At 70.8% G+C, this 54,932-nt stretch carries 54 protein-coding genes, 1 tRNA gene and 1 pseudogene (1 of these 56 running past the window's edge); 33 read left to right on the top strand and 23 right to left on the bottom strand.

Features of this window, described 5'->3' with window-relative positions; genetic code table 11:
* Window positions 1–725 carry the 5' portion of a glycerate kinase type-2 family protein gene (locus ACTIF1_RS22220; protein WP_439598636.1) on the bottom strand. 559 nt of this gene lie to the left of the window's left edge, so the window shows 725 of its 1,284 coding nt (coding positions 1–725); it begins with the start codon at window positions 723–725; its stop codon lies off the left edge, out of view.
* A gap of 78 nt (window positions 726–803) precedes the next feature.
* On the opposite strand from ACTIF1_RS22220, the gene ACTIF1_RS22215 reads away from it, so the two are divergent.
* From ACTIF1_RS22215 to ACTIF1_RS22200, 4 genes are all read left to right on the top strand, one after another.
* Entirely contained in the window at window positions 804–1,109 is a 306-nt protein-coding gene (locus ACTIF1_RS22215) for a DUF1244 domain-containing protein (protein WP_439598635.1), read from the top strand.
* Window positions 1,110–1,308: 199 nt separating this feature from the next.
* Entirely contained in the window at window positions 1,309–1,611 is a 303-nt protein-coding gene (locus tag ACTIF1_RS22210) for a DUF2312 domain-containing protein (RefSeq protein WP_209443290.1), read from the top strand.
* 33 nt (window positions 1,612–1,644) lie between these two features.
* Window positions 1,645–2,289 (top strand): flavin reductase family protein, encoded by a 645-nt coding sequence (locus ACTIF1_RS22205; RefSeq protein ID WP_439598634.1) that lies wholly within the window; start codon window positions 1,645–1,647, stop codon window positions 2,287–2,289.
* The gene (locus ACTIF1_RS22200; RefSeq protein WP_439598633.1) at window positions 2,286–2,981 is read left to right on the top strand and encodes an SDR family oxidoreductase; all 696 of its coding nucleotides are present in this window, start codon (window positions 2,286–2,288) and stop codon (window positions 2,979–2,981) included. The genes ACTIF1_RS22205 and ACTIF1_RS22200 overlap by 4 nt, the downstream gene beginning before the upstream one ends.
* Before the next feature lie 3 nt (window positions 2,982–2,984).
* On the opposite strand, the gene ACTIF1_RS22195 is transcribed toward ACTIF1_RS22200, so the two are convergent.
* From ACTIF1_RS22195 to ACTIF1_RS22185, 3 genes are all read right to left on the bottom strand, one after another.
* Window positions 2,985–4,550: a calcium-binding protein gene (locus ACTIF1_RS22195; protein ID WP_439598632.1), complete on the bottom strand. Its 1,566-nt coding sequence runs from the start codon at window positions 4,548–4,550 to the stop codon at window positions 2,985–2,987.
* A 91-nt stretch (window positions 4,551–4,641) separates the two neighbouring features.
* The gene (locus tag ACTIF1_RS22190; RefSeq protein WP_439598631.1) at window positions 4,642–6,339 is read right to left on the bottom strand and encodes an AMP-dependent synthetase/ligase; all 1,698 of its coding nucleotides are present in this window, start codon (window positions 6,337–6,339) and stop codon (window positions 4,642–4,644) included.
* Window positions 6,340–6,479: 140 nt separating this feature from the next.
* Window positions 6,480–8,549, bottom strand: coding sequence for a methyl-accepting chemotaxis protein (locus ACTIF1_RS22185; protein WP_439598630.1), 2,070 nt, complete (start codon window positions 8,547–8,549; stop codon window positions 6,480–6,482).
* A gap of 127 nt (window positions 8,550–8,676) precedes the next feature.
* Here ACTIF1_RS22185 and ACTIF1_RS22180 point away from each other — a divergent pair, with 127 nt between their 5' ends.
* Together ACTIF1_RS22180 and ACTIF1_RS22175 are read left to right on the top strand one after the other, a co-directional pair.
* The gene (locus ACTIF1_RS22180) at window positions 8,677–10,506 is read left to right on the top strand and encodes a M3 family oligoendopeptidase (protein ID WP_439598629.1); all 1,830 of its coding nucleotides are present in this window, start codon (window positions 8,677–8,679) and stop codon (window positions 10,504–10,506) included.
* Between the two features lie 4 nt (window positions 10,507–10,510).
* Complete coding sequence (locus tag ACTIF1_RS22175) at window positions 10,511–11,884, top strand: ABC1 kinase family protein (protein WP_439598628.1); 1,374 nt, start codon at window positions 10,511–10,513, stop codon at window positions 11,882–11,884.
* Between the two features lie 19 nt (window positions 11,885–11,903).
* Here the strand turns inward: ACTIF1_RS22175 and ACTIF1_RS22170 are convergent, their stop codons facing one another.
* The 5 genes and pseudogenes from ACTIF1_RS22170 to ACTIF1_RS22150 form a co-directional block, all read right to left on the bottom strand.
* Window positions 11,904–12,071: a hypothetical protein gene (locus tag ACTIF1_RS22170; RefSeq protein WP_439598627.1), complete on the bottom strand. Its 168-nt coding sequence runs from the start codon at window positions 12,069–12,071 to the stop codon at window positions 11,904–11,906.
* A gap of 162 nt (window positions 12,072–12,233) precedes the next feature.
* Window positions 12,234–12,311, bottom strand: a pseudogene (locus ACTIF1_RS22165) (hypothetical protein); the annotation flags it as partial.
* Window positions 12,312–12,404: 93 nt separating this feature from the next.
* Entirely contained in the window at window positions 12,405–12,542 is a 138-nt protein-coding gene (locus ACTIF1_RS22160) for a bacteriocin (RefSeq protein WP_439598626.1), read from the bottom strand.
* A gap of 154 nt (window positions 12,543–12,696) precedes the next feature.
* The gene (locus tag ACTIF1_RS22155) at window positions 12,697–13,698 is read right to left on the bottom strand and encodes a Bug family tripartite tricarboxylate transporter substrate binding protein (protein WP_439598625.1); all 1,002 of its coding nucleotides are present in this window, start codon (window positions 13,696–13,698) and stop codon (window positions 12,697–12,699) included.
* A gap of 125 nt (window positions 13,699–13,823) precedes the next feature.
* Complete coding sequence (locus tag ACTIF1_RS22150) at window positions 13,824–14,594, bottom strand: DUF3891 family protein (protein WP_439598624.1); 771 nt, start codon at window positions 14,592–14,594, stop codon at window positions 13,824–13,826.
* A 166-nt stretch (window positions 14,595–14,760) separates the two neighbouring features.
* Here ACTIF1_RS22150 and ACTIF1_RS22145 point away from each other — a divergent pair, with 166 nt between their 5' ends.
* Genes ACTIF1_RS22145 through ACTIF1_RS22130 form a run of 4 tightly spaced genes read left to right on the top strand, consistent with a single transcriptional unit; the run spans window position 14,761 to window position 18,527 of the window.
* Complete coding sequence (locus ACTIF1_RS22145) at window positions 14,761–15,909, top strand: Re/Si-specific NAD(P)(+) transhydrogenase subunit alpha (protein WP_439598623.1); 1,149 nt, start codon at window positions 14,761–14,763, stop codon at window positions 15,907–15,909.
* 12 nt (window positions 15,910–15,921) lie between these two features.
* A complete protein-coding gene (locus ACTIF1_RS22140) occupies window positions 15,922–16,317 on the top strand; it encodes an NAD(P) transhydrogenase subunit alpha (protein ID WP_439598622.1) in 396 nt (131 codons plus the stop codon).
* Between the two features lie 3 nt (window positions 16,318–16,320).
* Window positions 16,321–17,730 (top strand): NAD(P)(+) transhydrogenase (Re/Si-specific) subunit beta, encoded by a 1,410-nt coding sequence (locus ACTIF1_RS22135; protein WP_439598621.1) that lies wholly within the window; start codon window positions 16,321–16,323, stop codon window positions 17,728–17,730.
* 56 nt (window positions 17,731–17,786) lie between these two features.
* Window positions 17,787–18,527 carry a sulfite exporter TauE/SafE family protein gene (locus ACTIF1_RS22130; protein WP_439598620.1) on the top strand — a complete coding sequence of 247 codons (741 nt, stop codon included), beginning with the start codon at window positions 17,787–17,789 and terminating at the stop codon, window positions 18,525–18,527.
* Here ACTIF1_RS22130 and ACTIF1_RS22125 read toward each other — a convergent pair.
* Window positions 18,524–19,810, bottom strand: coding sequence for an aspartate aminotransferase family protein (locus ACTIF1_RS22125; RefSeq protein ID WP_439598619.1), 1,287 nt, complete (start codon window positions 19,808–19,810; stop codon window positions 18,524–18,526). The genes ACTIF1_RS22130 and ACTIF1_RS22125 overlap by 4 nt on opposite strands.
* A 199-nt stretch (window positions 19,811–20,009) precedes the next feature.
* On the bottom strand, window positions 20,010–20,213 hold the full coding sequence (gene rpsU, locus ACTIF1_RS22120) for a 30S ribosomal protein S21 (protein WP_007006360.1): 204 nt from the start codon (window positions 20,211–20,213) through the stop codon (window positions 20,010–20,012).
* A 192-nt stretch (window positions 20,214–20,405) separates the two neighbouring features.
* Here rpsU and def point away from each other — a divergent pair, with 192 nt between their 5' ends.
* From def to ACTIF1_RS22080, 8 genes are all read left to right on the top strand, one after another.
* Window positions 20,406–20,963 (top strand): peptide deformylase, encoded by a 558-nt coding sequence (gene def, locus ACTIF1_RS22115; protein ID WP_439598618.1) that lies wholly within the window; start codon window positions 20,406–20,408, stop codon window positions 20,961–20,963.
* Window positions 20,963–21,541: a COQ9 family protein gene (locus ACTIF1_RS22110; RefSeq protein WP_439598617.1), complete on the top strand. Its 579-nt coding sequence runs from the start codon at window positions 20,963–20,965 to the stop codon at window positions 21,539–21,541. Before def ends, ACTIF1_RS22110 begins: the two co-directional genes overlap by 1 nt.
* Before the next feature lie 288 nt (window positions 21,542–21,829).
* On the top strand, window positions 21,830–22,366 hold the full coding sequence (locus ACTIF1_RS22105) for a hypothetical protein (protein ID WP_439598616.1): 537 nt from the start codon (window positions 21,830–21,832) through the stop codon (window positions 22,364–22,366).
* A 13-nt stretch (window positions 22,367–22,379) separates the two neighbouring features.
* Window positions 22,380–23,081 carry an ATP12 family chaperone protein gene (locus ACTIF1_RS22100; RefSeq protein ID WP_439598615.1) on the top strand — a complete coding sequence of 234 codons (702 nt, stop codon included), beginning with the start codon at window positions 22,380–22,382 and terminating at the stop codon, window positions 23,079–23,081.
* On the top strand, window positions 23,078–23,353 hold the full coding sequence (locus ACTIF1_RS22095) for an acylphosphatase (protein ID WP_439598614.1): 276 nt from the start codon (window positions 23,078–23,080) through the stop codon (window positions 23,351–23,353). The genes ACTIF1_RS22100 and ACTIF1_RS22095 overlap by 4 nt, the downstream gene beginning before the upstream one ends.
* Before the next feature lie 292 nt (window positions 23,354–23,645).
* The gene (locus tag ACTIF1_RS22090) at window positions 23,646–25,037 is read left to right on the top strand and encodes a DEAD/DEAH box helicase (RefSeq protein WP_439598613.1); all 1,392 of its coding nucleotides are present in this window, start codon (window positions 23,646–23,648) and stop codon (window positions 25,035–25,037) included.
* 12 nt (window positions 25,038–25,049) lie between these two features.
* Window positions 25,050–25,232, top strand: a complete 183-nt coding sequence (locus tag ACTIF1_RS22085) for a hypothetical protein (protein ID WP_439598612.1) — start codon at window positions 25,050–25,052, stop codon at window positions 25,230–25,232.
* A gap of 168 nt (window positions 25,233–25,400) precedes the next feature.
* Window positions 25,401–26,114, top strand: a complete 714-nt coding sequence (locus ACTIF1_RS22080; protein WP_439598611.1) for a hypothetical protein — start codon at window positions 25,401–25,403, stop codon at window positions 26,112–26,114.
* On the opposite strand, the gene lipB is transcribed toward ACTIF1_RS22080, so the two are convergent.
* Window positions 26,111–26,782, bottom strand: a complete 672-nt coding sequence (lipB, locus tag ACTIF1_RS22075) for a lipoyl(octanoyl) transferase LipB (RefSeq protein WP_439598610.1) — start codon at window positions 26,780–26,782, stop codon at window positions 26,111–26,113. The two genes, ACTIF1_RS22080 and lipB, sit on opposite strands and share 4 nt — an antisense overlap.
* Window positions 26,783–26,809: 27 nt before the next feature.
* Here lipB and ACTIF1_RS22070 point away from each other — a divergent pair.
* Window positions 26,810–26,895: transfer RNA gene (locus tag ACTIF1_RS22070), tRNA-Leu, on the top strand.
* Window positions 26,896–26,947: 52 nt separating this feature from the next.
* Here ACTIF1_RS22070 and ACTIF1_RS22065 read toward each other — a convergent pair.
* The gene (locus tag ACTIF1_RS22065; protein ID WP_439598609.1) at window positions 26,948–27,862 is read right to left on the bottom strand and encodes a LysR family transcriptional regulator; all 915 of its coding nucleotides are present in this window, start codon (window positions 27,860–27,862) and stop codon (window positions 26,948–26,950) included.
* A 117-nt stretch (window positions 27,863–27,979) separates the two neighbouring features.
* Between ACTIF1_RS22065 and ACTIF1_RS22060 the strand changes: the two genes are divergently transcribed.
* The gene (locus ACTIF1_RS22060) at window positions 27,980–28,987 is read left to right on the top strand and encodes a uroporphyrinogen decarboxylase family protein (RefSeq protein WP_439598608.1); all 1,008 of its coding nucleotides are present in this window, start codon (window positions 27,980–27,982) and stop codon (window positions 28,985–28,987) included.
* Window positions 28,984–29,964: a Bug family tripartite tricarboxylate transporter substrate binding protein gene (locus ACTIF1_RS22055; protein WP_439598607.1), complete on the top strand. Its 981-nt coding sequence runs from the start codon at window positions 28,984–28,986 to the stop codon at window positions 29,962–29,964. The genes ACTIF1_RS22060 and ACTIF1_RS22055 overlap by 4 nt, the downstream gene beginning before the upstream one ends.
* 30 nt (window positions 29,965–29,994) lie before the next feature.
* On the opposite strand, the gene ACTIF1_RS22050 is transcribed toward ACTIF1_RS22055, so the two are convergent.
* A complete protein-coding gene (locus ACTIF1_RS22050) occupies window positions 29,995–30,630 on the bottom strand; it encodes a GNAT family N-acetyltransferase (RefSeq protein WP_439598606.1) in 636 nt (211 codons plus the stop codon).
* Between the two features lie 335 nt (window positions 30,631–30,965).
* On the opposite strand from ACTIF1_RS22050, the gene ACTIF1_RS22045 reads away from it, so the two are divergent.
* The gene (locus ACTIF1_RS22045) at window positions 30,966–33,245 is read left to right on the top strand and encodes an NADP-dependent malic enzyme (RefSeq protein ID WP_439598605.1); all 2,280 of its coding nucleotides are present in this window, start codon (window positions 30,966–30,968) and stop codon (window positions 33,243–33,245) included.
* Here ACTIF1_RS22045 and ACTIF1_RS22040 read toward each other — a convergent pair.
* Window positions 33,190–33,717 (bottom strand): hypothetical protein, encoded by a 528-nt coding sequence (locus ACTIF1_RS22040; RefSeq protein WP_439598604.1) that lies wholly within the window; start codon window positions 33,715–33,717, stop codon window positions 33,190–33,192. The two genes, ACTIF1_RS22045 and ACTIF1_RS22040, sit on opposite strands and share 56 nt — an antisense overlap.
* Window positions 33,718–33,827: 110 nt before the next feature.
* Here ACTIF1_RS22040 and ACTIF1_RS22035 point away from each other — a divergent pair, with 110 nt between their 5' ends.
* From ACTIF1_RS22035 to ACTIF1_RS22000, 8 genes are all read left to right on the top strand, one after another.
* Window positions 33,828–34,388, top strand: coding sequence for a hypothetical protein (locus ACTIF1_RS22035; protein WP_439598603.1), 561 nt, complete (start codon window positions 33,828–33,830; stop codon window positions 34,386–34,388).
* A gap of 3 nt (window positions 34,389–34,391) precedes the next feature.
* Window positions 34,392–35,105 (top strand): endonuclease/exonuclease/phosphatase family protein, encoded by a 714-nt coding sequence (locus ACTIF1_RS22030; protein WP_439598602.1) that lies wholly within the window; start codon window positions 34,392–34,394, stop codon window positions 35,103–35,105.
* Window positions 35,102–35,797, top strand: coding sequence for a VWA domain-containing protein (locus tag ACTIF1_RS22025; RefSeq protein WP_439598601.1), 696 nt, complete (start codon window positions 35,102–35,104; stop codon window positions 35,795–35,797). Before ACTIF1_RS22030 ends, ACTIF1_RS22025 begins: the two co-directional genes overlap by 4 nt.
* Before the next feature lie 3 nt (window positions 35,798–35,800).
* Entirely contained in the window at window positions 35,801–36,490 is a 690-nt protein-coding gene (locus tag ACTIF1_RS22020; protein WP_439598600.1) for a hypothetical protein, read from the top strand.
* A 144-nt stretch (window positions 36,491–36,634) separates the two neighbouring features.
* The gene (locus ACTIF1_RS22015; RefSeq protein ID WP_439598599.1) at window positions 36,635–37,507 is read left to right on the top strand and encodes a UTP--glucose-1-phosphate uridylyltransferase; all 873 of its coding nucleotides are present in this window, start codon (window positions 36,635–36,637) and stop codon (window positions 37,505–37,507) included.
* Between the two features lie 21 nt (window positions 37,508–37,528).
* Window positions 37,529–38,941, top strand: coding sequence for a phosphoglucomutase/phosphomannomutase PgmG (gene pgmG / locus ACTIF1_RS22010; protein ID WP_439598598.1), 1,413 nt, complete (start codon window positions 37,529–37,531; stop codon window positions 38,939–38,941).
* Window positions 38,922–39,320: a gamma-glutamylcyclotransferase family protein gene (locus tag ACTIF1_RS22005; protein ID WP_439598597.1), complete on the top strand. Its 399-nt coding sequence runs from the start codon at window positions 38,922–38,924 to the stop codon at window positions 39,318–39,320. Before pgmG ends, ACTIF1_RS22005 begins: the two co-directional genes overlap by 20 nt.
* Window positions 39,321–39,448: 128 nt before the next feature.
* Window positions 39,449–39,808, top strand: coding sequence for a response regulator (locus ACTIF1_RS22000; protein WP_439598596.1), 360 nt, complete (start codon window positions 39,449–39,451; stop codon window positions 39,806–39,808).
* Between the two features lie 3 nt (window positions 39,809–39,811).
* Here the strand turns inward: ACTIF1_RS22000 and ACTIF1_RS21995 are convergent, their stop codons facing one another.
* Together ACTIF1_RS21995 and ACTIF1_RS21990 are read right to left on the bottom strand one after the other, a co-directional pair.
* Window positions 39,812–41,752 carry an ATP-binding protein gene (locus ACTIF1_RS21995; RefSeq protein ID WP_439598595.1) on the bottom strand — a complete coding sequence of 647 codons (1,941 nt, stop codon included), beginning with the start codon at window positions 41,750–41,752 and terminating at the stop codon, window positions 39,812–39,814.
* A gap of 237 nt (window positions 41,753–41,989) precedes the next feature.
* A complete protein-coding gene (locus ACTIF1_RS21990) occupies window positions 41,990–44,155 on the bottom strand; it encodes a glycosyltransferase (RefSeq protein ID WP_439598594.1) in 2,166 nt (721 codons plus the stop codon).
* 228 nt (window positions 44,156–44,383) lie between these two features.
* Here ACTIF1_RS21990 and ACTIF1_RS21985 point away from each other — a divergent pair, with 228 nt between their 5' ends.
* On the top strand, window positions 44,384–45,088 hold the full coding sequence (locus ACTIF1_RS21985; protein WP_439598593.1) for a hypothetical protein: 705 nt from the start codon (window positions 44,384–44,386) through the stop codon (window positions 45,086–45,088).
* Between the two features lie 27 nt (window positions 45,089–45,115).
* Here ACTIF1_RS21985 and ugpC read toward each other — a convergent pair whose 3' ends face one another.
* The 5 genes from ugpC to ACTIF1_RS21960 all read right to left on the bottom strand — a co-directional run bounded on the left by ugpC (window position 45,116) and on the right by ACTIF1_RS21960 (window position 50,692).
* A complete protein-coding gene (ugpC, locus tag ACTIF1_RS21980; protein WP_439598592.1) occupies window positions 45,116–46,186 on the bottom strand; it encodes a sn-glycerol-3-phosphate ABC transporter ATP-binding protein UgpC in 1,071 nt (356 codons plus the stop codon).
* A gap of 1 nt (window position 46,187) precedes the next feature.
* Window positions 46,188–47,090 (bottom strand): sn-glycerol-3-phosphate ABC transporter permease UgpE, encoded by a 903-nt coding sequence (gene ugpE, locus ACTIF1_RS21975; protein WP_439598591.1) that lies wholly within the window; start codon window positions 47,088–47,090, stop codon window positions 46,188–46,190.
* Entirely contained in the window at window positions 47,090–47,971 is an 882-nt protein-coding gene (gene ugpA / locus ACTIF1_RS21970; protein ID WP_439598590.1) for a sn-glycerol-3-phosphate ABC transporter permease UgpA, read from the bottom strand. The genes ugpE and ugpA overlap by 1 nt, the downstream gene beginning before the upstream one ends.
* 73 nt (window positions 47,972–48,044) lie before the next feature.
* The gene (ugpB, locus tag ACTIF1_RS21965; protein ID WP_439598589.1) at window positions 48,045–49,382 is read right to left on the bottom strand and encodes a sn-glycerol-3-phosphate ABC transporter substrate-binding protein UgpB; all 1,338 of its coding nucleotides are present in this window, start codon (window positions 49,380–49,382) and stop codon (window positions 48,045–48,047) included.
* A 98-nt stretch (window positions 49,383–49,480) separates the two neighbouring features.
* Window positions 49,481–50,692 carry an FAD-dependent oxidoreductase gene (locus ACTIF1_RS21960; protein WP_439598588.1) on the bottom strand — a complete coding sequence of 404 codons (1,212 nt, stop codon included), beginning with the start codon at window positions 50,690–50,692 and terminating at the stop codon, window positions 49,481–49,483.
* Between the two features lie 195 nt (window positions 50,693–50,887).
* On the opposite strand from ACTIF1_RS21960, the gene ACTIF1_RS21955 reads away from it, so the two are divergent.
* Both ACTIF1_RS21955 and ACTIF1_RS21950 read left to right on the top strand, forming a co-directional pair.
* Entirely contained in the window at window positions 50,888–53,125 is a 2,238-nt protein-coding gene (locus ACTIF1_RS21955) for a TonB-dependent receptor (RefSeq protein ID WP_439598587.1), read from the top strand.
* 28 nt (window positions 53,126–53,153) lie between these two features.
* Window positions 53,154–54,389: a RhtX/FptX family siderophore transporter gene (locus ACTIF1_RS21950; RefSeq protein ID WP_439598586.1), complete on the top strand. Its 1,236-nt coding sequence runs from the start codon at window positions 53,154–53,156 to the stop codon at window positions 54,387–54,389.
* A gap of 116 nt (window positions 54,390–54,505) precedes the next feature.
* On the opposite strand, the gene ACTIF1_RS21945 is transcribed toward ACTIF1_RS21950, so the two are convergent.
* Window positions 54,506–54,932, bottom strand: a 427-nt coding sequence (locus ACTIF1_RS21945) for an IS5 family transposase (protein ID WP_439598585.1), incomplete at its 5' end; no start/stop codon positions are given.

The raw sequence follows: 54,932 nt of genomic DNA, 5'->3' as shown, positions 1-54,932 counted from the left end.
TTCGGGGTTTCCTCCTCGGCGGCCGCCAGATGCGCGACCACCGCCGGCGGCAGCTCCATCCGGTAATGCGCCACCAGCCCGCGCGCCTGCGCGAAGCTGGTCGGGTCCGGCACGGTGGGGCCGGAGGCGATGGCGGCCGGGTCATCCCCCGGCACGTCCGAGATCGCCAGCGTCACCACCCGCGCCGGCGCCGCCGCCAGGGCCAGCCGCCCGCCGGAAAAGGCCGAAAGATGCCGGCGGATGCAGTTCATCTCGTTGATGGTGGCGCCGGAGGCCAGCAGGGCGCGGTTCACCGCCATCAGCTCCTCCAGCGTCAGCCCCGGCGCCGGCAGGGTGGTCAGCGCGGAGCCGCCGCCCGAGACCAGGAACAGCACCAGGTCGCGCTCCGTCAGCCCCGCCACCGCCTGCAGCAGCCGCTGCGCCGCCGCCGCGCCGGCGGCATCGGGCACGGGGTGGGAGGCTTCCAGCACCTCGATCCGGCTTGTGGGGTAGCCGTGGCCGTAGCGGGTGACGACCAAGCCGGTCAGCGCCTGGTCGGGCCAGGCCGCCTCCACCGCCGCGGCCATGACCGCCGCCGACTTGCCGGCGCCCACCACCACCACGCGGCCGCCCTCGGGCGGCTCGGGCAGGTGGCGCGCCAGCACGATTCGCGGATCGGCGCTGGCCACGGCGGCGGCGAAGATGTCCTTCAGTGCCGCGCGTGCCGCGGCATCGGTCCAGTCCATTCCGGTCTCCCTCTTGCCGCCAGTATGGCGAAGCGGCGCGGGATGGACCATCTAGCGGTGGATCGCAGGAGAACCCCGATGCCCGAGATCGACGCCGCCACCCAGACCGAGCTCGAAGCCGCCGCCTTCCGCCGCCTCGTGCAGCATCTGCGCGAGCGCAGCGACGTGCAGAACATCGATATGATGAACCTGGCCGGCTTCTGCCGAAACTGCCTCTCCCGCTGGTACCGCGAGGAGGCCGCGACCAAGGGCGTGACGATCACGGACCCGGAGGCGCGGGAGATCGTCTACGGCATGCCCTACAAGGAATGGCAGGCGCTGCACCAGAAGGAGGCGACGGCCGAGCAGAAGGCCAAGTTTGCGGCGGCCAGTACCGGGCATTAGGTCGGGGAGGGAAGCATTCCCTCCCCGAACCCCTCCCTTGTTTTTCGGGACCTTTCAGTTGGCGCCCCGACCCAAAGTCCCAAAAATAGATGAGGGGTTTGGGGAGAATACTTTCTCCCCAACCTTTCTTCTTCCGGTTTGCGCCACCCCCGCCCCAGCGCTATACGCCGCGCCTCAACTCGTGCCCCGGAGGCCTTCGATGAGTGATTTCGACGCGCAGGAGGCCCAGGCCAGCCGCGACCGCCAGGAGAAGGACCCGGACCCCGAGGTCGGCGGCATTGCCGTAGACCGGCTGCGGTCGATCATCGAGCGGGTGGAGCGGCTGGAGGAGGAGCGCAAGGCGCTGGCCGGCGACATCAAGGACATCTTCTCCGAGGCCAAGTCGGCCGGCTTCGATGTGAAGGTGATCAAGCAGATCATCTCCCTGCGGAAGAAGGAGCCGGCCGAGGTGGAGGAGCAGGAGACGCTGCTCGATCTTTACCGCCGCGCGCTGGGCATGTAGCGGAAGGCCGTCCAGGCAGAGAGGGGCGGCGCCATGTTCTACGAACCGAAGCACGGCAAGCGGGGCCACGGCCTGCCCTTCGACCCGATCAAGGCCATCGTCGCGCCGCGGCCCATCGGCTGGATCTCCAGCCTGGACGCCAAGGGCCGCCCGAATCTGGCGCCCTACAGCTTCTTCAACCTGGTCAAGGGCCAGCCCCCCATCGTGGTCTTCGGCAGCGAGGGTCTGAAGCACTCCGCCGCCAACGCTTTCGAGACGCGCGAATTCGTCTTCAACCTGGTCACCCGGCCGCTGTTCGACGCCATGAACGCCTCCTCCGCCGCGCTGGCGGAAGGGGAGAACGAGTTCGAGGCGGCGGGGCTGACCATGGCCCCCTGCAACTTCGTCAAGGCGCCGCGGGTGGCCGAAAGCCCCGCCAGCTTCGAATGCAAGGTGCTGCAGGCGATGGAGCTGAACGACCTCGACGGCAATCCGACCGATGGCTTCCTGGTGCTGGGCCAGGTCGTCGGCATCCATATCGATGAGCGTTATATCGTCGATGGCCGCTTCGATGCGGTGGCGGCGCAGGCGATCGCCCGCTGCGGCTACCGGGACTATACCCAGGTGACGGAGATGTTCGAGGCGCTGCGCCCGACCGATGGCGGCGCCTTCACGCCTGCGACCAGCGACCGCACGTGAAGACCGCGATCATCACGGCGGCGGGCCGTGGCATCGGCGCGGCGGTGGCGCGGCGCCTGTCGGCGGATGGTTTTCGGGTTGCCGTCATGTCGCCCTCCGGCAATGCCGAGAAGCTGGCGGCCGAGCTGCCGGATGCGCTGGGCGTCACCGGATCGGTCACCGAGCCCGCCGACCTCCAGCGGCTGGTGGATGGCACGCTGCAAAAATTCGGGCGGATCGACGCGCTGGTGAACAATGCCGGCCATCCGCCCAAGGCGCCGCTCTTCGACCTCAGCGATGCGCAATGGCATGCCGGCTTCGACATGGTCATGCTGTCCGCCATCCGCGCACTGCGGCTGGTGCTGCCGGGGATGAAGGCGCAGGGCGCGGGTTCCGTCGTGAACCTGTCCTCCTATGCGGCGCTGGAGCCGGAGTCGGATTTCCCCGCCACCACGCTGCGGGCTGCGCTCGGTGCCTGGACCAAGCTGGCGGCGGATGAGCTGGCGCCCGCCGGTATCCGCGTGAATGCCGTGCTGCCCGGCTTCGTCGACAGCCTGCCGGAGAAGGAGTCGCGCCGCGCCCGCATCCCGCTCGGCCGCTATGCGAAGGCCGAGGAGATCGCGGCGGCGGTGGCCTGGCTGGTCTCGGACCAGGCCTCCTATGTCACGGGCCAGAGCCTGCGCGTCGATGGCGGGCTCACCCGGCACGTCTGAGACCTACAGCACGAAGTCGGCGGCGGTCAGCGTGACCGTCGACATGATCTGGATGGCGAAGTCGGCCTTGCCGTCGCCATCCACATCCGCCTGCACCTGCGTCGTCGCGCCCATCGCCTGGAAGCGCAGCTCCCGCGCGTGGCCGCCGAAGGCCGCGCTGCCGATGAAGGCGAAGGTCTGGTTGCCCGTCACGGTCGTATCGGCGTCGATCGACCAGAGGTGGATGCGATCCCCCTCCGCCTGGCTGAAGTCGCGGATGCGGTCGCGGCCGCTGGCGGCCACCGTGCTGTCGCCGATCGCCATGTAGCGGAAGGTATCGGCCTCGGCACCGCCGAACAGGAAATCCGCGCCGGCGCCGCCCACCAGCCAGTCCTGGCCGGCCTCGCCATGCAGCCGGTCGATGCCGCCCTCGCCGGTGAGCGTATCGGCGCCGGCGCCGCCGGACAGCGTCTCGGCCCCCGCGGTCCCTGCCAGGGCATCGTCGAAGTTGCCGCCGCGCACCGCCTCGAAGCCCGCGAAGCTGTCGCCCGTGGCGCCGCCATCCGCCTGGCCGGTGGCCAGGTCAACCGTCACCGCCTGCCCGGCCCCGGCATAGGAGAGGATATCCCAGCCGGCACCGCCCTCCATCATGTCCGACCCGTCGCCGCCGACCACCAGGTCGTCGCCCTCGCCGCCCAGCAGCGTGTCGTCGCCGGCCTCGCCGCTCAGCGTATCCGCGCCCGCGCCGCCCGCGACCGAATCCTGGTCGGAGCCGCCCTGGAGCAGCTCACCCGCCGCGCCCCCCAGGATCGTGTCGTTGCCCGCGCCACCCTGCAGGAAGCCGAAGGTCTGGCCGAGCGTGCCGTCGAAGATGTCATCCCCGGCACTCAGCCAGATATTGCCGTTGATGGTGCCGGCATTGATCACGCGGTCGACGCCATTGCCGCCGATGATGGCGGAGGAGCCCTCGGCGGCGGAGATCACGCCGAAATTCTCCACCGTGCTCTGCTCCCCCGCCTGGCTGGAGAGCGAGATGGCGATGCCCTGGACGGAGGCGATGGTGCCGGTGTTGACGATGCTGGCGCTGCCGGCGGGGACGTAGATCGCCTCGCCATTCCACCAGCCGAAGTCATTCGAGCCGGTGCTCTGGATCAGGCCGCTGTTGTGCAGCTCCAGCCGGCCGCCGGACAGGATGCCGCCGCCGGCCGCGATCCCGCCGCTGTTCAGGACGAGTCCGCCGCCGCTGAGGCGGATACCGAAATCCTCGGCCAGGATATGCCCGCCATTGGTCACCTGGTGCCCGTCGTCCTGCAGGTAGATCGCACTGAACCCGCTGGTGATGCTGCCCTCTGCGGTGATCCGGATATCGGCGCCGCCGCTGGCGAAGATCCCGCTGCTGTGGGCGACGAAGAGGTCGCCCGACAGAAGCACGGTGACCTCGGCCAGGCCGTTGATGCCGCGGCTGCCGGTCCCGGTGGCGGTCAGGACCGCATCGGGCCCGACCATGAGCGTATCGTAGTCCCCGAGCTGATAGACCGGCGTATTGGCGGCGGTCGTGGTCTGGTCGCTATTGGTGAAGAACGTCGCCATCCTGGCGCCCCCCTATCCGGTCGAAGCGGCCCCCGAAGCCGCCCTGCAACCCTTCTAGGAGCATCCGGTGTCGGGCGTGTTCCGCCGCGTTTCACCGCTTTGCCAGGCCCTCCACCACCGCCGCATGCTGCTGCAGCACCATCCGGCGCTTCACCTTCATGGTGGGCGTCAGCAGGCCGTTCTCCACCGTGAAGGGCTCCACCACCGTGCTCGCGCGGATGCGCTCGATGTTGGACAGCTTGCCGTTCACGCGCGCGATGGCGGCCTGCACCTTGTCCGCCGCGCCATCGGCCGGGACCACCAGGGCGACGATGGCCGGGCGGCCCTCGCCGGCGACCACCGCCTGGGCGATCTCCGGCTCGGCCATCAGCAGGCCCTCCAGCTTGGCGGGGCTGACCATGTCGCCGCCGAGGGTCTTGATGAAGTCGCGCTTGCGGTCGGTGATGCGGATATAGCCGTCCACGATCTCGCCCACGTCGCCGGTATGCAGCCAGCCATCGATCAGGGCGCGGGAGGTGCTCTCGGGGTCGTTCCAATATCCGTCCATCACCAGGTCGCCGCGCACGCAGAGCTCGCCATCCTCGGCGATGCGCGCCTCCACCCCCGGCAAAGGCGGGCCGACCGTGGTGCGGCGGTTCTCCCAGGGCGGGTTCACGCTGATGACGGGGCCGGCCTCGGTCTGGCCATAGCCCTGGATCACGGGCAGGCCGAAGGCCAGGAAGAAGCCCGAGAGGTCCGGGTCCAGCCGCGCCCCGCCGGAGACCAGCGCCAGCAGCCTGCCGCCGAAGCGGTCCCGGATTTTTGTGCCGACCAGCCGGTCCAGGATCGCGTGCTGGGCACGCTCGAACAGGGAAAGCTGCCCGTCCAGCCGCTTCAGCCCCAGCGCCAGCGCGCGTGCGAAAAGCTTGGCCTTGAAGCCGCCGTCCTTCTCGACCTGCGCCTCGATGCGCCCGCGCAGAACCTCGAAAAGGCGGGGGACGGCGGTGATGACGGTGGGCTGGATTTCCTGGAGTTCCGCCGCCAGCCGGTCCGCGCCGCGCGAATAGACCACCTCCAGCCCCAGCGAGGGCAGCAGGAAGCCGCCCACCGTGTGCTCGTAGCTGTGCGACAGCGGCAGGAAGGAGAGGTAGGGCGTGCCGTCCAGGTGCAGCCGGGTGGCGATCCGCGCCACACCCTCGCGGTTGGACAGCATGGCGCGGTGCGGCAGCATCACGCCCTTGGGCAGGCCGCCGGTGCCGCTGGTATAGACCAGGCAGGCCAGCCGCCCGGGCGGAATCAGCTCTGCCTCCGCTGCCAGCAGGTCGAGATCGGCGGGGGTGGCCAGCGCCGCGGCCCAGTCGAGGCAGCCCGCCGCGCCCGCCTCCATGCAGATCAGGCGCTCCAGCGTCACGCCGCGCTGCGCCGCGCCCTGCGCCACCCGCTCGGCCAGCTTGCCGGTCGAGACGATGGCGAAGCTGGCGCCGCTATCGGCCAGGATATGGCCGTGATCGGCGACCGTATTGGTGGTGTAGGTCGGCACCGTGACGGCGCCGATCGCCATGATGGCGGTATCCGCGATGGGGAATTCCGGCCGGTTCTCGGAGACCAGCAGCACCCGGTCCCCGGGCGCGACGCCCTGGGCGCGCAGGAAGGCGGCGATGGCGGCGACGCGCTGGCCGAATTCGCCCCAGCTGGTGCTCTGCCAGCCACCCTGCCAGTGCCGCAGCATGGGCCGGCCGCGCCAGCCGCGCGCCAGGTCCAGCATCATATGCGGCAGGCTGTTCCAGCCACGCGTCCCGGCGCTTTGCATTCCCGACAGGCTCTCCCGTTGCTTGGACGGGATCATGCCATGCGGGCAGGCTTCGGGACAAATGGCGGGCTGGGTGATGCCCCCGGCCCTGCGGTGAGCCAAGCGGCGGGAGGCCGCGCCCGGCGCTGGAGGGCAGGATGCTAAGCCGCGCGCAGCTCCACCATGAAGCGCGAGACCTCCGCCCGCAGCTTCTCCGCCTGGCGCGACAGCTCGCTGGAGGCGGCGCGCACCTCGCCGGCCGCATCGCCGGTGCGCTCGGCATCCGCATTCACGCCATTGGCGTGATCGGCGGCAGCCGCGGTGCCGCGCGCGGCCTCCGTCACGGCCAGGTTGATGGCCTGCGTCGCCTCCGCCTGCTGGCCGGCCGTCTCCGCCACCTGGCTGGTGGCCTCACCCACCGCGGCGATGATGCGCGCGATGTCGGAAATCGCCGCCACGGTGCGGCTGGTCTCCGCCTGCATGGCATTGATCTGGCCGCTGATCTCGTCGGTCGCCTTGGCGGTCTGCGCGGCCAGCGCCTTCACCTCGCCGGCCACCACGGCGAAGCCCTTGCCGGCCTCGCCGGCGCGGGCGGCCTCGATGGTGGCGTTCAGGGCGAGGAGATTGGTCTGGCCGGCGATGTCGGTGATCATCTGCACCACCGCGCCGATGCGGTCCGCGGCCTCGGACAGGCCGCGCACGGTGCGGTCGGCCTCCTGCGCCGCGCCGGTCGCCGCGCGCGCCTGGTCGGCGCCGTGGCGGATCTGCTGGGTCACCGCGCCGAAGGAGGCGGCGAGCTCCCCCGCCGCGCTGGCCACCGTCTCCACGCTGCCATTGGCGCGGGAGGCGGCCTCGGCCACGGCGGCGGCATGGGCGCTGCCATTGGCGGCGATGCCGGCCATGCTATGGGCGGTGGCATCCAGTTCGGTGGAGGCCGCGGCCACGGCTTCCAGCATGCTGCCAGCCTGTTCCTCGAACTGCCGCAGCAGCGCATCCACCCGCTCGGCGCGGGCCAGGCGCTGCGCCTGTTCCCGGGCCCGTGCCTCCGTCTCCGCCACCCGGGCCTGGGATCCGGCGCGCAGCGTCTCCACCGCCTCCGCCATCTCGCCCAGCTCGTCGGTGCGGCCGCGGCCGGGCACGGCGAGCGACAGGTCGCCGGCGGCGATGCCGCCGACGCTGGCGGTCAGCGCGCGGATCGGGCTGACCAGCCGGCGCAGCAGCAGCACGGCGCCGCCGAGGGCCGCCACGAAGCACAGCCCGGCCAGGGCGAGCGCCAGGGCCAGGCCGGTCTGCGCTTCCGTGATGCTGCGATCGGCGCTGGCCGCCGCCTCATCCAGCGCGGCGTCGCGCAGCACCAGGATCTCGGCCTGGGCCGGGCGCGACCATAGGCGGAATTCGGCGAAGGTCGTGGTCCAGGGCGTCTCCGGCGCGGTCAGGCGCTGCCGGGCGGTCTCCACCTGGCGCCGCCAATGCGGCTCGTTCCGCTCGACGAAGCTCTGCTTCTGCGCGGCCAGCGCGGCCTCCAGCGCGGTGGAGGAGGTGCTGGCCGCCAGCAGCCGCTGCACCGAGGTCCAGGCCTGCTCGACGCCCGCCGTCAGCGCCTCCGCCGCCTGCACCGCCTGCGGCGTGACCGCCGAAGCGCCGCTGAGCCAGGTGGAAATCTGCGCATTGCGGCGCCCGGCCTGGTCGCGCATGTCCATCACCGTGGAGGAGGCCTCGATCAGCAGCGCCAGTTCCGGCGCGGTGCGCGCCACGTCCCGCGCCGCGGCGGCGGAGACGCCGAGCAGCGTCGCGACGGCCGCATTGCGCGCGGCGGTGCCGGCGGCGGGCAGGCCAGGGTCGCGGCGATCCGGCGGCAGGGCGAGGGCCTGGTCCACGCGGCTGCGGAAGCTGGCGAGTTGTTCGGCCACCCGGCGCACCGCCGCCGCATCCAGCCCGGCGCGGGCGGCGCTGGCGGTGCTCGCCTCCAGCAGCCGGATGGTCGCGGCGGCATCTCCGGCCACCTGGGCGCGGTTCGGATTTGCCTCCCGCAGCACGCTGCTATAGCCGCCGATCTCCACCGCCACGAAGCTGACCGCCCGCTGTGCGTCGCTCGCCGCCTGCAGCGCCGCCATGGCCTGGGAGGTCCGCCCCAGGTCCCGGGCCGCGCCTGCCGCCAGCCAGAGCGAGGCGATCAGCCCCGGGATCGCGACCAGGCAGAAGCCCAGGATGAACATGGTGCGGATGCGCATGCAGGGTCCTTCGCGTGGCGGGCCATCGCCGGCAGGATAGCGCCGCGATAGTTGCCAAATCCGAAGCGTCGCCCCTATTCGGCCGCCGCCCGTTGGCCTCGCGCCGGGGCGGGCTATATGCAGGGGCGTGACCCAGAACAGCGCCCCCGCACCCGCCACCGAGTCCCACCCCGCGCCGCTGCCGGCCTGGGACCTGTCCGACCTCTATGCCGCGCCGGGCGATCCGCGGCTGCAGGCCGATCTCGACCGGGCCGAGGCCGAGGCCCGCGCCTTCCATGCCAGCCATGCCGGCCGCCTCGGCCAGGCCTCGGGCGATGTGCTGGCCGGCGCGATCGCAACCTATGAGCGGATCGAGGAGGTGCTCGGCCGGGCCATGTCCTATGCGCAGCTGGTCTTCTCCGGCGATGCGCAATCGGCCGAGAACGGGCGATTCTACCAGACGGTGCAGGAGAGGGTGACGGCGATCAGCAGCCACCTGCTGTTCCTGACGCTGGAGATCAACCGGCTGGAGGACGGGGCGCTGGAGGCGAAGCTGCGGCAATCCGCGGCGCTCACCCGCTGGCAGCCCTGGCTGCGCGACCTGCGCGTCTTCCGCGCGCACCAGCTCTCGGACGAGCTGGAGAAGCTGCTGCATGAGAAGGAGGTCACCGGCCGCTCCGCCTGGAACCGCCTGTTCGATGAGACGGTGGCCGGCATGCGCGTGCCGGTGGGGGGTGAGGAGCTGACCGTCTCCGCTGCCCTGAACAACCTGTCCTCCGGCGACCGCGCGGTGCGCGCCGCCGCGGCCAAGGGCGTCTCCGAAGCCTTCGGCGAGAAGGTGCGGCTGTTCTCGCTCATCACCAATACCCTGGCCAAGGACAAGGAGATCCTGGACGGCTGGCGCCGCTATCCGCGCCCCACCTCCGCCCGCAACCGCGCCAATATGGTGGAGGATGAGGTGGTGGACGCCCTGGTCTCCGCCGTCTGGTCCGGCCTGCCGCGGCTCTCCCACCGCTACTACGCGATGAAGGCGAAGTGGCTCGGCCTGGAGAAGCTGCAGCACTGGGACCGCAACGCGCCGCTGCCGGATGACACGGACAGCACCATCCCCTGGCCGGAGGCCGTGGCCCGCGTCCGCGCCGCCTATGGCGCCTTCAGCCCGGAGCTGGAGCGCGTCGCGGCGCCCTTCTTCGAGAAGCCCTGGATCGACGCCGCGCTGCGCCCGGGCAAGGCCAGCGGCGCCTTCGCGCATCCCACGGTGCCCAGCGCGCATCCCTATCTGCTGCTGAACTACCATGGCCGCGCGCGGGATGTGATGACGCTGGCGCATGAGCTGGGCCACGGCGTGCACCAGGTGCTGGCGGCCAAGCAGGGCTACCTGATGTCCTCCACGCCGCTGACGCTGGCCGAGACCGCCAGCGTCTTCGGCGAGATGCTGACCTTCCGGGCCGTGCTGGATGCCGAGACGGACCCGAAGAAGCGGCGCATGCTGCTGGCCGGCAAGGTGGAGGACATGCTGAACACCGTCGTCCGCCAGATCGCCTTCTACCGCTTCGAGACGCTGCTGCATGACGAACGCCGCAAGGGTGAGCTTTCGCATGAGCGGATCGGCGAGATCTGGATGCAGGTGCAGACCGAGAGCCTGGGCCCGGCCTTCGACTTCACGCCGGACTACAGCGTCTACTGGGCCTATATCCCGCACTTCGTGCACACGCCCTTCTACGTCTATGCCTATGCCTTCGGGGATTGCCTGGTGAATGCGCTCTACGGCGTGTTCCGCGACGGGCATCCGCGCTTCCAGGAGAAGTACCTGGACATGCTGCGCGCCGGCGGCACCAAGCGGCACCGGGAGCTGCTGGCGCCCTTCGGCCTCGATGCCTCCGACCCCGCCTTCTGGAACAAGGGGCTGGATGTGATTTCCGGCTTCATCGATGAACTGGCGCGCGCTTCGCGCGACGACGAGTTGGAGGCTGGCTGAGCCGATGGCCGAGGATCAGAAGGGCTCGACGCTGTTCGGCGAGATGCGGCGGATGGTCCGGACCTCCGGCGCCGTGGGCGGCATCGCCGCGCGCGTGGCGGGGGAGCGTTTCCTCGGCATCAAGACCGACAAGACGGCGCATGCGGAGGATCTGAAGCAGATCCTGGGCGGGCTGAAGGGCCCGCTGATGAAGGTGGCGCAGTTCCTGTCGACGGTGCCGGAGGCGCTGCCGGAGGAATACGCGCAGGAACTGGCCACCCTGCAATCCAATGCCCCGCCGATGGGCTGGGCCTTCGTGCGCCGCCGCATGCAGGGCGAATTGGGCCCCGCCTGGCAGTCCCGCTTCACCAGCTTCAGCCAGGAAGCGGTGGCCGCCGCCAGTCTCGGCCAGGTGCATCGCGCGACGCTGCCGGATGGGCGGGATGTGGCCTGCAAGCTGCAGTATCCGGACATGCCGAGCGTGGTGGAGGCCGATCTGCGCCAGCTGAAGATGGCGCTGAACCTCTATCGCCGCATGGACAGCACGCTGGACAATGCCGAGGCCTACCAGGAACTTTCGGCCCGGCTGCGGGAGGAACTCGACTACGAGCGCGAGGCCAGCCACATGCGGCTGTATGGCGCCATGCTGGCCGGCACGCCCGGCGTCGCCGTGCCCACCGCGGTGCCGGAACTGACCACCAAGCGCCTGCTGACCATGTCCTGGCTGGAAGGCCGCCCGATCCTGCGCCGGCTGGAGGAAGACCCGCCGGAGGAGGAGCGCAATGCCTATGCCCGCGCGCTGTTCCGCGCCTGGTACGTCCCCTTCTACCGCTATGGCGTGATCCACGGTGACCCGCATCTCGGCAACTACCAGGTGCGGCCGGATGCCGAGGTGGGGCATGGCGTGAACCTGCTGGACTTCGGCGTGATCCGCATCTTCCCCGCCAGCTTCGTCACCGGCGTGGTGATGCTGTACGAGGCGGTGCGCGACGACGACCGGGAGAAGGCCGCGCATGCCTATGGCATCTGGGGTTTTCGCAATCTGTCCAAGGAGACGATGGAGGTTCTGAACCTCTGGGCGCGTTTCCTCTACGAGCCGCTGGTCGAGGACAAGGTGCGCTCCATCACGCCGAGCGAGGATCCGAGCTACGGCCGCAAGGTGGCGCAGACGGTGCATGAGGGGCTGAAGCGGACGGGCGGCGTGAAGATTCCGCGCGAATTCCCGCTGATGGACCGCGCCGCGATTGGCCTGGGCAGCGTCTTCTTCCGCCTCAAGGCGCAGGCCAATTGGCACCGGCTGTTCATGGAGCTGGTGCACGACCATTCGGAAGCCGCGGTGGCGGAGCGCCAGCGCGCGGCGGTGCTGGCCGCCGGCGTGCCGGACAGCCTGGTGGGCTGAGCCAGGCTCTGAGCGAGACTCAGGCCGGCCAGGTGATCCGTTCGACATTGGTGAACTGGATCATCTGGCCGCCGCTCTCGATGGCGCCGTTGAAGGGCTGGGGCTGGCCGTTCACCATCATGCTGGCCGTGATCATCCCGTTGCTCTGGCTGAAGCTGATGCCGGGGTGCTGCGCCACAAGCTGCATGACAAGGACCTGCGTCGACAGGCCCCGCAGCTCCACCGTGTCCGTGCCGCTGCCGCCATCGAAGTCGTCGTTGCCGCTATGGGGCGACCAGATGTAGCGGTCGTTGCCGTCCTGGCCAAAGGCGACGTCGCTGACGCGATCCTCGTTCTGTCCGACAAAAGTGTCGTCGCCGCCGCCGCCGAAGATGATGTCGGACCCGGTACCGCCCCGGAATTCCTCGCCGTTGCCGGTTCCGAACAGGACGTCGTGGCCCGCGGTGCCCGTGATGGTGTCGACCGGGGGCGGTTGGTTGCCGGCCTGTCCGTTCTGGAACTGATTGAGCGCCTCATTGAGCTAGGTGTTCGCATTGGCGAGGATCTCGGACAGCTGGTTCGACATCTGGTTCGCCAGATCGATGACCTCGCTCGACGTGGATCCATTGCCGCCCGTGACGCGGTTCAGATCGTCGTCGCTCAGCTTTTCGAATGCCACGGCCGCACCTCTCGACGATCGACAGCGGCCAAGCTAGCACCAGCACCGTTTGGCAGGCGAACAGTTTCCCGATGGCAAGGAAAGGGCCAGCCTATGGCACCCCGGCAGGGCCCTGCTGCTGCCGGGGGCCGCGACCCCCGGCAGCATGCCTGGCTCAGTCCAGCGTGGCGCCCGAGGCTTCGACCAGCCCCTTCCAGAACTGCTCCTGCTGCTGCAGATAGGTGCCATAGGCGGCCGGGCTTTCGTCCCAGACCGGCGTGAAGCCCAGCGGCTCCATCCGCGCCTTGAAATCATCCGAACGCGCGATCTGCACCAGCGCCTCATGCAGGCGGTTGACGATGGGCTCCGGCGTGCCGGCCGGCGCGTTCACCGCGTACCAGCTCTGCATGTCGATGCCCTGGCCGGGGAAGATCTCGTTCATGCTGGGCACCTCGCGCAGCTCCGGCACATAGGTCACCCGCTCTGCGGAGCCCACGGCCAGGGCCCGGAAGCGGCCCTCCCGCACATGCGGCATCAGCGCCGGGATCACGTCGAACATCATGTCGATGCTGCCGGAGAGCAGGTCCGCAATGGCGGGCCCGCCGCCGCGATAGGGCACATGGGTGATCTCCATGCCCGCCGCGGCATTGATGCGCGCCAGCGTCAGGTGGCTGACCGTGCCGGCGCCGGAGGAGCCCATGGTGACGGCACCGCGTTCCCGCTTCGCCGCGGCGACGAGGTCCGCGAAGCTGCGCCAGGGCTTGTCCGCATTCACCACCAGCAGCACCGTGCCGGTGGTCACCCGCGTCACCGGGGTCAGGTCCCGGATCGGGTCGAAGGGCATGGAGCGGCGGAACAGGAACTTGTTCGCGGCCAGGATCGTCGCCGTGCCGAGCATGATCGTGTAGCCATCCTTCGGCGCCTTGGCGACCACATCGCCGCCGATATTGCCGCCGGCGCCGCCGCGATTGTCCACCGTGATGGTCTGGCCGAGCATCGGCTGCAGGCGCTCCGCCAGCAGGCGTCCGGTGATGTCCACGGCGCCGCCGGGGGCGAAGGGCACCACGATGCGGATCGGCCGCTGCGGCCAGGTGCCCTGGGCCAGGGCCGGGGTGGCGAGCGGCAGTGCGGCGGCGGCGGCGAGCAGGCTTCGTCGGGAAAATCCAGGGGCTTGCATCGGCGGGGGCTCCGTTCGGGGGGGGGGCGGGCGGCGGCATGGCTCCGGGCTGGTCTCCGGAGAACGCGCGCAGCGCCCAGGCGTCCAGACTAGCCCGATCACGCTCCCTCGGGCACCCCTTCGCTTCAGCCCGGCACCAGCCGGGCCGAGGCCGGCTGCACGGGGGCCGCGGCCAGGTCGGCGCGCATCGCCGCCTCATCGGTCCAGCGCGCCCCGGCCGGCAGGCGGCGGGCGCGCCAGCTCAGCGTCACCTCCGCCAGGCGGAAGGGCCAGGGGGCGATGGCGATGGCGCCATTGCCCTCGCTCAGCGCCAGCTTCACCAGGCTGCCATCGGCCATGGGCGCGGTGCCCACGCCGCCGATGGTCTCGATGCCGCCGCAGACCGCGAGGCTCAGCGCATCGGTCACCGCGACCAGGGCGGCGGCCGTCTGCACCTGCGCCTCCGTCGCGCCGAGATGGGCGGCGAGGTCGTGCTGCACCACGGCCTGTGTGGCCAGGTAGTGCTCCGCGGCCTCGGCATCCGCGCGGTCCAGCTGGTGGCGGTCGGCATAGCTGCCATAGATCAGGCTGCCATGGCGGCTGACCAGCAGCGCCACCCAGGGGCCCCAGCTGGCCAGCGCCCGGTCGACGCCCGCGGCCCACATCGGCGCATGGGATCGGGCGCCGACGGCGCGGAAGACATGCGGCCGGCCGGTGGTGTCATCCAGCGTCGGCGCCGCCTCCCAGTCCATCCAGGCGACATCGTGCTGGGCGCAGGCGGTCGCCACCTCCTCGAAGGGATCCAGCGCGGCGAAGCCGGGCGCGCCCCAGGCGCGGGCCAACTGGCCGGAGACCAGCGCATGCATGGGCTGGCTGATCGCCAGGGTGGAACCGTCGGGCAGGTCGCGGAGGAGCATTTTGGAAGGATGGGCGCCGCCCGGACCCGCCGCAATCCCCGTTTCGGGGCCGTTCCGCAGCGCGCCGGAACGTGGCGTCCTTGCAAGACTTGCAACACGCCTTCATATGGCGCCGACTTCGGAAGCTAAGCAAACGGGTGCCGAAAGCAGGTAGGGGGTCGCATTGATGCGCGTTGCGGTGTTGCGCGAAAGGCGTGGGGCGGAAACGCGGGTGGCCGCGACGCCGGAGACGGCGAAGAAACTCATCGGCCTGGGCTGCAGCGTGGCGGTGGAGGCCGGCGCCGGCCTCGCCTCCGGCTTCCCGGACAGCCTTTACGCCGAAGCGGGCGCGGAGATTGCCCCGAATGCGGCCAGCGCCCTGGCGAATGCCGGGCTGGTGCTCAAGGTGCGCGCCCCGCTCGGCACCGGGGAGGGCGAGGTCGACGAGCTCGCCCTGATCCCGCGCGGCGCGATCCTGATCGGCACGCTCGGCGCCAACCGCGCCATGGCCGAGACCTACGCCCAGATGGGCATCGAGGCCTGTTCCATGGAACTGCTGCCGCGCATCACCCGCGCGCAGTCGATGGACGTGCTCTCCTCCCAGGCCAATCTCGCCGGCTATCGCGCGGTGGTGGAGGCCGCGACCGCCTTCGACCGCGGCTTTCCCATGCTGATGACCGCTGCCGGCACGATTCCCGCGGCCAACGTCTTCGTCATGGGCGCCGGTGTGGCGGGCCTGCAGGCGATCGCCACGGCGCGCCGCCTCGGCGGCCGCGTCTCCGCCACCGATGTGCGGCCGGCGGCGAAGGAGGAGATCAAGTCCCTCGGCGCCACCTTCGTCGGCTACGAGGATGAGGAGAGCAAGGCGGCCCAGACCGCGGGCGGCTATGCCAAGCAGCTCTCGGCCGAATTCTACGCCAAGCAGGCGGAGGTCGTGGCCGCCCATATAGCCAAGCAGGACATCGTGGTGACCACGGCCCTGGTGCAGGGCCGCAAGGCACCGATCCTGGTCAATGAGGCGATGGTCGCCTCCATGAAGCCGGGCAGCGTCATCGTCGACATCGCCGCCGATGCCGGCGGCAATTGCGCGGCCACCGTGCCGGGCGAGATGACGGTGACGGGCAATGGCGTGAAGGTGCTGGGCTACCGCAACTGGCCGGGCCGGATTTCCGGCGCATCCTCCGCGCTCTATGCCCGCAACCTGCTGACCTTCCTGACCACCTTCTGGGACAAGGAGGCCAAGCGGCCGGTGCTGAAGGAAGAGGATGACATCGTGAAGGGCGTGCAGCTGACCCGCGGCGGGGCCGTGGTGCATGCCTCCCTCCCGGCCGCCTGAGGAGATCGCGCCATGAACCCGCAACAGATCGCCAATGAGGCGGCCTCGATCTCCGATCGCGCCGCGCTGCTGGCCGAACACGCCCGCCAGCTGGCGGAGGTCGCGGCCCCGGTGGCCGCCGCCGCCGAACCCTTCCTGCTGCTGCTGACCATCTTCCTGATGGCCTGCTTCGTCGGCTACTACGTGGTGTGGAACGTGACCCCGGCGCTGCATTCGCCGCTGATGGGCGTCACCAATGCCATCTCCTCCGTCATCGTGGTGGGCGCCATCCTGGCGACCGGCCTGGCCGATAGCTGGGCCGCCAAGGCCTTCGGCTTCATCGCCGTCACCCTCGCCTCGGTGAACATCTTCGGCGGCTTCATGGTGACGCGCCGCATGCTCGCGATGTTCAAGAAGAAGGGCAGCTGAGCCATGGCACAGACCCTTTCGACGCTGGCCTATCTGGTCGCGTCCGTCCTCTTCATCATGGCGCTGCGGGGCCTCTCCAACCCCGAGACCAGCCGCCAGGGCAACCTGTTCGGCATGGTCGGCATGGGCATCGCGATCGTCGCGACGCTGCTGAAGCCGGGCATGGGCGCGGGCGGCATCGTGCTGGTGCTGGCGGGGCTCGCCATCGGCGGCACCATCGGCACGCTGCTGGCGCAGCGCATCCAGATGACCTCCCTGCCGCAGCTGGTGGCGGCCTTCCACAGCCTGGTCGGCATGGCGGCGGTCTTCGTGGCGGCGGCGGCCTTCTATTCGCCGGAGAGCTTCGGCATCGGCTACCCCGGTGCCATCAAGGGCGCGTCGCTGGTCGAGATGTCGCTGGGGCTGGCGATTGGCGCCATCACCTTCTCCGGCTCCGTGATCGCCTTCGCGAAGCTGGACGGGCGCATGTCCGGCTCGCCGATCATCTTCAAGGGCCAGCACATGCTGAACGCGGCGCTGGGCGCGCTGCTGCTGGTGCTGGTGATCGCCTTCGTCGCGACCGGCTCGCCCGTGCTGTTCTGGCTGATCGCGATCCTGTCCTTCGTGCTCGGCTTCCTGCTGATCATCCCGATCGGCGGCGCGGACATGCCCGTGGTTGTCTCCATGCTGAACAGCTACTCCGGCTGGGCGGCGGCGGGCATCGGCTTCACCATCGGCAACCTGCTGCTGATCGTCACCGGCGCGCTGGTCGGCGCCTCGGGCGCCATCCTGTCCTACATCATGTGCAAGGGCATGAACCGCAGCATCATCAACGTGCTGCTGGGCGGTTTCGGTAGCGACTCCGGCGCTGCGGCTGGCCCGGGTGCGGGGGGGGCGGACCGTGCGCCCGTGAAGGCCGGCAGCCCGGAAGACGCCGCCTATATCATGAAGAATGCCCAGAAGATCATCATCGTGCCGGGCTACGGCATGGCGGTGGCGCAGGCGCAGCAGGTGGTCCGCGAAATGGCCGACCTGCTGAAGAAGGAAGGCGCCGAGATCTCCTACGCCATTCACCCCGTCGCCGGCCGCATGCCCGGCCATATGAACGTGCTGCTGGCCGAGGCGAATGTCCCCTACGACGAGGTGCATGAGCTGGAGGAGATCAACGCCGAATTCGCCGAGGCCGACGTGGCCTATGTCATCGGCGCCAACGACGTGACCAATCCGGCGGCCAAGACGGACAAGAGCTCCGCCATCTACGGCATGCCGATCCTCGACGTGGAGAAGGCGAAGACGGTGTTCTTCGTCAAGCGCGGCATGGCCAGCGGCTATGCCGGCGTGGAGAACGAGCTGTTCTTCCGCCCGAATACGATGATGCTCTTCGGTGACGCCAAGAAGGTGACGCAGCAGATCGTGCAGAGCCTGCAGAAGTAGCCTCCGCCTTCCCCGGCCGCCTTGCGCGGCCGGGGCCCACCCGGTGAGGAGCCCGCATGGACGAGTTCCTGCTTTTCACCGCCGTCGGTTTCCTGGCGCAGATGATCGATGGCGCCATCGGCATGGCCTATGGGCTGACAGCGACCAGTGTGCTGGTCTCGCTCGGTACCCATCCTGCGGTCGCCAGCGCCAGCGTGCATGCGGCGGAGGTCTTCACCACCGGCGCCTCCGGCTTCGCCCATTGGCGGCTTCGCAATGTGAATGCGCGGCTGGTGGCGCGGCTGGCGCTGCCGGGGATTGCGGGCGGCATCGCCGGCGCGCTCGTCGCCTCCAGCCTGCCGATGCAGGTCATCCGGCCGCTGGTCAGCGCCTATCTGCTCGGCATGGGCGCGCTGATCCTGTGGCGCGCCTGGCGTCCGCCGGCGCCGCGGCCCGACCGGCCGGTCACGCTTCTGGGCCTGGGCGGCGGCTTCCTGGATGCGGCGGGGGGCGGCGGCTGGGGGCCGATCGTCACCTCCACCCTGATCGGCCGCGGCGATGTGCCGCGGATCGCCATCGGCTCGACCAATGCCGCCGAGTTCTTCGTCACCCTGGCCATCACCGCCGCCTTCTTCACCGCGATCGGGCTGGAGCTGTGGCAGGCGATCCTGGGCCTGGTGGTAGGCGGCGTGCTGGCCGCGCCCTTCGCCGCCCTGGTGGCGCGGCACGTGCCGCCGCGCGGGCTGATGCTGCTGGTGGGCGGCGTCATCATGCTGCTGTCGCTGCGTGGCCTGGCCGGCGCGCTGGGCTGGATCTAGCTCCCCGCCGGCCGGGTGGCCATGGCGCGGGCGAAGGCCGCCAGGGTCTGGTCCAGATCGCGCGGCTCATGCGCGGTCGAGATGTAGAACTTGCTCTCGCCCTTCAGGATGCCGTCGTGGCGCAGCACCCGGTTCACATGCGCCTGCATCGCCCGGTCGGCGCGCAGCGTCGCCCGGTAGTCGCGCACCTCGCCGGCCGCATAGACCACGTCGAACAGCGTCGGCTCCCCCACCACCTGCGCGGGCAGGCCGGCGCGGGCGATCTGCTCGGCCAGGCCCTGCATCAGCGCCCGGCCGGTGGCGAAGACCGCCTCATAGGTGCCCGGGCGGCGCAGGATTTCGAGCGTCTTGAGCCCCGCCACCGCCGCCACGGGGTTGCCGGACAGGGTGCCCACCTGCATCAGGAAGCCGTCCTCGCCCACCAGCGCCTTGTCGAAATGCGCCATGATCTCGGCCCGCCCCGCGACCGCCGCCAGCGGAAAGCCGCCGCCGATCGTCTTGCCCAATGTGCAGAGGTCCGGCGTCACCCCGTAGAACGCCTGGGCGCCGCCGTAAGCAAAACGGAAGCCGGTGACGACCTCGTCGAAGATCAGCACCAGCCCGTGCTTCGTGCAGAGCGCTCGCAGCCCTTCGAGAAAACCCGGGGCGGGGGGGATCAGGCGCTGCAGCGGCTCCACGATGATGCCGGCGATCTCCTCCCCCTGCGCCTCCACCAGCCGCGTCACGGCAGCGAGGTCGTTGAAGGGGGCGACCAGCACGTCCTCCGCGACCGATTTCGGGATGCCGGCCGAATCGGGCACCGGCCGGGGGAAATTCGCCAGGTGGCGTGGCGCCAGGCTCATCAGCCCGTAGTCGGACATGCCGTGGTAGCCGCCCTCGAACTTCAGGATCTTGTCGCGGCCGCGGAAGGCGCGGGCCAGGCGCATGGCGTAGAGGTCCGCCTCCGTGCCGGAGCCGACGAATCGCAACTGCTCGGCGCAGGGCACGGCGTCGACGATCGCCTCGGCGAGGGCGATGCCATGTTCGTTATTGGCGAAGAAGGTGGTGCCGCGGCCGAGCTGGTCCTGCACCACCTCCGTCACCTCGGGGTGGCCATGGCCGATGAACATCGGGCCGGAGCCCAGCAGATAGTCGACGTATTCGCGCCCCGCCACATCCCAGACGCGGCCGCCGAGGCCGCGCTCCAGGATCACCTCGGGCGGGAAATTCCCGAAGCCGCCGGCCGGCAGCACCCGCCTGGCCCGCGCCAGCAGCGCCTGTTCCCTGTCGCCGAACCCATCCATCGCCCTGCCCTCGCCGAGAGAGCGGCCAGTAGACAGCCTGCGGCGCGGCAGGCAAAGCCCCGGACAGCACACAGCCGCGGCTGGCGGAGGGGTCTCCGCACCGCGGTGCTTCGGCCTGTCGGATGGCTGCCGGGGAGGGCGGCCAGGAAAGCGTTGGGTGGAAGGCGGATCCAGGTCCCGGCGGGGCCGGGACGGGGGATCAGAAGCCCTCGCGCTCCAGACGCTTGCGCTCCACCTTGCGGGCGCGACGAACGGCTTCCGCGGCCTCACGGGCGCGGCGCTCGGACGGCTTCTCGTAATGGCGGCGGAGCTTCATTTCACGGAACACACCCTCACGCTGAAGCTTCTTCTTCAGCGCCTTCAGGGCCTGGTCGATGTTATTGTCGCGGACGACGACCTGCACGCGATGGAACCTCCTGGTTCGGATGGGAGAGAGGCGGAAAAGCGGATGCGCGCCAGCCGGTCCGGAAGATGGTCCGAACCGTCCAAGGCGAGGGCCGGAGCCTTAGCACAGGATTCGTGTGCGGCGAAAGGCCTCCCGCAGCCCGCCGCGCGCATTACCTTATGCGGTGAACCGCCGGACATTCCAGCCGCCATGGCCTTGCTCAAGATCGCCCGCATGGGCCACCCGGTCCTCACCCGCCGCGCCCTGCCGGTGGCGGACCCGACCGCGCCCGAGATCCGCCGCCTGGTCGCCGACATGGCGGAGACCATGGAGGACGCCTCCGGCCTCGGCCTGGCGGCGCCGCAGGTGCATGTCGGGCTGCGGCTTTTCGTCTGGCGCGGCGGCGCCGGCAATATCCTGGCCCTGATCAATCCCGAGATCGAACCGGTGGGGGAGGAGATGGAGGAAGGCTGGGAGGGCTGCCTCTCCATCCCCGGCCTGCGCGGCGCCGTGCCGCGCGCCGCGCGCATCCGCTTCCGCGGCTTAGATATCGAGGGACGGCCGATGGAAGGCGAGGCCGCGGGCCTCGCCGCCCGCGTGATCCAGCACGAGACGGACCACCTGGACGGCGTGCTCTATCCCATGCGCATGCCGGACCTCTCGCGCTTCGGTTTCAATGAGGAGTTGCATCGCGCCGCCAGCCAGGCCGCGCGCCCGGCCAATGACCGGCCGGAGCCGCAGCCCGAACCGCCGCAGGAGACAGCGTGATGATCGAGCGCAGCGAGGAACGGGACCAGGCGCTCCGCGCCGCCCTGCCGCATGTGGCCGCGCTGGGCTGGAGCCGCGCCGCCCTTTCGGCCGGCCTTGCCGATCTCGGCCGCGACCCGCTGGAGCAGGACTGGCTGTTTCCGCGCGGCCCCATCGAGGCGATCGAGGCCTGGTGCGACCTGGCGGACCGGGAGATGGAGGCGGCGGCCGCCGCCGAGGACCTCGCCGCGCTCCGTATCCCGGCCCGCATCCGTCGCCTGCTGCTGATCCGTCTACAGCAGGCCGCGCCGCATCGGGAGGCGGTGCGCCGGGCGCTGGCCCAGCAATCGCTGCCCTGGAACCTCGCCTCCGCCGCGCGGACGGTGGCGCGCACCGCGGATGCCGTCTGGGCCGCGGCGGGCGATGGCTCTGCCGATTTCTCCTGGTACACGAGGCGCGCGACGCTGGCCGCGATCTATGGCGCGACGCTGGCCTTCTGGCTGCAGGACGAATCGCCGGATGCCGCCGCGACCGAGGCCTTCCTCGACCGGCGCCTGGCCGGACTGGCCCGGTTCCAACGCCGGAAACGAAAGGGCTGAGCCCGCGTTCACCCCGCGCAACCTTATGGAGCGGGTCATGAAGGGCATTCTGCTGTGGCTGGTCGGCTTGCCGATCCCGATTATCATCGTGCTCTACCTGATTGGAATCTTGTGAAGACTGCCCCGCGCTTCCCTGCTGTTTTTCGGGCGCGGATGCTGTAGAGACGGCCCTCGACGGGACACCAGTGGGGCCGGGGGGCTCCGCCGCGCGGTCGGCTTGCGCAACATTGGTTGCGCGGGGCCGGCCGATGCGGCAGGCAGGGGGTCCCAGGGGGAGGTTCCCACGCCATGCGCCGCAAGTTTTCCGTTCGTCTTCTGCTCGCCGGCGCCGCCGTGGCCATCGGCGGTCCCGCCATCGCCCAGTCCTGCGTGCAATCCAATGAGCGGACGGCCTTCGAGCTGCGCGCGCTGCAGAGCCAGCTGATGGTCGCCGCCATCACCTGCCAGCGCGACAGCGACTACAACGCCTTCGTCCGCAAGTTCCAGGGCGAGCTCGGCGGCGCCTACAACACCATCCGCGCGCATTACCGCCGCACCCAGGGCGCCCAGGGCCAGCGCGCGCTGGACGGCTACATCACCCTGCTGGCGAATGAGCAGTCGCAGGACGGCATCCGCCAGGGCTCGCGCTTCTGCCAGAACATCACGCCGCTGTTCCAGGTGGCCCTGGCGCAGAGCAGCGCCAGCTCCCTGGTCGATATCTCCCTGGAGCGGAATGTGCTGAACCCGGTCACGGACACGGCCTGCCCGGAACGTGCGACGCCGGCCACCTCGCCGACCCGTCGCGCCGCCAATACCCGTTCCGCCGCGGTCGCACGGAACCGCTGACCCCGCGCCTCGCGTGAAGCGCTTCTGGAGCCAGGCGCAGGTCGCCGAGGCCGAGGACGGCTTTGCCATCCTGCTGGATGGCAAGCCGCTGCGCCTGCCCGGTGGCGGTGCGCTGCGCCTGCGCGGCCGCAGGCTGGCCGAGGCCGTGGCGGCCGAATGGCAGCAGGCCGGCGGCGAGAAGGGCGGGGAGATGCGGCCCGAGGAGGTGCCGCTGACCCGCCTGGCCGGCACCGCCGAGGAGCGCATCGCCCCGGCGCGGGAGGGCACTGTCACGGCGCTCGCCCGCTACGGCGAGACCGAACTCCTCTGCTACCGCGCCGAGCACGGCAAGCTGGCCGCCGCCCAGGCGGAGGCCTGGGACCCCTGGCTCGCCTGGGCGGCCCGCTCCCTCGATGCGCCGCTGCGCGTCACCAGCGGCCTGATGCCCGTGGCCCAGCCGCCCCAGGCGCTGGCGGCGCTGCGGCGGGCGGTGGAGCGCCATTCGCTGCTGGGCCTGGCCGCGCTCGGCGTCGCGGTGCCGGCGCTGGGCAGCCTGGTGCTGGGCCTCGCCGTCACGGCCGGGCAGCTGGACCCGGCCGAGGCGCATCGCCTTTCGACGCTGGAGGAGGTGCACCAGGAGAAGTTCTGGGGCGCCGATCCCGAGAACCTTGCCCGCCGGACCGCCGCCGCCGCCGATGTGGCGCTCGCCGCGCGGCTGGTGCAGCTTTCCGCATGATCGCACGCCTGCTGGCCATCACCGGCCGGGTGCAGGGCGTCGGCTATCGGGACTGGATGGTGAAGCAGGCGCAGCGCCTGGGCCTCAACGGCTGGGTGCGCAACCGGCCGGATGGCAGCGTGCGGGCGCTGGTCGCAGGGCCCGTGGAGGCCGTGCAGGCCATGGTCGAGGCCTGCCGCCGCGGCCCGTTTTTCGCCCGGGTGACGGGCGTGGCGGAGGCGGAAGCGGCGCCGCCGGCGGAGGAAGGCTTCGCCCGCCAGCCGGATGGCTGAGCAGATTTATGCTGCACTGCCGAAAAAATCTTGTCCGGGCAGCGAATCTGCCCTATCCCTCCCTCCGTCGGCGGGTGGTTGCCCGCCGCGCCCCGGCCGCGTGAGCGGGCCTGGCGCCGTCACTCCGAGAAGCGGGGGACCGGGCGCCTGGAGGCCCGGACCGGGGCGCTGCCGTCGCCCGTAAGGCGTGGCTCTGCGGACAAGATCGGACCGGCCCCGGCACGCGGGTTGGCCCACCGCCACCCAACCGCCCGCGCGATCGCTGGGCGGCCTGACCGGATTTTTGCATTTCATGAGCTTCAGTGAACTCGGCCTCTCTCCGCGCATCCTCCAGGCGCTGACCGAAGAGGGCTATACCACCCCGACACCTATCCAGCGCGATGCCATCCCGCATGCCCTGATGGGCCGGGACATCCTGGGCATCGCCCAGACCGGCACCGGCAAGACCGCCGCCTTCGGCCTGCCGCTGCTGCATCTGCTGGCCGAATCCAAGGGCCGCCCGCCGCGCGGCGGCTGCCGCGCCCTGATCCTCTCGCCGACGCGCGAGCTGGCCAGCCAGATCGCGGAGAACCTGAAGGCCTATGGCCGCCATCTCGGCATGACCATCGCCGTGATCTTCGGCGGCGTGCCGCATGGCCCGCAGCGCCGGGCGCTGGCGAACGGCATCGACATCCTGGTGGCCACGCCGGGCCGGCTGCAGGACCACATGGATGAGGGCACGGCGCGCCTCGACATGGTGAATGCGCTGGTCCTCGATGAGGCCGACCAGATGCTGGACAAGGGTTTCTGGCCCGCCATCCGGAAGATCCTGCCGAAGCTGCCGTCCAAGCGGCACACCATGTTCTTCTCCGCCACCATGCCGGCGGAAGTCGCCAAGCTTTCGGCCGAGATCCTGCGCGACCCGGTGCGGATCGAGGTGGCGCCCGTCTCCTCCACGGCGGAGCGGGTGACGCAGAAGCTGGTGGTCATCGAGCAGGGCCGCAAGCGCGGCAAGCTGGCGGAGCTGCTGAAGGGCGAGGGCGTCGGCCGCGCGCTGATCTTCACCCGCACCAAGCACGGCGCCGATCGCGTGGTGAAGAACCTGGAGGCCGACGGCATCGCCGCCAATGCCATCCATGGCAACAAGTCCCAGGGCCAGCGGGAACGCGCCCTGGCCGACTTCAAGTCGAACCGCGCGCCCGTGCTGGTGGCCACCGACATCGCCGCGCGCGGCATCGACGTGGATGGCGTGACGCATGTGATCCAGCACGACATGCCGGACACGCCGGAGGCCTATGTCCACCGCATCGGCCGCACCGCGCGCGCCGGCGCCTCCGGCATCGCCATTGCCATGTGCGCGCCGGATGAGCGCGAGAAGCTCTGGGCGGTGGAGAAGCTGATCCGCATTTCCATCCCCGCGTCGGACGAGCGCCAGGATGTCTCCGTGCCGATGTATCGCACCGGCGGACGCCCGGATGCGGTGAAGCCGGCCGGCGGCCATCGTGGCCGCAACAGCCCCTCCCGCGGCCGCAACGGCGGCGGCGGTGGCCAGGGCCGCGGCGGCCAGCAGGCTGCGCCCCGGGGCAATGCGCCGAGCGCAGCCCGCACCGGCGACCAGCCCGCGCGCCGCCCGGCCGCGGCGGGCCAGAAGGACCGCAACTGGCGCGACGGCGATTTCCGGGACGGCAGCGCCCGCAGCCGCTGAGGTCTGCCGGCCATGCGCGAAACGGTGCTGATGAAGGGTGAGATGGCCACAAGGGTCATCGTCACCACCGACTCCGGCACCGAGGTGCTGGACGAGGAGGATGAGGTGCTGGAGTCCCACCAGGACGACCAGCACGAGGCCATCCTGGCGCGCTTCCTGGCGCAGGGATGGGAGGTGGAGGAGGACGGGCCCTAAACGCCCGCGCCCTCCGGCCTTGTCGCGCGCCGCCCGCATGCCAGGATGCGGCGGGCAGGATACGCAGCAAGGACTCTCCGCATGGCATCGCCGTCCCAGGCCGCAACAGGGCAGGCGGTTGTTTCGCGCGCCACCCTTTCGCGCCTTCTGCTCACCGGCTTGGCGGCCATGGTGGGAATCGGCCTCGCCGCGCCGCTGCTGGTGCTGCTGCTGCCCTTTCCCGCGGCCATCGCGCTCGGCGGGCTCGGCGCCTTCACCGCCGGCGTGGTGCTGGCCATCCGCCTGCGCTCGGGCGCATTTTTCGCCCTCGGGCTGATCGCGCTCTTCGGCTTTGTGGGCGCTGCCTCCGAAACCCAGCTCTGGCTCGCTCTGCGCCATGCGCCGGAGGTGACGCTGCCCAGCATCGCGGAGGCGCCCGACCACCCCGAGGCCACCCGCTTCGCCTTCCCCGAAGCAACCGCCCGCCCCGACCTGCTGGGCGAGGCGCGCAGCACCACGCCGCGCAGCGCCGGCCCGCCGCTGGAATTGTCCGCCTTCGCCGTGCCGCTGGTGCCGCCGGGCTGGACCGCGGCAGAGCCCGTCGCCGCCTGGCTGGTCTGCCAGCAGCCGCGCGCGGCCGAGCCCTGCGCGACCGCCCTGCCGCCCCGCCTGACCCGCGCCTTCCGCGCCACGCCGCGGCCCGAGGCGGCGCAGGCGGCGCTCGCGCGGCATGGGCTGCGGGCGGTGGCGGCCCCCGCCTGGCTCAGCGCGACCGACGATATCTCGACGGAGCGCGCCCAGGCGGGATGGATGGCGCTGGCCTGGCCCGTGCTGGCCTGGCTCGCCTGGGCGGTAGGCGTCGCGGTCTATCGGATGGTGTCGCTGCCGCGTCGGCGCGCCTAGCCGAAAACCTCGCCCCAGGCCGCCATCAGCGCCGAATCGGCCTCCTCCATCGTCGCCAGCACGCCGAGCTTGTGCAGGCTGGTGACGCCGGCATCGGCGATGCCGCAGGGCACGATGCCGCCGAAGTGGGAGAGGTCCGGGTCCACGTTCAGCGCCACGCCGTGCCAGGACACCCAGCGGGTGACGCGCACGCCGATGGCGCCGATCTTTTCCTCGGTGCCGCGGGCGCGGTCGACCACCCAGATGCCGATGCGCCCCTCGCGCCGCTCACCGCGGATATTGAAGCGGTCCAGCGCGCGGATCAGCCATTCCTCGAGACCCCGCACATAGTCCCGCACGTCGCGCGCGCGCACCGTGCCGTGGTCCCGCGTCAGGTCGAGCATGACATAGCCGGTGCGCTGGCCCGGCCCGTGATAGGTCCATTGCCCGCCGCGCCCGGCGGCCACCGCCGGAAAGCGGGTTTCCAACAAGTCCTCGGGGCGGGCGGAGGTGCCGGCGGTATAGGTGGGCTCATGCTCCACCAGCCAGACCGTCTCCGGCGCCGTGCCGTTGCGGATGGCGGCGACGCGCGCGGCCATCGTCTCCAGCGCCAGTTCATAGGGCAGCCGGCCGGGTGCGATGGACCATTCGGGCGAGGCGAAGGGGGGCGTTGTCGGGTGCGTTGTCATCGGCTATAGGCGCGCTCTACCCGATATGCGGTCGTGGCGGAATGGTAGACGCGCCAGCTTGAGGTGCTGGTGGGGGCAACCCCGTGGAAGTTCGAATCTTCTCGACCGCACCATCCCGCCCCTGGAGGCGGGTCTTCTCCCAAAGCTCCTGGACGGTACCGCTGCCTATGCGGTGGCGCGCCGTGTGACGGCGGCCGTGACCTGTGCGGCGAAGGCTTCCGCCAGGGGGGAGGGCTGCGCATCGCGCGGCCGGAACAGCGCCAGGCCATAGGCGAGCGGCGGCTCCAGCGGCAGCACCGCGAGCCCCTGCGCCGCCAGCGCATCGCCCGTGAAGGGGTCCAGGATGGCGGCACCCACGCCCTGGGCGACCGCCTGGGCGGCCATCGCCGCATTGCTAGCGACCATGCGGATCCGTGGCGCCACCTGCGCCGCTTCCAGCGCGGCGGCGATTCGCACCGGGAAGACGCCGTCCCCGCCGAAGCTGACGAAGGCCTCGCCATGCAGCTCCGCCAGGGCGATGCGCCGCTGCCGCGCGCGCTTGTGGCCGGCCGGCAGCGCGCAGACGGCGTCGACCGCCGGCAATAGCGTCATCTCCACGCCGGGCGTCTCCGCCGCGATCGCCGAGACATCCGCGGCGAAGCCGATATCCGCCTCCTCCCGCGCGACCATGCCGACCACGTCGCGGGCGGTCGCGGTCTGCACGCGCAGGCTGTCCCGCGGATGCTGCCGCAGCATCTCCGCCAGCAGGCCCGGCAGCAAGGCGAGCGACAGGCTGGCGCCGGCGGCGATGCGCAGCTGGCCGAGCCGGGAGCTGCGCAGGCCGCGCGCCGTGTCCATCACCTCGCCCAGCGTCGCGACATGTCGCTCGACCACCGCCTGCAACTGGCGGCCTTCCGGGGTGACGACCAGCCGTCCGTTGCGGCGCGTGAACAGGGAAAGGCCGAGCCCGGCCTCGAGATCCCGGATCAGGCGGCTCGCCGCCGGCTGGGTCACATGCAGCAGCCTGGCGCCCGCGGTCATGCCCCCGGCCAGCAGGACAGCGCGAAAGGCCTCGAGTTGCCGGGTATTGGGCCGGTACATCTCCATAACATCCTATGATGGAGATATCAGATTAATGACTTTGATATGATGAATTCAAGTCGGTAGCGTTCCGCCCATGACGATGCCCCACCGCTTCCTGGATGAGAGCCTGCCCCGATGAACCGTCACGAACGCCTGCGCGCCGCCATGCACGGGGGCACGCCCGACCGGGTGCCGGTCAGCGCCTGGGGGCACTGGTACCTGCGCGAAATGTCGGCGGAGTCCTTTGCCGAGAACATGGTCGAGTTCCAGCAGCGCTATGACTGGGACTTCTGCAAGCTCCACCCCCGCGCCAGCTTCCACGTCGAGGGGTTCGGTTTCCGCCACCAGCCCTCCAGCCGCGCCGATACGGTGCATGAGACGCTGCACACGCCGATCTCCACGCCCGAGGACTGGCGCAAGCTGCGGCCGCTGCCGCTGAGCACCCCGGCGCTCGCCGAGCAGTTGCAGGCGATCGACCTGATCAAGCGCGCGCTGGGCGATGCGGTGCCGGTCATCATGACCGTCTTCCTGCCGCTCGATATCGCCTACAAGCTGTCGGACAAGAACGGCGCGCTGCTGGGCGAGCATATCGCGGCCGATGAGGCGGCGGTGGCCTCCGCGCTCGCGGTCTTCACCGAAACCTTCGTCCCCTTCATCGAGGAAGTGGTCCGCCGCGGCGTCGACGGCATCTATTTCTCGACCAAATGGGCCAATGCGCACCGGCTGACGGAGCCGCAGTATCGCCGCCTGGCGCGCCCCTTCGACCTCGCGATGATCGGGGCCGCGAAGGCGCTGCCCTGCAACATGCTGCACCTCTGCGAGGACGGCATCTATCTCGACGCGCTGTCGGACTATCCCGTGGCGGGCTTCCACTGGGAGTCGCAGAGCAAGGGCAATCCCTCGCCCGGCGCCGCGCTGAAGCGCCTGCCGGCGACGGCCAGCGTCGCCGGTGGCGTCGATCCCTGGACGCTGGCGCATGGCACGCCGGCGGAGGTCCGCATGAAGGCGCAGGATGCGATCCGCCAGGCGGATGGCCGCCGCTTCGTGCTGGGCCCGGGCTGTTCCATCCTGACCGCCGCGACTCCGGCGGCGAATTTGCAGGCTCTGCGCGACTCCGTCGGTTCCCAGGGGAAATCAGCATGACCATGGATGCCAGGATCAGCCGTCGTCTTCTGGGGCTCGGCCTCGCCAGCACCGCCTTGGCGCGCCCCGCCTTGGCCCAGCCAGCCTGGCCGCAGCGCCCGGTCCGCTGGGTGGTGCCCTTCGCGCCCGGCGGCAATATCGACGTGATGGCGCGCCTCTTCGCGGAGCCGCTGTCGCGCGAACTGGGCCAGCCCGTGGTGGTGGAGAACCGCGCGGGCGCCTCGGGCAGCGTCGGCGCCGATTTCGTCGCGAAGTCGGCGCCGGATGGCTACACGATCCTGATGGGATCGGTGGTGAACGTCATCAACATGGGGCTCTACCGCAACCTGACCTTCGACTTCGCGAAGGACCTCGCCCCGGTGGCGATGCTCTACAGCGTGCCGAGCATCCTGCTGGTTCGTCCCGATTTCCCGGCCCGGAGCGTCGCCGAGCTGGTGGCGCTGGCGAAGCGGCAACCGGGCGTCCTGAACTATGGCTCGGCCGGCAGTGGCTCCGGCATGCATCTCTCGACCGTGCTGTTCGCGCAGTCGGCCGGCATCGAGCTGACGCATGTGCCCTATCGCGGCGCGGCCCAGGCGCAACAGGATATGCTGGGCGGCCGGATCCAGATGATCTTCGACAATATGTCGACCGCCCTGCCGATGGTGCGCGATGGCCAGGCGCGGGCGCTGGGCGTGACGGCGGCCAGCCGGGTGCCGCAGCTGCCCGATGTGCCGACGATGGCCGAGGCCGGGGTGCCGGTGGATCTCCAGGTCTGGGGCGGCGCCTTCGCACCCAGCGGCACGCCGGCCGCCATCCTCGATCGGCTGGCTTCCGCCTTCCTGAAGGTCGGCACGATGCCGGCGCTGGCGGAGCGGCTGCGCTCCCTGGGCAGCACCTCCAGCGTCGGGGAGCGGTCCGATTTCACACGCTTCGTGGCCTCGGAGAGCCTGCGCCTCGTCGAGCTGGTGAAGCTCTCGGGCGCCAGCGTGGACTGAGGCCGCGTGCCTCCGGCGCGTGCCGGAGGCTCAGGGGGGATTCGCCCTGATGGGGCGGGGCGGGCCGCGCTCCACGCCGATCACGCGCGCCGCATGCGGGCCGGTCCGCGGCCGCAGCCGCATGCGCCGGCGGCCGCGGCGGCTCGCGATGGGGCAGGCGAGGGCCGGGAGGCTGGCCGCCAGCGCCGGGCTGCCCGGGCGCAACGCGCATTCCATCACCAGGTCGCCGGTGGCCGGCAAGGTGCCGACCAGCCGGAAGCCCATCCGGCGATACAGCGCCTGCGCGCCGGCATTCTCGGGCACCACGATCAGCCGGATGCGTCGGCAGCCGGGCACGCTCGCCATCCCCGCCATGATCCGCGCCAGGATGGCGCGGCCGAGGCCGCGGCCCTGATGGGCGCGCGCCAGGATGAACCAGCCGAGCCACCAGCAGCTGGCGTCCCGGGCGTCCGGATGGATGACATAGAAGCCGATCGGCCGGCCCTCGGACTCGATGCCGACCAGGGCATGGGCTGCGCCGCGGCGGACGCTGGCAAGGATATCGGAGAGCGGGCCGAGGTAATCCTCAACCTGGTCCAAGTCGAGATCCATGCGATGGACGATCTCCAGGTCTGACCTGGCAATCGTTCGGTAGTGAAGGGCCTGCCGGGCCCGCGGGGGTAACATGTGATCCTGCTGCGATTGTTGATGCAGCGGCCCGCCCAGCATCTGTTCTGATGGGCGGTCCGCTGTCTGCTGCATTAGATCGTGCCACAGGGGACGAAATCAAATCGCAGGTCTTGCGGATGTCATGTGACAGTCGTGATATTTCCCGCCGCCCGCGCGCGGGTCCCGGAATTCGCGGGGGCCGCCTGACCGGCACCGGAAAATCCCCCCGGCGCCGCGCGGCAAAAAATATTTCTTCCGAACCGCGCCGGCCGGCCCCGCGGCGTCGCGACCTTGCCGGCGCCACGGGTCGCGGCGCGGCGGGATATCGCCTATAGCGGACCTCGGAGGTGGCAATGGACGAGGATTTTCGCAGGGCAGCGCTGGACTATCACCGGCTGCCGCGCCCCGGGAAGCTCAGCGTGGAGCCGACCAAGCGCATGGCGACGCAGCGCGACCTCGGCCTGGCCTATTCCCCCGGCGTCGCCGCCGCCTGCGAGGAGATCGCCAAGGACCCCGACGCCGCCTGGGACTATACGGCCCGCGGCAATATGGTCGCCGTCATCACCAATGGCACGGCGGTGCTGGGGCTCGGCGCCATCGGCGCGCTGGCCTCCAAGCCGGTGATGGAGGGCAAGGCCGTCCTCTTCAAGAAATTCGCCGGCATCGATTCCATCGACCTCGAGATCGAGCAGCGCGACCCCCAGAAGTTCATCGAGGCGGTGGCGGCGCTGGAGCCGAGCTTCGGCGCCATCAATCTCGAGGATATCAAGGCGCCCGAATGTTTCGCCATCGAGCGCGCATTGCGGGACCGGATGAACATCCCGGTCTTCCACGACGACCAGCACGGCACCGCCATCATCGTCGCCGCCGCCGTGCGCAACGGGCTGCTGCTGCAGGGCAAGAAGCTGTCCGAGGTGAAGGTCGTGAATACCGGCGGCGGCGCCGCGGCGATCGCCTGCCTCGACCTGCTGGTGGCCATGGGCCTGAAGCGCGAGAACGTCACCATCTGCGATATCGACGGTGTGGTCTGGAAGGGCCGCCCGAACACCGACCCCTTCAAGGGCGCCTATGCGCAGGAGACGGAGGCACGGACGCTGGAGCAGGCGCTGCCCGGCGCCGATGTCTTTCTGGGACTTTCCGCGCCGCGCATCCTGAAGGCCGAATGGCTGCCGATGCTGGCGCCGAAGCCGCTGGTGCTCGCCCTCGCCAATCCTGAGCCCGAGATCCTGCCCGAAGCGGTGCGCGCCGTGCGGCCCGATGCGATCGTGGCGACGGGGCGGACCGACTATCCGAACCAGGTCAACAACGTCCTCTGCTTCCCCTTCATCTTCCGCGGCGCGCTGGATGTCGGCGCGACCACGATCAATGAGGAGATGAAGGTCGCGGCGGCGGACGCCATCGCCGCCCTCGCGCGGATGGAGGCGAGCGAGGTCGTGGCGGCCGCCTATGGCGGCAATGCCCCCACCTTCGGGCCGGACTACATCATCCCGAAACCTTTCGACCCGCGGCTGATCCTGGAGATCGCGCCGGCCGTGGCCAAGGCCGCGATGGATAGTGGCGTCGCCCGCCGCCCTATCACCGACATGCCGAAATACCGGCAGGAGCTGGAGCGCTTCGTCTTCCGCTCCGGCAATCTGATGCGCCCAATCTTCGAGGCCGCGCGCAAGCGCCCGGCCCGCATCGTCTATGCCGAGGGCGAGGATGAGCGCGTGCTGCGCGCCGTGCAGACCGTGCTGGATGACGGCCTGGCCGAGCCCATCCTGATCGGGCGGCGGGAGGTGATCGCCGCGAAATGCGCCGCCATGGGCCTGCGCATGAATTTCGACGAGTCCGTGCGGGTGCTGGACCCGGCGGCGGATGAGGCGGTCTTCGGCCCGCTGGTCGCGCTCTACAAGACCAAGGTCGGCCGCAAGGGCATTCCGCCCGATGCCGCGGCGCGGCGCGTCGGCAACCGCCCCACCGTGGCGGCGGCGCTGCTGCTGGAGGCGGGGCTGGCGGATGGCTGCCTCTGCGGCGGCAGCGGCGACTGGTTCCGCCACTGGCACCACGCCTATGACGTGATCGGCAAGCGGGCGGAGGTGGCGCGCGTCTATGCGCTGTCCGCGCTGATCGTCCCCAACGGCCACCTGTTCTTCGTCGACACGCATCTGACCGTGGATCCGACCGCGGCGCAGATCGTGGACATGACGCTGCTCGCGGCCGAGCAGATCCGCGCCTTCGGGCTGACGCCCAAGGCGGCGCTGCTGTCCCATTCCAGCTTCGGCGCCTCCGGCGCGCCCTCCGCGCGCAAGATGCGCGAGGCGCTGCGCCTGCTGCGCGACCGCGCGCCGGATTTCGAGGTGGATGGCGAGATGCATGCGGATGCCGCGCTGGTGCAGGCGATCCGCGACCGCGCGGTGGCGGACAGCCCACTGACCGATGCGGCGAACCTGCTGGTGATGCCGACGCTGGATGCGGCGAATATCAGCTTCAACCTGCTGAAGGCGGCGGGCGAGGGGCTTCAGGTGGGCCCGATGCTGCTCGGCATGGCGAAGCCCATCCATGTGCTGGTGCCCAGCGTCACCGCGCGCGGCATCGTCAATATGACGGCGCTGGCGGCGGCGCAGTCGAATGGGATGCTGCCGGGGGTGTGAGGGCCAGCGCAGGGTCGTCGGCCCGCAGCCGCTGCTCGAAGGTCACCCGGAAGCGGCGGCTGCGCTGCATGGCGATGGCCAGCGGCAGCAGCAGGGCCAGGCCCAGCACGGCCTGCGCCACCGCCTCGGCCGGCTCCTCCGCGCCGCGTAGCCCGGGGGCCAGGGTCAGCGCGGCGATTTGCAGGACAGTGTCCGCCACCAGGAAGACCCAGAAATAGGCCGGGCGGAACAGCCGCCAGCGGCGGAACCACAGCACCGCGGCGGCAAGCGTCAGGCCAGCGGAGACCAGCAGGTCCAGGTTCAGCAGCAGCGCATCCGGCGCGCCGGGCGGGCGCCACTCCCGCAGCAGCAGCAGGGGCATGGCCAGCACCGTCAGCGCCAGGAAGAACGACGGCAGGCGCAGCCAGCCGCCCATCCCGTGCAGCGGATGCGCCTCCGCCACCCGGGGATCGACCTGCACCCACTTTGCCATCACCACCCTCTCGCCTCCGCCATCGTTCCTAGAGGCGCATGACGCCTGCGTGAAGCGGCGGACCCGCCTCGCCGCGCCGCGTTGCACCGGGAGAGGGCAGGGGAGAGGGGATGGCGCTGCTGACGAAGGACGACCTGCGCCACCAGTCGCGCTTTGCCTGGCTCTGCCTCGCCGCGCTGCTGGCCGCGGCGCTGGCGCTCTGGATGATCGACAAGCGCGCCGCGGCCTGGGGCACGCTGGCGGCGGTGCTCGGCTGCCTCGGCGTGCTGCTGCCGCCGCGGGAGCGCATGGCGGCGCTGCCGATGCGGCTGCGGCGCCTGCCGCGGGATCTCGATGCCGCGCCGGTCCTGGCCAGCCTGCTCAGCACGCCGGGCTACGGGCTGAACTGGTTCCACGGCGCCAACCCCTATGACGAGGTGGTGCACCTGGTCAGCGGATTGCTGGCCGGCGCCGTGCTGGCCGGGCTGATCCTGGCGGATGGCCGGCCACGCAGCGCCTGGGCGCTGGCCCGCCACGGCCTGGTCTTCGGCCTTGCGCTGGCGGTGGGGTGGGAGGTGCTGGAATGGGCGCTCGGACTCATCGGCCATGCCGTCGACACGGTCACCGACATCCTGCTGACCACCCTGGGGGCCACCGCCGGCGGGCTGCTGTGGCAGCGCGGCCGCCGCTAGCCCATGCGCGTCGCCACCTGGAACATCCATCGCGGCCGCCCCGCCTTCGGACCCTTCCGCCCGGACCGCATCCTGGCCGTGCTGGCGGAGCTCCGCCCGGACCTGATCGCGCTGCAGGAGGCGCAGCACTATCTGCGCCGCGGCACGCCCATGCTGCCCGAGGCGGCGCTGGGCGAACTCGGCCTGGTGCCGCTGCGGCCGGACCCGGCCCAGCAGGGCTATCGCAGCAACCTGGTGCTGATCCGCCGGGACGCCCGCCTGCTGGCGCCGCCGCGCGGCCTGCCGCTGGGTGGCTGGGAGCCGCGCGGCGCGATCCTGGCCGATCTCGACCTCGGCCAGGGTCCCTTCCGGCTGCTGGCCGCGCATCTCAGCCTGGGCGCGGCGACGCGGCGGGCGCAGGCCCGGCGGCTGCTGGCGGCGATGGAGTCCGACTTGCCCACCCTGCTGCTGGGCGACCTGAACGAATGGCGGCCGCAGGGCTCCGCGCTGGGCGTGCTGACGGACGCGCTCGGCCCGGCGAATAGCCTGCCCACCTTCCCGAGTTTTCGGCCCCTGCTGCCGCTGGATCATATCCTGGCGCGGCCCGCCGGGTTGATAACGGGCGTCGCGGTGCATGACACGCCGGCGGCCCGTCGCGCCTCGGACCATCTGCCCCTGGTCGCGCAGCTGGCCTTCCCCTGGCGCCAGGCGGGAAGCGGGGCCACATGCCCGGCATGAGCAACCTGCCCCAGCCTCCCTCCACGGCGGTCGCGGCCTTCCTCCGCAAGGTTGCCGAGGTGCCCGCGCCGGGCGCCGCGGGCCGGCTGATCTTCGCCATGGATGCCACGGCCAGCCGCCAGCCGAGCTGGGACCGCGCCTGCCACCTGCAGGCCGAGATGTTCGGCGCGGTGGGCGAGGTGGGCAGCCTGGCCGTCAGCTTGGCCTATTTCCGGGGTTTCCGCGAATTCGCCGCCACCCCCTTCCTGACCCAGGCGCAGGAGCTGGCGCGGCGGATGGCGGGCGTCACCTGCCTCGGCGGCCAGACCCAGATCACCCGGCTGCTGCGCCATGCGCTGGAGGAGACGCAGCGCCAGCGGGTGCATGCCCTGGTCTTCATCGGCGATGCCTTCGAGGAGGAGGTGGACGCCGCCTGCCACCTTGCCGGCCAGCTCGGCCTGCGCGGCACACCGGTCTTCTGCTTCCAGGAAGGCGCGGATCCCGTGGCGCGCAAGGCGCTGCGGCAGCTGACGAAGCTCTCGGGCGGCGCCTGGGCGCCCTTCGATGCGGGCAGCGCCACCGCGCTGCGGGACCTGCTGCGGGCGGTGGCGGTCTTCGCCACCGGCGGCCGGCCCGCACTGCTGCGCCTCGGCGGGGCGGTGGCGCAGGGCATCGCCGGCCAGCTTCCGGCCCCCGCCACACGCGGCGGCTGAGCCATGGTCTGGCTGATCCTGGGCCTGCTCGGCCTGGTCGCGCTGCTCGGCCTGCTGAAGCTTTTCGCCGAGGCCAGGCCCGCCCAGGTGAAGGCGGCGCTGGCCTTCCTGGTGGCGGGGCTGGGCCTGGCGCTTCTGGTCGCGCTGCTGGCCACCGGCCGTGGCGCGCAGGCCATCTGGGCGCTGATCCTCCTCGGGCCGGTGATCTGGAACTGGTGGCAGGGCCGCCGCGCCGCCCGCCGCTTCGCCAGCGGTGGCGCGGCCAGCCCGCGCCGGGCCTCCGCCGTGGAGACCGCCTTTCTCGCCATGACGCTGGACCATGACAGCGGGCGGATGACCGGGCGGGTGAAGGCCGGGCGCTATGCGGGCGCGGACCTCGCCACGCTGGATCTGCCCGACCTGTTGGCGCTGATGGCCGAACTGGCGTCCCAGGACCCGGATGGCCTGCCGCTGCTGGAAGCCTGGCTCGACCGCAGCCATCCGGACTGGCGCCAGGCCGCGCCGCCGGAGGCGAGATCGGGCCCGATGAGCCGGGCGGAGGCGCTGGCGGTGCTGGGCCTGGCGGAGGGCGCCTCGGCCGAGGCGATCCGCGCCGCGCACCGCCGCCTCATGCGCAGCGCCCATCCGGACCAGGGCGGCTCCGACTGGCTGGCCGCGCGGCTGAATGCGGCGCGGGACGCGCTGCTGCCCTGATCCGGAACGACCCTGCGAAAGCGTGAAGGATTCCAAGGGCCCCTGTCGCCGCGATCCGGCCCCGCCGCGGCGCCGCGTGGTGGACGGGCTCCCGCTCTCGTGGCACTCCTGCGCCCGTCAACCTGCCGAGGGATACCACCACCCGTGCGCAAGCCGCTCCGCAAGGCCGTCCTTCCCGTCGCCGGTCTCGGCACCCGCTTCCTGCCCGCCACCAAGCAGATGGCCAAGGAAATGCTGCCGGTGGTCGACAAGCCGCTGATCCAATATGCGGTGGAGGAGGCCCGCGCCGCGGGCATCGAGCAGTTCTGCTTCGTCACCGGACGCGGCAAGACCATGCTGGTGGACCAGTTCGACGTCGCCTATGAGCTGGAGCGCACGCTGGTCGAGCGCAACAAGACCAAGGAACTGGCCCTGCTGCACGAACAGGCGCTGCCGCCGGGCTCCGTGGTCTCCACCCGCCAGCAGGTGCCGCTCGGCCTCGGCCACGCCATCTGGTGCGCCCGTGCCTTCGTGGCCGACGAACCCTTCGCCATCCTGCTGCCGGACGACCTGATGCTGTGCGACGTGTCCTGCACGAAGCAGCTTGTGGAGGCCTATCACGAGACCGGCGGCAATGTGGTGGCGATCGAGACGGTGCCGAAGGAGCGGGTCTCCTCCTATGGCGTGATCGACCCCGGCGCGACCACGGGCAAGCTGGTCGAGGTGAAGGGCCTGGTGGAGAAGCCGCCGGTGGAGAAGGCGCCGTCCAACCTCACCGTCATCGGCCGCTACGTGCTGATGCCGGAGGTGATGGCGCATCTGGCGAAGCAGGAGAAGGGCGCGGGCAACGAGATCCAGCTGACCGACAGCATGGCCAAGCTGATCGGCAGCCAGCCCTTCCACGGCGTGCTCTATGAGGGCCGCCGCTTCGACTGCGGCGACAAGGCGGGCTATCTGGAGGCGCAGGTGGCCTTCGCCCTGGCCCGGCCGGACATGGCGCCCGCCATGCAGGCCATTCTCAAGAAGTATGCGCAGTAGGAAGACGGAGACCCGCCGCCGATGACCGCCTTCAACCACCGTTTCGACCCGACCTCCCTGCGCGAATACGACATCCGCGGCATCGTCGGGCAGACCCTGCATCCGGAGGACGCCTTCGCCATCGGCCGCTGCTTCGGCTCCATGGTCTCCCGCGCCGGCGGCACCAAGGTCGCGGTGGGCTATGATGGTCGCCTCTCCTCGCCGGAGCTGGAGGCGCAGCTGGTCGCGGGGCTGCGCGCCTGCGGGTTGCAGGTGGCCAAGATCGGCTGCGGGCCGACGCCGATGCTGTATTTCGCCTCCTATGCCCTGAAGGCGGATGGCGCGATCATGGTCACCGGCAGCCACAACCCGCCGGACTACAACGGCTTCAAGATGATGCTGGGCGGCAAGCCCTTCTACGGCGCGCAGATCCAGGAAATCGGCCGCATGGCGGCGGAAGGCGACGTGGTGCCCAGTGCGGTGGGCAGCGACGAGCATGTGGACGTCTCCGAACGCTATGTCGCCCGCATGATGCAGGACTGGGACGGCGGCGACCGGCCGCTGAAGGTGGTCTGGGATCCGGGCAATGGCTCCGGCGCCGAGATCGTCAAGCTGCTGACGGCGCAGCTGCCGGGCACCCACTACATCATCAACGGCTCGATCGACGGCACCTTCCCGGCGCATCACCCGGATCCGACGGTGGCCAAGAACCTCGAGCAGATCATCGCCGAGGTCGCCAAGCAGGGCGCCGACCTCGGCATCGCCTTCGACGGCGACGCCGACCGCATCGGCGTGGTCGATGGCGAGGGCCATATCCTTTTCGGCGACCAGCTGCTGGTGGTGCTGGCGCGCGATGTCCTGAAGTCCAAGCCCGGCGGCGTCATCATCGCCGACGTCAAGGCCAGCCAGGTGCTCTTCGACGAGATCGCCAAGGCCGGCGGCACGCCGCTGATGTGGAAGACCGGCCACAGCCTGATCAAGTCCAAGATGGCGGAGACCGGCAGCCCGCTGGCCGGCGAGATGTCCGGCCATATCTTCTTCGCCGACAAGTGGTACGGCTTCGACGACGCGCCCTATTCCGCCGTCCGCCTGCTCGGAATCATTGCCCGCAGCACGGAGACGCTGGGTGCGATGCGCGCGGCCCTGCCGCAGGTGATCAATACGCCGGAGCTGCGCTTCGACTGCGCCGATACCCGCAAGTTCGGCGTCATCACGGAGGTGAAGCAGCGCCTGGCCGCCGAGGGCGCCAGGGTCCAGGACGTGGACGGCGTGCGCGTGCTGACCGAGGATGGCTGGTGGCTGCTGCGCGCCTCCAATACCCAGGCGGTGCTGGTGGCCCGCGCCGAGGCCTCCTCCGAGGCCGGGCTCGACCGGCTGAAGGCCGATATCGCCCGCCAGCTGCAGGCCTCCGGCCTGCCGGTGCCGGATTTCTCGGGTGCCAACGCCGGCCATTGAGCAGGCCATCCGGCGGGGCGGGCTGGAGGTCTTCCTCTATGGCACCCTGCTGGACCCCGCTGTGCTGTGGCGACGCTCCGGCCGGCGTTTCGCGCAGGGGGCGGCGCGGCCGGCGGTGCTGCGGGGCTGGCGCCGGGTCGGATTGCGCGGCGCGCCCTATCCCACGCTGCGGCGCGCCCGCCATCACCTCGTGCCGGGCCTCGTGCTGCGGCTGGCCGGCGCGCCGTTGCGGCGGCTGATCGCCTATGAGGGGGCGGCCTATCGGCTGCGGCCGGTGCGCCTGCTGCCGGTGCGCCTGCTGCCGGGGCGGCGCGGCCCGGGGCGGCCACCCCGGCAGGCCGCCGCCTGGGTCGCGCATCCCCTGCTGGCGGGCAATTGATCGTCCCGGGGCCTCTCCCGGAGAAATAGCGCTTGCCGATCCGCGCTCGCATGGTTGCGTGTGCAAGCTGGAACATTCATGCACCGCTGGCGTTCGGTGTACGCAATCCATCGCGGACGGAGTTGGCTATGTCGGGAGTCATCAGGAAGGTCCTCGTGGTGGAGGATGAGGCCCTGGTCGCCATGCTCGTGGAGGACGCGCTGCTGGATGCCGGTTTCCAGGTGATCGGGCCGGCGGCGACGGTGGAGGAGGCCCTGCAGTTCCTGGACGGCGTGCGCCCGGATGCGGTGGTGCTGGACCTCAACCTGGCCGGGGAGACCTCGACCCCCGTGGCGGATCTGCTGGCCGCCCGCGGCATTCCCTATGTCATCGCCACCGGCTACGGCGCCTCCGGCCTGCCGCCCGGGCATCAGAATGCCATGGTGCTGGCCAAGCCCTATGACCCCAGCGAGCTCACGGCCATGCTCGGCCGGCTCTGCGCCGCCTGAGCCTCAGATCGCCGCTGGCCAGCGGGGCGCCGGTGCGGCGGCGCGGGGGTCCGGCCCGGGATGCCCGCCGGGCGTGGCGCGGCGGAAGACCAGGGTGAATTCCGCACCCATCTCGCTCTCCTCCGGCGCATTCGCGGCCAGGATCCGCCCGCCGAGCCCGCGCATGATGGTGCGGGAAATGGACAGGCCGAGCCCGGTGCCGAGTCCCGGCGGCTTGGTGGTGTAGAAGGGTTCGAAGAGCTTCTCCAGCACCTCCGGCGCCAGGCCCGGGCCGGTATCCGTCACGCGCAGCGTCACCACATCGCTGTCGGCCCGCCCGGCCTCGGCCTCGATGCGCAGGCGGCGGCGTTCCGGCGGCCGTTCCAGCAGCGCGTCGCGCGCATTCAGCACCAGGTTCAGCAGCACCTGCTCCACCAGGATGATCTGGCCGACCACGGGGGGCAGCACATCGGGCAGGCGCAGCTGCACCTGGATGCCGGCATCGCGCAGCGCCTGGCCGGCCAGCACCATCATTCCCTGCACCGCGGCGCCCAGATCCACCGGCTCCAGCGCCGAGACATCGACGCGGGAGAAGGCGCGCAGCTGGGTGACGATGGCCTTGGCGCGGTCCGCCTGCGCCATGATGCGGCGCAGCCGGACAACCGCCTCCGCCACGCCTTCCTCGCCTTCCTCCAGCGCCTCCGCCGCATTCTCGGCGGCCAGGGACATGATGGCGATGGGCTGGTTCAGCTCATGCGCCAGCCCCGCCGCCATCTCCCCCAGCGTGGCGAATTTCGCCGCGGTGGCCGCCTGCAGGGCCAGTTCGCGTTCGGCCGAGATATCCTCCAGCGCGCCCGCCACCTCGATGCCCTCCGGCGTGCGGGCGGTGGCGCGCAGCGTCTCGCGCAGCCACATCCAGGCGCCATCGGCGCGGCGGAAGCGGAATTCGGCGGCGGCAGAGGGCTCGCGCCGCAGCCGGTCCTCGATCACCGGGCCGAGCGGCAGGCTGGCGGCATCGATGCCGCGCAGCCGCCAGCCCGGGCGCAGCGCCGCCTCCGGCGTCCAGCCGGTCAGCCGCTCGACACCGGCCCCGATCTCGGTCAGGTGCAGGGCGCCGCCCGGATCGATGAAGCCGCGATAGCCGACGGCGGGCAGCGCCTCCTCCAGCGGTTGCGCGGCGGGCGGGGCGGCGAGGGGGCGCCGCAGCAGAGGCAGGCCGAGCGCCAGAAGGCTGGCGAGGAAGGCGCCGAGCAGGGCGAGCCAGCCGGCCTCGGCCGCCAGGCGCGTCTGCGGGCGCGGGTCATAGGCCGCCAGCAGAACCAGCTCCGCCACCACCGGCGCCGCGGCCAGGGCGAGCGGCGGCAGCCCTTCCCCGGCCGGGCGCAGCAGCGGCGCCGCGGGCGGTGCGGGCCAGCTGGCGACGCGCGTCGTGGCCCCGGCGCTGGCCAGCGGCATGCCGTCCGGCCGCAGCAGGGCCAGCCGCAGGCCGGGCAGCAGCGCGGCATCGCCGAGCGCGGCATCCAGCCGGCGCGGATCCAGCGCCACCACCGCCATGCCGGCAAAGCCGCCGCGCGCATCGGCCAGGGCCTGGCTGGCCAGCAGGCTGCGCGGCCCGCCGGGCAGGTCCAGCAGGGCAGGGGTCAGCAGCATCTCCGCCCGCCCCGCGCGATGCCGGATGAAGGCCTCCCGCTCCGCCAGCGAGCGCCCGACCAGCGGGGCATGGCTGGACCAGGTGATGCGGCCGGCGGCATCGGTCAGCGCCGCGAATTGCAGCCCATCCCGCCCCAGCCGCGCCGCGAGCCTGCCGGGCAGGGTTCCCGCCGGGGCGCCGCCGCGCGACTCCAGCGCCGCGAGCAGGTCGAGGGTCGCATCCAGCGGCAGCGCCAGCTGCCGCCGCGCCGCCTGGACGGCGCCTTCCGCCACCGCGAGGGCCGACCGGCCCGCCTCGGCCGAGCGGTCCTGCACGAACCACGCAGCCGCGCCCCAGGCCAGGCCGGACGCGACCAGGCCAGCCAGAAGGGCCGCGCGGCGCGGGGCGGCGGGGCGGTCTGCTCCGGACGGCGGGTTGCGGGTGATGGAACCAGGCCCCTTTCACCGGGCAAAGAATCGAGCAGCGTGATGCGTTTTGCGCCGAGTCGCATCATAGGATAGGCCATGCGCGGCGCAGCCGCACCCGGAGGCGCAACGGCCGGCCGGCCGGGCTCAGCCCTCCGCGCGTTCCAGCGCGCCGAGACGCGCCGCCAGGTCATCCTCCCGGCACAGCATCAGCCTGATGAGGCCGGCGCCCACCACGCGGTGAAAGCGGTCACCCAGCGGCACGCCGTCGCCATTGTCGAAATCCACCGCAAGCCCGCCGGCGCCGGCCTCCGCCTGCAGCACGCAGCGGATGGTCTCGCCGGGCTGCAGGGTGAGGCCGCGCCAGGGTTCCGCGCGGCGGCCGCGGCCGCGCAGACGCAGCGCGAGCGGCCGGGGCGGCGCGCGCAGCTCCAGCACCAGGCGCATCGGCGTGCCTTCCGGCTGGTCCATGGGCAAGGCGAGGGTGGCGATGCCGTCGCGCATCCAGACGCCCCAATCCTCCTGCCACCACCAGGCCAGGCCCTCCCGCACCCGTTCCGCCCAGGCCATGGCGCGGGAGGGCAGGCCATCGCCGCGCCAGCCCATCGGCAGGTGCCGCCCCAGGGGGAGCAGCTGCGGCAGATCCGGCGGGTCGGCGGGATCCGCGAGGGCTTCCAGCACCTCCCGTGCCGCATCGGGCCAGTCGCGCCGGGCGGCGCCGCGGTCGATGCGGGATTCCAGCGCCGCACGCTGGGCCGGGTCGGTCAGCATCATCTCCAGCTTGGCGACGAGGTCCGGCTCATCCTGGGGGGCGAAGAAGACCGCGCCGGGGGCGCCGGCCTCCAGCAGTCCGGAATGGGCGGGGATCACGGCGAGCTTGCCGGCGGCCAGGCTCTCGCTGACCGGCAGGCCCCAGCCCTCGTGGAAGGAGTTGTAGACGGTAAACAGGCAGCGCCCGTAGAGGCCGGCGAGCGCCAGGTCGGAGACGCCCGATTGCACCGTGACCTTGCGCCTCAGGTCGGGCGAGCCCTCCAGCAGCGCCAGCGCCGCCTCCGCCCGCCAGCCCGGGCGGCCGACGCAGACCAGCCGCGGCACGCGATCCGCGCCCAGCCGGCGGATCAGCGAGAGCCAGGCCTGGAACACCATCAGGTGGTTCTTTCGCGACTCCAGCGTCGCGACGAACAGGACGAAGTCCTCGCCGGGGCGGGGGGTGCGCAGGGCCTCGGCGGCCTGGGCGGCGGCGACGGGGGAGGCGCCGGCCTCGGCGGCGAGGCGGATCAGGCCCGCGGGCGCGACCGGGCCGAGCGGCGCGGCGAAGCGGGCATGGTCGGCGATGGTGGCCCGCGAATTGGCCAGGATGCCATCCGCATGCAGCGACAGCGCGGCGAACCAGCGGGCATAGAGGCGCACCGTCAGGTCCAGGCAATGCTCCGGCATGGCGAGCGGCACGCAGTCATGCACGAAGGCGACGTAGCGAATCGGCGTCGTGGCGCGCAGCCGGCGCAATCCCCGGAAATACTCCTGGACGCCCCAGGCATTGCCGAGGGAGCAGAGGGTGCAGCCGGCGACGATCGGGGCATCCGGCCGCGCATCGGGGGCGACCAGGGCCGCGGTGGCGGCGCGCCAGGCGGGATCATCGTCCCGCCCACCGATGCGGGCCAGGGCGAGAACGCGGCGGAAGCCGGCCTCCTCGACATGCCACCAGCGCCAGGTGCCGCCATCGAAGGCCACCAGGATGACATTGGCCGGCCGCTGCGGGCTGGCCAGCAGGGCGCCGAGGATGCCCATCTGGACGCGCTGGATGCCGGTGGGCGTGCGGGCGGCGCGCAGATAGTCCAGCAGGTCCGTGACATCGAAGGCGAGCTGGGTCGGCGGGCCGGTCGGGCGGGGCGGTGGCGCCTGGTAGGGGTCCTCGGGCGGGGGCTCCGTGCGGTGGCGCAGCAGGGCGACGATATGGCGCAGGTCGGCGCTGCCCGGCGCCAGCGCCAGGGCGCGGGCCAGGGCCTCCGCCGCCTCCCGCCCCCGGCCCAGGTTGCGCAGCACATGGCCGGCCTGCAGCACCGGGTCCGGATCGTCGGGCGCCAGCATGGCGGCGTGCCGGTAATGCGGCAGCGCGCCTTCGGGGTCGCCCTGCTCCTTGCGGGTATGGCCAAGCTGGACATGGATCTGCCAGTGGCGCGGTCGCTCGGCCAGGTATTCCCGATAGGCGGCCTCGGCCCCCGCCCAGTCCCGCGCATCGCGCAACGCGTCGCCGCGGGCACGGATCGCCTCCGGGCTCGGGGGGAGGGGGGCGTCGGACGGGTCCGCATCCATCTGCTGAGGCTCCTCTGCGCCCTGTTCCTAACGCATGCCTCTTCCTGAGGGAAATCGGGAAAGCGACCCGCGGGATGCGATGACGGCGCCGCTTTCGTTTGGCTATCGTCGTGAAATCAGATCCTGGAATCGAGCGCGACGGTGGCGGAGGAGAGGGTTGCGGAGAGGGGGGCGGCGACCGCCCAGGCGCCGGCGAAATGGGCCGGGGGCTGGTCGATCGATCGGCTGATGACGGTCCTGGCCGTGGTCAGCGCGGCGGTCTCCGCGCTGGCCGCCGTGGCATCGTCCTATTTCTCCCATGAGGGGCGGGACCAGGCCTATCGGGCCGTGGTCTTCACCTCGCAGATCGAGGCAGCGACGTCCCTCATCGCCGGCGGGCAGCAGCTGCTGACGCAGGCGGAGGGGATGGTCGAGCTCATCGACGAAGCACTCGGCCTGGCCGAGCCCTGGCTCCAGCTGCATTTGCGGGACGGACCCGTCTCGGTCATGGAGGTGCAGGCCCTGCGCGACCGGATCAACCCGGTCCTGAGGGATGTCGGGAAGGCGCTGGAGACGATGGAGCGCCTCATGGAAGCCCACCACGCGACGCAGATCCGGATGCTGCTGATCTTTCCGCGTGAGGTCGTCGCCCCGCTTCTGTCGCTTGCCCGCGGCCTCGCGGCGGCGCGCCCCCGTGCCGAGGTCTTCCATCGCTGGTCGCGCGACATGGCGGATGCCGTCCTTGCGGACGACGAGGCAGGGATGCGCCGGGCGCTCGACCAGATCGCCCCGATGCGCCGCGAACTGGCGGAGGGGAAGGTGGCGCTGGAACGGCAGGCCGAGGCCGGCGACGAGGCGGCAGAGGCCATTGCCGCCTACCTCGGCGCCCACCGATTTGCGGTGCCTGGGGCGCCCGCGGGCCCGGCATCCGGAAGCCGCGCCCGGCCGCACTGACGAGCAAGGCTGCGGCCCGTCAGGGCCTCAGGCCGGGTCGATGCGCCGGCCGGTGGCGCCGTCGAAGACGTGGAAGGCGTCCCAGGGCAGGATCACGGGCAGCACGCTGCCGATATCGCTGGCCGGGATCGGCAGGCGTGCGGTCAGCACCTCCCCACCCCGGACGGTGCCGTGGATCACGGTCTCGGAGCCCAGCGGCTCCACCAGATCCACCGCCAGGTCGAGGCCGCCCTGGCCGAGCTGGATGTGTTCGGGGCGGATGCCGAGGGTGAGCGGCATGCCGGCCTGCCCGGCGCGGGGCCCTTCGGGGAAGCCGATGGTGAGCCCGGCCTTCAGCGCGGCCGCGCCGCCGCCCGGCTCCAGCGTGGCGGCCATGAAATTCATCGCCGGGGAGCCGATGAAGCTGGCCACATAGGTATCCGCCGGCCGGCCCCAGACCTCCATGGGGGAGGCGACCTGCGCGGCGCGGCCCTGGTGCATCACCACCAGCCGGTCGCCCAGCGTCATCGCCTCCACCTGGTCATGCGTGACGAAGAGGGATGTGACGCCGAGGCGCTTCTGCAGGCGGCGGATCTCGGCGCGCATCTGCACGCGCAGCTTGGCGTCGAGGTTGGACAGCGGCTCGTCGAACAGGAACAGCTTCGGCTCGCGCACCACGGCGCGGCCCATGGCGACGCGCTGGCGCTGGCCGCCCGAGAGCTGGCGCGGCTTGCGGTCCAGCAGCGGCCCGATCTCGAGCATCTGTGCCGCCTCATCCACCCGGCGCTTGATCTCGGCCGTGCTCATGCCGCGGATCTTCAGGCCATAGGCCATGTTCTCGAAGACCGACATGTGGGGGTAGAGCGCGTAGTTCTGGAAGACCATAGCGATGTCGCGATCCGCCGGTTCCAGCGCCGTGACGTCGCGGCCATCGATGCGCACCTCGCCCGAGGAGGCGGTTTCCAGCCCGGCCACGATGCGCAGCAGCGTCGACTTGCCGCAGCCCGAGGCGCCGACCACGACGATCATCTCGCCATCGGCGACCTCGAGGTCGATGCCATGCAGCACCTGGGTGGCGCCGAACTGCTTCTTCACGGAGTTCAGGGTGAGCGTGGCCATCTTACTTCTCTGTCTCCGTCAGGCCCTTCACGAACCAGCGCTGCATGAACACCACCACTGCCACGGGCGGCAGCATGGCGAGCACGGCGGTGGCCATGATGATGTTCCATTCATTCTGCGCGTCGCCATTGCCGATCATCTTGGTCATGCCGACGACTACGGTTTCCAGATCACGGTCGGAGACGATGAGCAGCGGCCAGAGGTACTGGTTCCAGCCATAGATGAACAGGATGACGAAGAGCGCCGCGATATTGGTGACCGACAGCGGCAGCACGACATCCTTGAAGAAGCGCAGCGGCCCGGCGCCGTCGATCTTCGCGGCTTCCACGTATTCGTCCGGGATGGTCAGGAAGAACTGGCGGAACAGCAGCGTCGCGGTGGCGCTCGCGATCAGCGGCACCACCAGCCCGGTCATGGTGTTGATGAGGCCGAGATTCACCATGACCTCGAAGGTCGGGATGATGCGGACCTCCACAGGGAGCATGAGCGTAATGAAGATCAGCCAGAAGGCGATCATGCGGCCGGGGAAGCTGAAGAAGACCACGGCATAGGCCGAGAGCAGGGAGATCGCGATCTTCCCCACCGCGATCAGCACCGCCATGTTCAGGCTGTTCCACAGCATCACCCAGGCGGGGACGGAGCGCGTGGTGCGCGTGGCCTCGCCGCCCGTCATCCAGGCGGAGACGTAGTTGGAAATGCCGAGATTGCCGAACCACAGCGGCACGTCGCCGCGGCCGATGGTCGAGGCATCATGCGTCGAGCCCACCAGCGTCAGCCAGATCGGGAAGGCGAAGATCAGCACGCCGAGGGTCAGCGTGACATAGGCGATCCAGCGGTTGCGCGCATTGCGGCGCAGCGTGGCGCGGGCGAGGCGGTCCGCCTCGAGGTCCATGGTGGCGGACATCAGTAATGCACCTTCCGCTCGATGAAGCGGAACTGAACTGCGGTCAGCAGGATGACGATCACCATCAGGATCACGCTCTGCGCGGCGGAGGAGCCGAAGTTCAGGTTCTGCACGCCGTCCACGTACACCTTGTAGATCAGCGTCGTCGTCGCCTGTCCTGGGCCGCCGCCAGTCAGCGCGTGGATCGTGCCGAAGGTGTCGAAGAAGGCGTAGACGATGTTGACCACCAGCAGGAAGAACGAGGTCGGGGCCAGCAGGGGAAAGATGATGGTCCAGAAGCGGCGCATCGGCCGCGCGCCGTCGATCGCCGCCGCCTCCAGCACCGATTTCGGGATCGACTGGAGGCCTGCCATGAAGAAGATGAAGTTGTAGGAGACCTGCTTCCAGGCGGCCGCCAGGATCACCAGCAGCAGCGCCTGGTCGCCGTTCAGCTTGTAGTCCCAGGGCAGGCCGAGGCCGTTCAGCATGCGGCCGAAAAGCCCGATCTGCGGGTGGAACATGAACAGCCACAGCACCGCGGCAATCGCCGGCGCCACCGCATAGGGCCAGATCAGCATGGTCTTGTAGGCATTGGCGCCGCGGATCGCCTTGTCCGCCTGCACGGCCAGATACAGCGCCGCGCCGAGCGCCAGGAAGGCGACGGAGGAGGAGAAGATCACCGTGGTCCAGCCGGAGGCCAGGTAGTTCGGATCCGCCAGCACATCCGCGAAGTTCTCGAGGCCCACGAATTCGCGCGACAGGCCGAAGGCATCCTCCCGCAGGAAGGAGCCGTAGATGGCCTGGCCCGCCGGCCAGAAGAAGAAGACGCCGGTGATGAGGAGCTGCGGCAGCAGCAGCAGCCAGGGCAAGGCGACGCCCTTGAAGATGACCTTCTTCCGCAACCCTTGGTCCCCCATCAAATGCCAAAGGGGTGGGCACGCGGCCCACCCCCCGGGTCATCCTACCGCTTTGGCATCAGCCGCCGCGATTCGCACGCTCGAAGTTGCGCAGCACCGCATTGCCGCGCGTCGTCATGGCCGTCAGCGCCTGTTCAGGCGTCTGCTGGCCCTGCAGCGCCTTCTCCATCTCCTCCTGCATGATGACGCGGATCTCGACGAAGCCGCCAAGGCGGATGCCGCGGGTATTCTCGGAGCTCGCGCCGCGCAGCATCTGCTCAATCGGCACCTCGGCGCCGATATTGGCGGGCTGGGTGTAGAAGCCGCTGGCGCGGGCGGATTCGAAGCCGCTGCGGGTGATCGGCAGGTAGCCGGTGTCCATGTGCCACTTGCCGGCCACATCCGGGCGGGCGGTGAAGGCGAAGAACTCGGCGATGCCGCGCAGTTCCGCCGCGCTGCGCTGCGCATTGGGGCCGCGGTTCATCACCCAGAGGCTGGCGCCACCGATGATGGCATTGGCCGGCTGCGTGCCCTCATAGGTGGGCAGCATGGCCACGCCCCAGTCGAAGCGCGCCTCCCGCTGCACCCGGGCGCGGAAGCCGGAGGAGGTCATCATGATTGCGCATTCGCCGTTCGGGAACAGCGCCTCGCCGGCATTGTCGCGGCCGCCCCAGCGGAACATGCCGTCCTTCTGCCAGTTCACCAGGTTGGTCAGGTGGCGCAGCACCAGCGGGTTGTTCACCCGCAGCTCCGCATTGGCGCCGCCAAAGCCGTTGCCCTGGGTGGCGAGGGGGATGTTGTGGATGGCGCTGAACTGCTCCAGGTGCAGCCAGGTCGGCCAGGCGGTCGACATCGGGCAGGCATGGCCGGAGGCCTTGAGCGCGGCCAGCGCCTGGCCCACGCCTTCCCAGGTGGTCGGGAACTGGTCGGGGTTCAGGTTGGCGCGGCGGAAGGCGTCCTTGTTATAGTAGACGATGGCCGTGCTGCTGTTGAAGGGCATCGCCATCTGCCGGCCATCGGCGGCGGCGTAGTAGCCGCGCACGCCGGGCAGGAAGTCGTCGAAGTTGATGTTGACGCTGGTCTGCGTCAGCAGCTCATGCGTCGGGATGATGGCGCGGCCGGCATTGATCATGGTGCCGGTGCCGACTTCGAACATCTGCACCAGATGCGGCGCCTGGCCGGCGCGGAAGGCGGCGATGGCGGCGACCATCGTCTCCGGATAGCTGCCGCGGAAGGTCGGCACGATGCGGTACTGGGTCTGGCTGCCGTTGAAGTCGGAGACCAGCCGCTCCAGCAGCCCGCCGAGGGGCTGCGAGAGGCCGTGCCAGAACTGGATCTCGGTCGGCGCTTGTGCCTGGGCAGGGCCGATCAGGCCAGCGAGCGCAACGGCGCCCGCCATGAGGGTGCGGCGGAACATGGGCAGATCTCTCCCCGTGAAGGTGACGGCGGGCTCTAGACGGCCTGCGTTGCGGGGATTTTACAGTTTTATGTCAGTTGGGTGAAGGGGACGAATCCTCACATGATCCGGCTGGCCGCCCGCAGGCCGGAGATCATGGAGGAGCGCAGCAGATGCTCCCGCGCCTTCACCGGATCCGCCGCCGTGGCCTGCAGATTGGCGAGCAGTTCGGCCCGCTTCGCCGGATCCGTCTCCCGCATCCGGGCACGGTTGCGGTCGGCCTGGGCGATGATCTCCTGCGCCGCGATCGGCTGGCGCCGGCGGGTGTAGCGGTCGAGCAGGCTGTCCTCGGCCTCCCCGCGCCAGACCGGCGCCAGGGTCTCGGCCAGTTCCATCGCATCCTGGATGCCGCCATTCATGCCCATGCCGCCGGAGGGCGAGTTCAGATGCGCCGAATCGCCGGCCAGCAGCAGCCGGCCGATGCGGTAGGTTTCGACGATGCGCTGATGGATCCGGTAGGGCCGCAGGTCCGGCACCTCATAGGGCGTGGACTTCGGATGGATCGCCTGCAGCTTGCGCTCGATGGCGGCGGGCTCCAGCGCCTGCTCGATGGTCTCGCCCGGGGCGGGGTAGAGGCTCGCGCGCCACTTTCCGGGCACGCGGAGCAGGGAGAAGGTGCCGGAGAAGGCCGCGTGCTGCGTCCAGAAGTAGTTGACGTTGGACAGCCCCTCGAAGACCTCGTGGAAGGGGAAGGTCGTGGTCGCCAGGATGGTGGTCTCGGGATAGGTATCGCCCGGGAATTCCAGCCCCATGGCGCGGCGGATGACGCTGCGGGCGCCGTCGCAGCCCACGGCATAGGGCGCCTCGAAGGTATCGAAGCCGGTGCCGGAGAGCGCGACATGGTCCGTCCCATGCACCACGGTGTCCAGCTTGGCGCCGAAGCGGACCTCCACCGTCCCCGCATGCTCCGCCGCCAGCTTCGCCAGGATGATCCGGGAGAGTTTCCACTGCTCGGCCTGCAGGCGGTAGGGGTGGGCGGTGTCGTCCTTCAGGACGGACAGGTCGAAGACCGCCCGCGCGCCATCCTCGTGCCGGCGGATCTGCCAGGTGGGCGTCACCAGCCCCTGCGCGATCAGCGGCGTGGCCACGCCCAGGCTGTCCAGCATGTCGAGGGAAGGGGGGTGGAAGGTGGAGGCCCGCAGCGCCTCCGAGATATCCTCTTCCGCCTCCAGCACCAGGCTCGGCAGGCCCATGGTCGCCAGCTTGAGGGCCAGCACCAGCCCTACGGGGCCGGCGCCGACGATGGCGATTCGGCGGTCGCGTTCACGCATGGGGCCGGGAGTCCTGACATCGCTGCGGGTTGACTTGTCCGGACAGGATAGCGGCGATGGGACCGGCCGGGGAGCCCGGGGGCAGGTGCGTCCCTGGTGCCACAGGGGCGGGGCAGGTGTCCCGGGCGGCCTTGCGTCGCATTGTTACTGATAATGACTCGCATTATCAGAGCCGCAGCAATCAGGAATCCCCGCATGTCGTCTGCGCCCCGCCGCGGCCCCGCCCGCCTCTCCCCGCTGCTCGCCCTGGCCGGCCTCGCCGCCCTGCCGGTCGCGGCCCAGGCCCAGGGCCCTTCCGAGGCGGAAGGCGCCCTGCTGCTGGGCGAGGTTTCCGTCACCGCCACCCGCGCGCCGCGCCCGGTGGAGCAGATCCCGCAGACGGTGCAGGTGATCGACCGCGCGGAGATCGAGCGCCAGCTCGCCTTCGGCAACAATCCCGCCGCCGCCATCTCCCGCCTGATCCCCGGCTTCTCCCAGACCACGGAGACCATCTCGGGCGCCTCGGAGACCTTCCGCGGGCGGGACGTGCTGGTGCTGCTGGATGGCGTGCCGCTGAACACGCCGCTGCGCGACGTCTCCCGCATCCTGGCGCTGATCGACCTCAATGCCATCGAGCGGATCGAGACGGTGGCCGGCGGCTCCTCCCTCTACGGCGCGGGCGCCACCGGCGGCACCATCAACCTCATCACCCGCCGCGGGACGGAGCCGGGGGTGCGCTTCACGGCCGATGCCTCCGTCCGCGCCTTCACCGCCAATCCGGGCCGTTCGATCCAGCCGCAGCTCTCGCTCGGCGCCAGCGGCCGCACCGATGGCGGCTTCGACTATGCCTTCACCGCCACGGGGCGGCAGACCAATGTCACCTATGACGGCGCGGGGCGGGAAATGCCGTCTGACGCGCTGCTCGGCCAGGGCGGCGGCGACCGCACGCGCTTCGGCAATTTCACCGGCCGCATCGGCTATGACATCGACGCGGCGCGCCGCATCGAGCTGAGCGGCACCTATATCAACCTGGAGCAGGACCCCAGCTACCTCACCACCTATACCGCCCCCCGCGCCGCCCCGGATTTCGGCACGGCCTATACCGGCGAGTCGGTCTATGAGCGCAGCGCCTCCGTCTCCGCCCGCTACACGGACCAGGACTTCGCCCTCGGCCGGCTTTCGGTGACCGGCTTCCACAACGACATCAACAAGCGCTTCAGCTATTCGCGCTACGCCTATCCGGCGAACAGCGTCGTCTACTATTCCGGCAACCCGTCCTCGCCGACCGATCCGGCGAACCAGACCACGCTGAACTCCGTGCGCTCCGGCCTCAATGTCACCGTCGACACGCCGCTGAGCGGTGTGATGGACGGGCTGCTGCTGACCTGGGGCGGCGATCTGGGGCGGGAACGCACCTCGCAGGAACTGCTCGACGGCCGCCAGGTCTTCTCGCCGCTGGAGCAGACCAGCACCGCCGCCTTCGGCCAGCTTCAGGTCCCGGTGGGGGACCGCCTGACGCTGCGCGGCGGCCTGCGCTATGAGCGCTTCGACCTGGATGTGGAGGATTTCACCCGGCCCACCGCCTATTACGGCGTCAGCCCCTCGGTCGGCTATGTGCTGCCCGCGCTGTCCGTCACCGGCGGCAGCTTCAGCTATGACGCGCTGACCGCCAATCTCGGCGCCAGCTTCCGCCTGAGCCCGACGGCGGAACTCTATGGCGGCTGGAGCCAGGGTTTTGCCTTGCCGGATGTGGGGTCCTTCACCCGCCGCGCCGGGCTTTCGCTGACCTATGCCTGCTCCACCGCGCGGCCGAACTGCCTGCCGGCCGGCACCCGCGTCTCCTACGCCTCCATCGCGCCCGAGGCGCAGCTGGTGGACAGCTACGAATTCGGCATCCGCCACCGCTCCGCCGACTTCAATGCGGGGCTGGTCGGCTTCGCCAGCACCTCGGATGAGGGCGTCACCTTCGACCCCGGCACCAACCGCATCTCGCAGCAGAAGGAGCTGATCTATGGCGTGGAGGCGCATGCGGACTATGCGCTGACGGCGAATTTCCGCCTGGGCGGCATGCTGACCTGGCGCGAGGGGCGCTACGATTCGAATGCCGACGGCAAGCTGGACGCGGCGCTGCCCAACAACCGCATCCCGAGCCCGATCCGCGGCGCGCTCAGCGGCACCTACAGCTTCGAGGGCGGCACCGTAATGCGGGTGGAGGGCGTGGCCTTCAGCGGCCGCAACGAGACCATCGACACCCGCGGCACCCGCTACAAGATCTCGCAGGGCGCCACCATGAACCTCAGCGCGGCGACGCCGATCGGCGGCGGGCAGGGCTACCTGGCCGTGGAGAACCTGTTCGACGCCGCCTACCAGAACCCCACCGCCAGCGCCGTGCGCAACCTGCCGGTGGAGTCGCTGGGCCGCGTCGTGACCCTCGGCTACCGGATCACCTTCTGACCATGGGCCCGCTGCAGGACCCGCGAGCATGAGCGGCGCGACCCTCGCCGAGCCCGGCCGGATCGGCCGCATGCGGCTCTTCGTGGTGCTGGCCGCGCTGTATCTGGCGCAGGCCATCCCGAGCTACCTGCTGGTGGCCGCCCTGCCGCCGATCATGCGGGAGGCGGGGGTCTCCCGCACCGACCTGTCGAACCTCAGCCTGCTGTTCCTGCCGCTGGTGCTGAAATTCCTCTGGGCGCCGCTGGTGGACCGGCTGCGCCCCTTCGCCCGCGCGCAGCGGGCGGGATGGGTGGTGCTGACGCAGATCGGCGTCATCCTCTGCATCCTGTCGCTGATCCTGGTCGGGCCGCGCGATGTCTGGAGCATCATCGCGATCGGCTTCATGACCTCGCTGCTGGTCTCGACGCAGGACATCGCGACCGATGGCTATGCGGCAAAGTACCTGCCGGTCGAGGATCGCGGCATCGGCAATGCGATCCAGGGCGGTTCCATCGCCATCGGCGTGGTGGTGGGCGGCACCTTGGGGCTGGTGCTGCATCATCACTACGGCTGGACGGCGATGCTGCTGACCATCGCCGCGATCTCCACCCTGCCACTGGCTGCGGCCTTCGCGATGCGGGAGCCGCCGCCGGGCCCGCTCGAATCGCGCAGCCTGCCCTCGCTGCGCGCCTTCCTGCGGCGGCGGGAGGCGCGGGCCATCCTCTGGATCGCGCTGCTCTACCGGGCCAGCGAGGGGCTGGTGAAGGCGCTGGAGGGCCCCTACCTGGTCGATGCCGGGGTGCCGCTGGACTGGATCGGCTATATCTCCGGCCTCTCGGCGGTGACCGCCGGCCTGGCGGGCACGGGCATTGCCGCCTGGATGGTGCAGAAGCGTGGCCTGTCCTTCACCCTGTCGCTGCTCGGCCATGCGCGCACGCTGTGCTTCCTGCTCTTCGCGCTGCATGCGGCGGGGCTGGTGGTGGGCTTCGTGCCGCTGTTCGGCGCGGCGGGCTTCCAGACGCTGATCCGCTACATGGAGATCGTGGCGCTCTACAGCCTCTTCATGGCGGTGGCCTCGCCGGAGCAGCCGGGCACGGACTTCACCGTGCTCGCCTGCGCCCAGCTCATCGTCTACATGGCCGGGTCCTTCATCGCCGGGCGGCTGGCCGATGCGGCTGGCTATACCGCGGTCTTCGGCCTGGCGACGCTGCTGTCGCTGGTCGCCGTGATCGGGACGCTGTTCCTGATCCGGCGCGCCAAGACGATGGCGGCGATCCCCGGCTAGAGCATTTTCAAGCCTTGCGGCTTCGCAAGGCGACTCGGAAAATGCGCTCAAGCAATAAGCCAGAGCCGCTTCGCCGTCTTCGCTGCCGGTGGAACGGCTCTAGGCTCCAGACTCATTCAGCACCAGCAGATGAGCACGGCGGCGATGGCGACGGCGGAGGCGAAGTTGTTGGCGAGCTTGTCGTATCGGGTGTGGATGCGCCGCCAGTCCTTCAGTCGGCCGAAGGTGCGTTCGATGGCATTCCGTGCCCGATAGGCGATGCGGTCGAACGAGTGGAACCGCTTGCGGGTCGGGTTGTTGGGGATGACCGGCTGGGTACCTCGCCCGACCAAGAAGGCCCGTAGGCCGTTGCTGTCGTACGCTGCGTCGGCCAGCAGCTTGTCCGGTGGTGGCAGGCCAGCGAGTAGGCCGTGGGCGGGACGCATGTCGCCCATCTGACCGGGCGTGACAGCGAAGGCGAGTGCACTGTTTGGTCCCGGGATGAGGTGGTGCGGGTTGATGGTGAAAGGCGACGAGTCTTTTGCCCATGCGTCGCAGATGGTC

Origin of the sequence: Falsiroseomonas sp. (assembly GCF_051860665.1) — a bacterium.
Classification (GTDB): Bacteria; Pseudomonadota; Alphaproteobacteria; order Acetobacterales; family Acetobacteraceae; genus Falsiroseomonas.
Note: the sequence above shows the minus strand (reverse complement) of the source record. Positions and strands in the feature narration are given on the sequence as shown.

Bases quoted from the DNA above. Each gene is read 5' to 3' on its own strand.
- ACTIF1_RS22045 (WP_439598605.1), top strand. From the start codon at position 30,966: ATGGACGAGGATTTTCGCAGGGCAGCGCTGGACTATCACCGGCTGCCG.
- ACTIF1_RS22215 (WP_439598635.1), top strand. From the start codon at position 804: ATGCCCGAGATCGACGCCGCCACCCAGACCGAGCTCGAAGCCGCCGCC.
- ACTIF1_RS22110 (WP_439598617.1), top strand. From the start codon at position 20,963: ATGATCGAGCGCAGCGAGGAACGGGACCAGGCGCTCCGCGCCGCCCTG.
- ACTIF1_RS21955 (WP_439598587.1), top strand. From the start codon at position 50,888: ATGTCGTCTGCGCCCCGCCGCGGCCCCGCCCGCCTCTCCCCGCTGCTC.
- ACTIF1_RS22035 (WP_439598603.1), top strand. From the start codon at position 33,828: ATGGCGCTGCTGACGAAGGACGACCTGCGCCACCAGTCGCGCTTTGCC.
- ACTIF1_RS22150 (WP_439598624.1), bottom strand. From the start codon at position 14,594: ATGCTCCTCCGCGACCTGCCCGACGGTTCCACCCTGGCGATCAGCCAG.
- ACTIF1_RS22145 (WP_439598623.1), top strand. From the start codon at position 14,761: ATGCGCGTTGCGGTGTTGCGCGAAAGGCGTGGGGCGGAAACGCGGGTG.
- ACTIF1_RS22125 (WP_439598619.1), bottom strand. From the start codon at position 19,810: ATGGATGGGTTCGGCGACAGGGAACAGGCGCTGCTGGCGCGGGCCAGG.
- ACTIF1_RS22130 (WP_439598620.1), top strand. From the start codon at position 17,787: ATGGACGAGTTCCTGCTTTTCACCGCCGTCGGTTTCCTGGCGCAGATG.
- ACTIF1_RS22085 (WP_439598612.1), top strand. From the start codon at position 25,050: ATGCGCGAAACGGTGCTGATGAAGGGTGAGATGGCCACAAGGGTCATC.
- ACTIF1_RS21985 (WP_439598593.1), top strand. From the start codon at position 44,384: ATGACGGTCCTGGCCGTGGTCAGCGCGGCGGTCTCCGCGCTGGCCGCC.
- ACTIF1_RS22190 (WP_439598631.1), bottom strand. From the start codon at position 6,339: ATGCAAAGCGCCGGGACGCGTGGCTGGAACAGCCTGCCGCATATGATG.
- def (WP_439598618.1), top strand. From the start codon at position 20,406: ATGGCCTTGCTCAAGATCGCCCGCATGGGCCACCCGGTCCTCACCCGC.
- ugpE (WP_439598591.1), bottom strand. From the start codon at position 47,090: ATGTCCGCCACCATGGACCTCGAGGCGGACCGCCTCGCCCGCGCCACG.
- ACTIF1_RS22040 (WP_439598604.1), bottom strand. From the start codon at position 33,717: ATGGCAAAGTGGGTGCAGGTCGATCCCCGGGTGGCGGAGGCGCATCCG.
- ACTIF1_RS22030 (WP_439598602.1), top strand. From the start codon at position 34,392: ATGCGCGTCGCCACCTGGAACATCCATCGCGGCCGCCCCGCCTTCGGA.
- ACTIF1_RS22050 (WP_439598606.1), bottom strand. From the start codon at position 30,630: ATGTTACCCCCGCGGGCCCGGCAGGCCCTTCACTACCGAACGATTGCC.
- ACTIF1_RS22205 (WP_439598634.1), top strand. From the start codon at position 1,645: ATGTTCTACGAACCGAAGCACGGCAAGCGGGGCCACGGCCTGCCCTTC.
- ACTIF1_RS22065 (WP_439598609.1), bottom strand. From the start codon at position 27,862: ATGTACCGGCCCAATACCCGGCAACTCGAGGCCTTTCGCGCTGTCCTG.
- ACTIF1_RS22105 (WP_439598616.1), top strand. From the start codon at position 21,830: ATGCGCCGCAAGTTTTCCGTTCGTCTTCTGCTCGCCGGCGCCGCCGTG.
- ACTIF1_RS22175 (WP_439598628.1), top strand. From the start codon at position 10,511: ATGGCCGAGGATCAGAAGGGCTCGACGCTGTTCGGCGAGATGCGGCGG.
- ACTIF1_RS22080 (WP_439598611.1), top strand. From the start codon at position 25,401: ATGGTGGGAATCGGCCTCGCCGCGCCGCTGCTGGTGCTGCTGCTGCCC.
- ACTIF1_RS22060 (WP_439598608.1), top strand. From the start codon at position 27,980: ATGAACCGTCACGAACGCCTGCGCGCCGCCATGCACGGGGGCACGCCC.
- ugpB (WP_439598589.1), bottom strand. From the start codon at position 49,382: ATGTTCCGCCGCACCCTCATGGCGGGCGCCGTTGCGCTCGCTGGCCTG.
- lipB (WP_439598610.1), bottom strand. From the start codon at position 26,782: ATGACAACGCACCCGACAACGCCCCCCTTCGCCTCGCCCGAATGGTCC.
- ACTIF1_RS21960 (WP_439598588.1), bottom strand. From the start codon at position 50,692: ATGCGTGAACGCGACCGCCGAATCGCCATCGTCGGCGCCGGCCCCGTA.
- ugpC (WP_439598592.1), bottom strand. From the start codon at position 46,186: ATGGCCACGCTCACCCTGAACTCCGTGAAGAAGCAGTTCGGCGCCACC.
- ACTIF1_RS21950 (WP_439598586.1), top strand. From the start codon at position 53,154: ATGAGCGGCGCGACCCTCGCCGAGCCCGGCCGGATCGGCCGCATGCGG.
- ACTIF1_RS22185 (WP_439598630.1), bottom strand. From the start codon at position 8,549: ATGCGCATCCGCACCATGTTCATCCTGGGCTTCTGCCTGGTCGCGATC.
- ACTIF1_RS22210 (WP_209443290.1), top strand. From the start codon at position 1,309: ATGAGTGATTTCGACGCGCAGGAGGCCCAGGCCAGCCGCGACCGCCAG.
- ACTIF1_RS22195 (WP_439598632.1), bottom strand. From the start codon at position 4,550: ATGGCGACGTTCTTCACCAATAGCGACCAGACCACGACCGCCGCCAAT.
- ACTIF1_RS22140 (WP_439598622.1), top strand. From the start codon at position 15,922: ATGAACCCGCAACAGATCGCCAATGAGGCGGCCTCGATCTCCGATCGC.
- ACTIF1_RS22055 (WP_439598607.1), top strand. From the start codon at position 28,984: ATGACCATGGATGCCAGGATCAGCCGTCGTCTTCTGGGGCTCGGCCTC.
- ACTIF1_RS22090 (WP_439598613.1), top strand. From the start codon at position 23,646: ATGAGCTTCAGTGAACTCGGCCTCTCTCCGCGCATCCTCCAGGCGCTG.
- ACTIF1_RS21990 (WP_439598594.1), bottom strand. From the start codon at position 44,155: ATGGATGCGGACCCGTCCGACGCCCCCCTCCCCCCGAGCCCGGAGGCG.
- ACTIF1_RS22155 (WP_439598625.1), bottom strand. From the start codon at position 13,698: ATGCAAGCCCCTGGATTTTCCCGACGAAGCCTGCTCGCCGCCGCCGCC.
- ACTIF1_RS22000 (WP_439598596.1), top strand. From the start codon at position 39,449: ATGTCGGGAGTCATCAGGAAGGTCCTCGTGGTGGAGGATGAGGCCCTG.
- pgmG (WP_439598598.1), top strand. From the start codon at position 37,529: ATGACCGCCTTCAACCACCGTTTCGACCCGACCTCCCTGCGCGAATAC.
- ACTIF1_RS22020 (WP_439598600.1), top strand. From the start codon at position 35,801: ATGGTCTGGCTGATCCTGGGCCTGCTCGGCCTGGTCGCGCTGCTCGGC.
- ACTIF1_RS22095 (WP_439598614.1), top strand. From the start codon at position 23,078: ATGATCGCACGCCTGCTGGCCATCACCGGCCGGGTGCAGGGCGTCGGC.
- ACTIF1_RS22170 (WP_439598627.1), bottom strand. From the start codon at position 12,071: ATGCAGCTTGTGGCGCAGCACCCCGGCATCAGCTTCAGCCAGAGCAAC.
- ACTIF1_RS22025 (WP_439598601.1), top strand. From the start codon at position 35,102: ATGAGCAACCTGCCCCAGCCTCCCTCCACGGCGGTCGCGGCCTTCCTC.
- ACTIF1_RS22135 (WP_439598621.1), top strand. From the start codon at position 16,321: ATGGCACAGACCCTTTCGACGCTGGCCTATCTGGTCGCGTCCGTCCTC.